This is a genomic window from Geomonas agri (genome assembly GCF_020179605.1).
In the GTDB taxonomy this organism is placed as follows: domain Bacteria; phylum Desulfobacterota; class Desulfuromonadia; order Geobacterales; family Geobacteraceae; genus Geomonas; species Geomonas agri.
Genome location: NZ_JAINZO010000002.1, coordinates 1,718,807 through 1,774,236, shown reverse-complemented (window position 1 = coordinate 1,774,236; position 55,430 = coordinate 1,718,807). Strand labels below are relative to the sequence as shown.

Annotated in this window: 56 protein-coding genes, 1 tRNA gene, 1 pseudogene and 2 riboswitches (2 of these 60 running past the window's edge); of the genes and pseudogenes, 24 read left to right on the top strand and 34 right to left on the bottom strand. The window is 59.1% G+C overall.

From position 1 onward, the window contains the following. From K7R21_RS19170 to K7R21_RS19130, 9 genes are all read right to left on the bottom strand, one after another. A protein-coding gene (locus K7R21_RS19170; protein ID WP_224984881.1) for an energy-coupling factor transporter transmembrane component T family protein crosses the window boundary here: on the bottom strand, window positions 1-707 show its 5' portion. 70 nt of this gene lie to the left of the window's left edge; 707 of the gene's 777 nt are visible here — the first part of the coding sequence; the start codon lies at window positions 705-707; its stop codon lies beyond the left edge, outside the window. Further along, entirely contained in the window at window positions 688-2,079 is a 1,392-nt protein-coding gene (locus tag K7R21_RS19165) for an ABC transporter ATP-binding protein (RefSeq protein ID WP_224984880.1), read from the bottom strand. The genes K7R21_RS19170 and K7R21_RS19165 overlap by 20 nt, the downstream gene beginning before the upstream one ends. A gap of 12 nt (window positions 2,080-2,091) precedes the next feature. Continuing rightward, a complete protein-coding gene (locus tag K7R21_RS19160) occupies window positions 2,092-2,313 on the bottom strand; it encodes a hypothetical protein (RefSeq protein ID WP_224984879.1) in 222 nt (73 codons plus the stop codon). Window position 2,314: 1 nt separating this feature from the next. After that, on the bottom strand, window positions 2,315-3,058 hold the full coding sequence (locus K7R21_RS19155; protein WP_224984878.1) for a hypothetical protein: 744 nt from the start codon (window positions 3,056-3,058) through the stop codon (window positions 2,315-2,317). Window positions 3,059-3,159: 101 nt separating this feature from the next. Continuing rightward, a riboswitch (molybdenum cofactor riboswitch) is annotated at window positions 3,160-3,277 on the bottom strand. Between the two features lie 77 nt (window positions 3,278-3,354). After that, the gene (locus K7R21_RS21015) at window positions 3,355-3,546 is read right to left on the bottom strand and encodes a hypothetical protein (RefSeq protein ID WP_224984877.1); all 192 of its coding nucleotides are present in this window, start codon (window positions 3,544-3,546) and stop codon (window positions 3,355-3,357) included. Window positions 3,547-3,570: 24 nt separating this feature from the next. Then, window positions 3,571-3,888 (bottom strand): DUF1003 domain-containing protein, encoded by a 318-nt coding sequence (locus K7R21_RS21010; RefSeq protein WP_224984876.1) that lies wholly within the window; start codon window positions 3,886-3,888, stop codon window positions 3,571-3,573. A 219-nt stretch (window positions 3,889-4,107) separates the two neighbouring features. Continuing rightward, on the bottom strand, window positions 4,108-4,458 hold the full coding sequence (locus tag K7R21_RS19140) for a PadR family transcriptional regulator (RefSeq protein WP_224984875.1): 351 nt from the start codon (window positions 4,456-4,458) through the stop codon (window positions 4,108-4,110). A 54-nt stretch (window positions 4,459-4,512) separates the two neighbouring features. Further along, entirely contained in the window at window positions 4,513-5,061 is a 549-nt protein-coding gene (locus tag K7R21_RS19135) for a permease (protein WP_224984874.1), read from the bottom strand. Continuing rightward, window positions 5,058-5,531 (bottom strand): permease, encoded by a 474-nt coding sequence (locus tag K7R21_RS19130; protein ID WP_224984873.1) that lies wholly within the window; start codon window positions 5,529-5,531, stop codon window positions 5,058-5,060. Before K7R21_RS19130 ends, K7R21_RS19135 begins: the two co-directional genes overlap by 4 nt. 199 nt (window positions 5,532-5,730) lie before the next feature. Here K7R21_RS19130 and K7R21_RS19125 point away from each other — a divergent pair, with 199 nt between their 5' ends. Next, on the top strand, window positions 5,731-7,356 hold the full coding sequence (locus K7R21_RS19125) for a methyl-accepting chemotaxis protein (RefSeq protein ID WP_224984872.1): 1,626 nt from the start codon (window positions 5,731-5,733) through the stop codon (window positions 7,354-7,356). Between the two features lie 79 nt (window positions 7,357-7,435). On the opposite strand, the gene K7R21_RS19120 is transcribed toward K7R21_RS19125, so the two are convergent. Together K7R21_RS19120 and K7R21_RS19115 are read right to left on the bottom strand one after the other, a co-directional pair. Continuing rightward, window positions 7,436-7,897: a hypothetical protein gene (locus K7R21_RS19120; RefSeq protein ID WP_224984871.1), complete on the bottom strand. Its 462-nt coding sequence runs from the start codon at window positions 7,895-7,897 to the stop codon at window positions 7,436-7,438. A gap of 253 nt (window positions 7,898-8,150) precedes the next feature. Then, window positions 8,151-8,582, bottom strand: a complete 432-nt coding sequence (locus tag K7R21_RS19115) for a GSU0071 family protein (protein ID WP_224984870.1) — start codon at window positions 8,580-8,582, stop codon at window positions 8,151-8,153. Between the two features lie 458 nt (window positions 8,583-9,040). Here K7R21_RS19115 and K7R21_RS19110 point away from each other — a divergent pair, with 458 nt between their 5' ends. After that, window positions 9,041-9,358, top strand: a complete 318-nt coding sequence (locus K7R21_RS19110; RefSeq protein ID WP_224984869.1) for a hypothetical protein — start codon at window positions 9,041-9,043, stop codon at window positions 9,356-9,358. 13 nt (window positions 9,359-9,371) lie between these two features. On the opposite strand, the gene K7R21_RS19105 is transcribed toward K7R21_RS19110, so the two are convergent. After that, complete coding sequence (locus K7R21_RS19105) at window positions 9,372-10,418, bottom strand: acyl-CoA thioesterase (RefSeq protein ID WP_224984868.1); 1,047 nt, start codon at window positions 10,416-10,418, stop codon at window positions 9,372-9,374. A 298-nt stretch (window positions 10,419-10,716) separates the two neighbouring features. On the opposite strand from K7R21_RS19105, the gene K7R21_RS19100 reads away from it, so the two are divergent. Further along, the gene (locus tag K7R21_RS19100) at window positions 10,717-11,673 is read left to right on the top strand and encodes a GGDEF domain-containing protein (protein WP_224984867.1); all 957 of its coding nucleotides are present in this window, start codon (window positions 10,717-10,719) and stop codon (window positions 11,671-11,673) included. 295 nt (window positions 11,674-11,968) lie between these two features. On the opposite strand, the gene K7R21_RS19095 is transcribed toward K7R21_RS19100, so the two are convergent. Further along, window positions 11,969-12,844 carry an OmpA family protein gene (locus tag K7R21_RS19095; protein ID WP_224984866.1) on the bottom strand — a complete coding sequence of 292 codons (876 nt, stop codon included), beginning with the start codon at window positions 12,842-12,844 and terminating at the stop codon, window positions 11,969-11,971. Between the two features lie 167 nt (window positions 12,845-13,011). On the opposite strand from K7R21_RS19095, the gene K7R21_RS19090 reads away from it, so the two are divergent. Then, window positions 13,012-13,197 carry a hypothetical protein gene (locus K7R21_RS19090; RefSeq protein WP_224984865.1) on the top strand — a complete coding sequence of 62 codons (186 nt, stop codon included), beginning with the start codon at window positions 13,012-13,014 and terminating at the stop codon, window positions 13,195-13,197. A 201-nt stretch (window positions 13,198-13,398) separates the two neighbouring features. Here K7R21_RS19090 and K7R21_RS19085 read toward each other — a convergent pair whose 3' ends face one another. Further along, the gene (locus tag K7R21_RS19085; protein ID WP_224984864.1) at window positions 13,399-14,583 is read right to left on the bottom strand and encodes an MFS transporter; all 1,185 of its coding nucleotides are present in this window, start codon (window positions 14,581-14,583) and stop codon (window positions 13,399-13,401) included. Between the two features lie 299 nt (window positions 14,584-14,882). Here K7R21_RS19085 and K7R21_RS19080 point away from each other — a divergent pair, with 299 nt between their 5' ends. After that, on the top strand, window positions 14,883-15,341 hold the full coding sequence (locus tag K7R21_RS19080; protein ID WP_224984863.1) for a hypothetical protein: 459 nt from the start codon (window positions 14,883-14,885) through the stop codon (window positions 15,339-15,341). Between the two features lie 218 nt (window positions 15,342-15,559). On the opposite strand, the gene K7R21_RS19075 is transcribed toward K7R21_RS19080, so the two are convergent. Further along, window positions 15,560-16,189, bottom strand: a complete 630-nt coding sequence (locus K7R21_RS19075) for an acetate uptake transporter (RefSeq protein WP_224984862.1) — start codon at window positions 16,187-16,189, stop codon at window positions 15,560-15,562. Window positions 16,190-16,217: 28 nt separating this feature from the next. Continuing rightward, window positions 16,218-16,817, bottom strand: a complete 600-nt coding sequence (locus K7R21_RS19070) for a hypothetical protein (protein ID WP_224984861.1) — start codon at window positions 16,815-16,817, stop codon at window positions 16,218-16,220. A 331-nt stretch (window positions 16,818-17,148) separates the two neighbouring features. Between K7R21_RS19070 and K7R21_RS19065 the strand changes: the two genes are divergently transcribed. The 6 genes from K7R21_RS19065 (at window position 17,149) to K7R21_RS19040 (ending at window position 22,939) form a co-directional block, all read left to right on the top strand. Beyond that, window positions 17,149-17,787, top strand: coding sequence for a hypothetical protein (locus K7R21_RS19065; RefSeq protein WP_224984860.1), 639 nt, complete (start codon window positions 17,149-17,151; stop codon window positions 17,785-17,787). 111 nt (window positions 17,788-17,898) lie between these two features. Beyond that, window positions 17,899-18,147: a TIGR02594 family protein gene (locus tag K7R21_RS19060; RefSeq protein WP_224984859.1), complete on the top strand. Its 249-nt coding sequence runs from the start codon at window positions 17,899-17,901 to the stop codon at window positions 18,145-18,147. 245 nt (window positions 18,148-18,392) lie between these two features. Beyond that, window positions 18,393-18,917, top strand: coding sequence for a hypothetical protein (locus tag K7R21_RS19055; RefSeq protein ID WP_224984858.1), 525 nt, complete (start codon window positions 18,393-18,395; stop codon window positions 18,915-18,917). A 75-nt stretch (window positions 18,918-18,992) separates the two neighbouring features. Then, window positions 18,993-19,967 carry an HNH endonuclease gene (locus K7R21_RS19050; RefSeq protein WP_224984857.1) on the top strand — a complete coding sequence of 325 codons (975 nt, stop codon included), beginning with the start codon at window positions 18,993-18,995 and terminating at the stop codon, window positions 19,965-19,967. Window positions 19,968-20,081: 114 nt separating this feature from the next. Then, entirely contained in the window at window positions 20,082-21,173 is a 1,092-nt protein-coding gene (locus K7R21_RS19045) for a nuclease-related domain-containing protein (RefSeq protein WP_224984856.1), read from the top strand. Window positions 21,174-21,601: 428 nt separating this feature from the next. Further along, window positions 21,602-22,939 (top strand): HNH endonuclease, encoded by a 1,338-nt coding sequence (locus K7R21_RS19040; RefSeq protein WP_224984855.1) that lies wholly within the window; start codon window positions 21,602-21,604, stop codon window positions 22,937-22,939. A gap of 248 nt (window positions 22,940-23,187) precedes the next feature. Here K7R21_RS19040 and K7R21_RS19035 read toward each other — a convergent pair whose 3' ends face one another. Continuing rightward, window positions 23,188-24,153, bottom strand: a complete 966-nt coding sequence (locus tag K7R21_RS19035; protein WP_224984854.1) for a LysR family transcriptional regulator — start codon at window positions 24,151-24,153, stop codon at window positions 23,188-23,190. Window positions 24,154-24,565: 412 nt separating this feature from the next. On the opposite strand from K7R21_RS19035, the gene K7R21_RS19030 reads away from it, so the two are divergent. The 3 genes and pseudogenes from K7R21_RS19030 to K7R21_RS19020 form a co-directional block, all read left to right on the top strand. Then, a complete protein-coding gene (locus K7R21_RS19030) occupies window positions 24,566-24,910 on the top strand; it encodes a hypothetical protein (protein WP_224984853.1) in 345 nt (114 codons plus the stop codon). Between the two features lie 57 nt (window positions 24,911-24,967). Then, window positions 24,968-28,018 carry an InlB B-repeat-containing protein gene (locus K7R21_RS19025; RefSeq protein WP_224984852.1) on the top strand — a complete coding sequence of 1,017 codons (3,051 nt, stop codon included), beginning with the start codon at window positions 24,968-24,970 and terminating at the stop codon, window positions 28,016-28,018. 343 nt (window positions 28,019-28,361) lie between these two features. Next, window positions 28,362-28,547, top strand: a pseudogene (locus K7R21_RS19020) (GSU3529 family protein); the annotation flags it as partial. A 56-nt stretch (window positions 28,548-28,603) separates the two neighbouring features. Here K7R21_RS19020 and K7R21_RS19015 read toward each other — a convergent pair. After that, window positions 28,604-29,884: an Hsp70 family protein gene (locus K7R21_RS19015; protein ID WP_224984850.1), complete on the bottom strand. Its 1,281-nt coding sequence runs from the start codon at window positions 29,882-29,884 to the stop codon at window positions 28,604-28,606. A gap of 238 nt (window positions 29,885-30,122) precedes the next feature. Then, window positions 30,123-30,200, top strand: a riboswitch (cyclic di-GMP riboswitch). A gap of 63 nt (window positions 30,201-30,263) precedes the next feature. Between K7R21_RS19015 and K7R21_RS19010 the strand changes: the two genes are divergently transcribed. Beyond that, on the top strand, window positions 30,264-30,794 hold the full coding sequence (locus tag K7R21_RS19010; RefSeq protein ID WP_224984849.1) for a tetratricopeptide repeat protein: 531 nt from the start codon (window positions 30,264-30,266) through the stop codon (window positions 30,792-30,794). Further along, the gene (locus K7R21_RS19005) at window positions 30,791-32,596 is read left to right on the top strand and encodes a fibronectin type III domain-containing protein (RefSeq protein ID WP_224984848.1); all 1,806 of its coding nucleotides are present in this window, start codon (window positions 30,791-30,793) and stop codon (window positions 32,594-32,596) included. Before K7R21_RS19010 ends, K7R21_RS19005 begins: the two co-directional genes overlap by 4 nt. Before the next feature lie 142 nt (window positions 32,597-32,738). Here K7R21_RS19005 and K7R21_RS19000 read toward each other — a convergent pair whose 3' ends face one another. Both K7R21_RS19000 and K7R21_RS18995 read right to left on the bottom strand, forming a co-directional pair. After that, complete coding sequence (locus tag K7R21_RS19000) at window positions 32,739-32,993, bottom strand: DUF2442 domain-containing protein (protein WP_224984847.1); 255 nt, start codon at window positions 32,991-32,993, stop codon at window positions 32,739-32,741. Further along, window positions 32,994-33,263 (bottom strand): DUF4160 domain-containing protein, encoded by a 270-nt coding sequence (locus tag K7R21_RS18995; protein WP_224984846.1) that lies wholly within the window; start codon window positions 33,261-33,263, stop codon window positions 32,994-32,996. It abuts the gene before it with no gap. A gap of 133 nt (window positions 33,264-33,396) precedes the next feature. Here K7R21_RS18995 and K7R21_RS20995 point away from each other — a divergent pair, with 133 nt between their 5' ends. Next, complete coding sequence (locus K7R21_RS20995; protein ID WP_404813677.1) at window positions 33,397-34,161, top strand: NlpC/P60 family protein; 765 nt, start codon at window positions 33,397-33,399, stop codon at window positions 34,159-34,161. Window positions 34,162-34,171: 10 nt separating this feature from the next. Continuing rightward, window positions 34,172-34,606, top strand: a complete 435-nt coding sequence (locus tag K7R21_RS18985; protein ID WP_224984844.1) for a hypothetical protein — start codon at window positions 34,172-34,174, stop codon at window positions 34,604-34,606. Window positions 34,607-34,690: 84 nt separating this feature from the next. On the opposite strand, the gene K7R21_RS18980 is transcribed toward K7R21_RS18985, so the two are convergent. The 8 genes from K7R21_RS18980 to miaB all read right to left on the bottom strand — a co-directional run bounded on the left by K7R21_RS18980 (window position 34,691) and on the right by miaB (window position 42,341). Beyond that, a tRNA-Gly gene (locus K7R21_RS18980) sits at window positions 34,691-34,765 on the bottom strand. Between the two features lie 72 nt (window positions 34,766-34,837). After that, window positions 34,838-35,128, bottom strand: a complete 291-nt coding sequence (flgM, locus tag K7R21_RS18975) for a flagellar biosynthesis anti-sigma factor FlgM (protein WP_224984843.1) — start codon at window positions 35,126-35,128, stop codon at window positions 34,838-34,840. A gap of 82 nt (window positions 35,129-35,210) precedes the next feature. After that, window positions 35,211-35,873: an HAD family hydrolase gene (locus K7R21_RS18970; protein ID WP_224984842.1), complete on the bottom strand. Its 663-nt coding sequence runs from the start codon at window positions 35,871-35,873 to the stop codon at window positions 35,211-35,213. 102 nt (window positions 35,874-35,975) lie between these two features. Continuing rightward, window positions 35,976-37,526 (bottom strand): glutamine-hydrolyzing GMP synthase, encoded by a 1,551-nt coding sequence (gene guaA, locus K7R21_RS18965; RefSeq protein ID WP_224984841.1) that lies wholly within the window; start codon window positions 37,524-37,526, stop codon window positions 35,976-35,978. 117 nt (window positions 37,527-37,643) lie between these two features. Next, on the bottom strand, window positions 37,644-39,113 hold the full coding sequence (guaB, locus tag K7R21_RS18960) for an IMP dehydrogenase (protein ID WP_224984840.1): 1,470 nt from the start codon (window positions 39,111-39,113) through the stop codon (window positions 37,644-37,646). A gap of 196 nt (window positions 39,114-39,309) precedes the next feature. Beyond that, window positions 39,310-40,380: a M42 family metallopeptidase gene (locus K7R21_RS18955; protein ID WP_224984839.1), complete on the bottom strand. Its 1,071-nt coding sequence runs from the start codon at window positions 40,378-40,380 to the stop codon at window positions 39,310-39,312. 109 nt (window positions 40,381-40,489) lie between these two features. After that, window positions 40,490-40,993, bottom strand: coding sequence for a bifunctional nuclease domain-containing protein (locus K7R21_RS18950; protein ID WP_224984838.1), 504 nt, complete (start codon window positions 40,991-40,993; stop codon window positions 40,490-40,492). Window positions 40,994-41,015: 22 nt separating this feature from the next. Then, window positions 41,016-42,341, bottom strand: coding sequence for a tRNA (N6-isopentenyl adenosine(37)-C2)-methylthiotransferase MiaB (miaB, locus tag K7R21_RS18945; RefSeq protein WP_224984837.1), 1,326 nt, complete (start codon window positions 42,339-42,341; stop codon window positions 41,016-41,018). A gap of 455 nt (window positions 42,342-42,796) precedes the next feature. Between miaB and K7R21_RS18940 the strand changes: the two genes are divergently transcribed. The 4 genes from K7R21_RS18940 to K7R21_RS18925 all read left to right on the top strand — a co-directional run bounded on the left by K7R21_RS18940 (window position 42,797) and on the right by K7R21_RS18925 (window position 48,499). Then, window positions 42,797-44,833, top strand: coding sequence for a DUF3373 domain-containing protein (locus tag K7R21_RS18940; RefSeq protein WP_224984836.1), 2,037 nt, complete (start codon window positions 42,797-42,799; stop codon window positions 44,831-44,833). Between the two features lie 78 nt (window positions 44,834-44,911). Beyond that, window positions 44,912-45,241 (top strand): hypothetical protein, encoded by a 330-nt coding sequence (locus K7R21_RS18935; protein ID WP_224984835.1) that lies wholly within the window; start codon window positions 44,912-44,914, stop codon window positions 45,239-45,241. 144 nt (window positions 45,242-45,385) lie between these two features. Beyond that, on the top strand, window positions 45,386-46,843 hold the full coding sequence (locus tag K7R21_RS18930) for a tetrathionate reductase family octaheme c-type cytochrome (RefSeq protein WP_224984834.1): 1,458 nt from the start codon (window positions 45,386-45,388) through the stop codon (window positions 46,841-46,843). Between the two features lie 264 nt (window positions 46,844-47,107). After that, complete coding sequence (locus K7R21_RS18925) at window positions 47,108-48,499, top strand: cytochrome C (RefSeq protein WP_224984833.1); 1,392 nt, start codon at window positions 47,108-47,110, stop codon at window positions 48,497-48,499. 180 nt (window positions 48,500-48,679) lie between these two features. Here K7R21_RS18925 and K7R21_RS18920 read toward each other — a convergent pair whose 3' ends face one another. Continuing rightward, window positions 48,680-49,309, bottom strand: a complete 630-nt coding sequence (locus K7R21_RS18920; protein WP_224984832.1) for a class I SAM-dependent DNA methyltransferase — start codon at window positions 49,307-49,309, stop codon at window positions 48,680-48,682. Window positions 49,310-49,639: 330 nt separating this feature from the next. Here K7R21_RS18920 and rpsT point away from each other — a divergent pair, with 330 nt between their 5' ends. Further along, on the top strand, window positions 49,640-49,903 hold the full coding sequence (gene rpsT, locus K7R21_RS18915) for a 30S ribosomal protein S20 (RefSeq protein ID WP_199389438.1): 264 nt from the start codon (window positions 49,640-49,642) through the stop codon (window positions 49,901-49,903). A gap of 115 nt (window positions 49,904-50,018) precedes the next feature. Here rpsT and holA read toward each other — a convergent pair whose 3' ends face one another. The 3 genes from holA to leuS form a co-directional block, all read right to left on the bottom strand. Further along, window positions 50,019-51,008 carry a DNA polymerase III subunit delta gene (holA, locus tag K7R21_RS18910; protein WP_224984831.1) on the bottom strand — a complete coding sequence of 330 codons (990 nt, stop codon included), beginning with the start codon at window positions 51,006-51,008 and terminating at the stop codon, window positions 50,019-50,021. A gap of 81 nt (window positions 51,009-51,089) precedes the next feature. Beyond that, window positions 51,090-51,614, bottom strand: a complete 525-nt coding sequence (gene lptE / locus K7R21_RS18905) for an LPS assembly lipoprotein LptE (protein WP_224984830.1) — start codon at window positions 51,612-51,614, stop codon at window positions 51,090-51,092. 19 nt (window positions 51,615-51,633) lie between these two features. Then, complete coding sequence (gene leuS, locus K7R21_RS18900; RefSeq protein WP_224984829.1) at window positions 51,634-54,108, bottom strand: leucine--tRNA ligase; 2,475 nt, start codon at window positions 54,106-54,108, stop codon at window positions 51,634-51,636. A gap of 77 nt (window positions 54,109-54,185) precedes the next feature. On the opposite strand from leuS, the gene K7R21_RS18895 reads away from it, so the two are divergent. Further along, on the top strand, window positions 54,186-54,350 hold the full coding sequence (locus K7R21_RS18895; protein WP_224984828.1) for a hypothetical protein: 165 nt from the start codon (window positions 54,186-54,188) through the stop codon (window positions 54,348-54,350). Between the two features lie 27 nt (window positions 54,351-54,377). On the opposite strand, the gene K7R21_RS18890 is transcribed toward K7R21_RS18895, so the two are convergent. Next, entirely contained in the window at window positions 54,378-54,755 is a 378-nt protein-coding gene (locus K7R21_RS18890; RefSeq protein ID WP_224984827.1) for a response regulator, read from the bottom strand. A 29-nt stretch (window positions 54,756-54,784) separates the two neighbouring features. Further along, window positions 54,785-55,430, bottom strand: partial view of a GAF domain-containing protein gene (locus tag K7R21_RS18885; protein WP_224984826.1) — the 3' portion only. The gene runs 173 nt beyond the window's last position; the window shows 646 of its 819 coding nt (coding positions 174-819); the start codon falls outside the window, past its right edge — the gene reads right to left on this strand; its stop codon occupies window positions 54,785-54,787.

Below are 55,430 nucleotides of genomic sequence, written 5' to 3'. Positions count from 1 at the left end.
GGGGCAACCCGTGAGACATCGAGGTAGGTCCGCTGCGGGTAGAGGCCGAAGCCGCGCGCCTCTGCGGACCGGGACACCTCGTCCGCCGTTTTCAGCGCACGCACCATGAGCGGCAGCACCAGGCAGTTGAAGAGATCCGGCCAGTTGCGGGGATCGAGCTGCTCACGCGGAGAAAGGCGCGCCCCACGCATGCGCTGCAGCGCCACGATGTCCTCCAACTCGCGAAAGAACACCGGGACGAACCGGACACTCACGAACACCAGGAAGGAAAGCCGGTAAGGGACGATCCGGCGCAGCCCCGCCATCGCCTCAGAGGTCCGCGTGGTACGCAGGAAGACGGCGCCGGGCAGGTAGAAGAGCACGATCTGGGTCGAGATGCGCACCCCCGGCCAGAGCCCTTTGTCCACGCCGTCGATCAGGCAGTAAAGCGGGATGACCAGCGCCGCCTGGTAGGCGAACAGGCGCACGTCGCGCCACAGGTCAGCCAGGGTGAGCCGGGCCGCCAGGTAATAGGCCAGCGCCACCGCGACCAGCACCGAAAGGGTGGCCGGATTGCGTCCGCCTGCCGCCAAGGCACTCAGCACCATGCCCAGGAGGAGCTTCCACCCGGCCCCGAGACGGTGCACCGGAGAATCGTGGGCGGCGAACTGGCAGGCGTACTCGCAGCTTCTCAGCGAGCTGCGCAGCTTAGGGAGTCGTTTCTGCAATCTCCCCTCCCTGCAGGCGCAAGCTGCGGTCGGCCCAGCGCCGGTCCGGCAGCTCGTCGTGCGAGGCGATCAGCACCGTGGTGCCGTAGCGGATCGGCATGCGGGCCAGGATGGCCAAAAGGCTCAGCCGCTGGGGAAAGTCGAGACCGGCAAACGGCTCGTCCAGGAGCAAAAGGGTCGGGCGCGGCGCCACCACCGCCGCCAGCGCCACGCGGTGCTGCTCTCCAAACGAGAGGGTGAGCGGCGCGCGGTCGGCCAGGTGGGCGATGCCGCAGAAGGAAAGCGCCTCGGTGACGATGCGGTCCACTTCTTCCACCGGGTAGGCCAGGCGCTCCAGCGTGAAGGCGACCTCCTCGCGCACCGTCTCGGCGAACAGCTGGCGCGCAGGGTTCTGGAACAGCACCCCCACCTGCCCGCGCAGATCGCCCGGCCCGGGGCTCTCCTTGCCGGCCACCCACACCCTGCCGGCATCCGGATAGATGAGCCAGGCCAGGCAGCGCAGCAGGCTCGACTTGCCGGCCCCGTTGCGGCCGAACAGGTGCACCCGCTCGCCGCGGCTTACCCGCAGCTGCACCTTTTTCAGCACATCCCCCGTTTCCGGGTAGGAAAGGTCCAGCCCCTGCACGTCGAGCACCGGACGGGTGCCGTAGAGCGAGGACGAGTAGGGGAGCAGGAACGCCTTGGGGCGATAGCGCACCGGGTCAGGGGGGACCCGGTCGCTCCCTACCAGACGTCCCCGCTCCAGCTTCAGGTAGCGGTCCACCAGCGCCTCGAAGGGACGCGGATCGTGTTCGGCCATCACGATGGTGTGCCCCCTGCGCTTGAGCTCCGTGAACACCGCCACCAGTTCCTCTTTCCCCTGGACATCGAGCTGCGAGGTCGGCTCATCGAGCAGCAGGAGCCCCGGCCGCATCGAGAGCACCGAAGCCACCGCGAGGCGCTGCTTCTGTCCCGCCGAGAAGCGCTCCACGCTGCGCTGCTCCTCGCCGGTCAGCCCGACCGCCGCGAGCCCTTCGCGCACCCGCAGCGCGATTTCGTCCGCCGGCACGCACCAGTTTTCCGGCCCGAAGGCGACCTCCTCGGCCACCGTGGAACACAGGATCTGCGACTCCGCGGTCTGGAACACGATCCCCGCCGCCGGGGCGCCGTCCGCGGCGTCCGAGGAGGCGACGCGTATGGTGCCCACCCGGGTCCCACCGCGCAGCAGCCCCATGATGCCGAGCAGCAAGGTGCTCTTGCCGCAGCCGGAATCGCCGGTGAGGCAGACAAACTCACCGCGCCGGACCTGTGCGCTCACCCCGGCCAGGCTCGACCCCGCGGCGCCGTGGTAGGTGAAACCGAAATCTTCTATGTCCAGAATGGTGTCGTGCAAAAAGACAATCCCCTAAGCAGCCGCGTTTAGCGGCGGCAGGCGCAGGCAGGTGAAGGAGTCAACGCTCCAGCGCCGGTAGCGGCAGTTGTAGCAGGAGAGCTCCTCCTCGACGACCTGCTCCTCCTCGACGTCCGCCACGAAGCAGGCGCAGCCCCCGGCCACTTGCGCCGCCAGCCCCCAGGCCTCCTTGCCGTGGGCGAACTCCCGGTTCCCTCTCTGATCGCTACGCCACATGCTAGTACGCCTTCAGCTGCTTTCTATGCAGCGTCTGCCAGCGCGCCTGGGAACCCGGCGACTGGGCAGCAGCAACGAGGAGCACCGACTCCCCCTCGATGAGCACCGTTTTCGGCTTTTCTCCCAACGCCACCAGGTCCTCGTCTTTGAGCGCCTCGCCGGTCACGCTCTTTACCACGTCTACCACCGGGTGCTGCAGCAGCTCGTCCACGCGCAGCATGCGGTAGGGCTGGCCGAACTCGAGGAAGCCCTTGAGGCGCCCGTCGTTACCCGACATCCTGAGCCCCGCGCCGGCCAGGGCACCGATCACCCCCTGCCCCGTGCCGCCGTGCTGGGAGAGGTGCACGCCGAGCCGCTTGGCGAGGTCGTAGGCCTCGTCCATGCCGATCACCTCGCGCTTGGCGCGGCGGCCGAAACCGATCAGCTCGTTGCGTGCCGCCATCCTGGCCGGCACCGCCACGCACAACCCCGGATCAGAGCCCGGCGCGCTCTCTTGTTCCAGGAACTCCGAGACGTACTCGATCACCGGTTCCAGCCATCCCTCGCCCACGTCGGCGTAGAAGCACATGGCGCTGTTGTGCGACGTGTAGGGGATGTCCGGGTGCACGTAGAGCTGGTGCCGGGTGATGTAGCTGCAGCTCCCCCATCCCCGCTGCTGCAGTTCGTCCGCGATCAGGGACGCGATCTCCCCGGTCCCCCTGCTCTCCAGGTTGTCGGTATCATCGATTGAAATGGCTATCCGCATCTGTCTTACTCCTAACCCGTTGTATTACAAATTACATAACGCTGGACAAAAAAAAGCCCCGATCCTGGGTGGAAAGGGGCCTTTAACAGTTCGGAGTCTCCGCTCTGCCACAAGGCTCTCCTTTCCAAAAGGGAGGCACCGCCGTTTCCAGCAGCACCCGTTGGCCCGCAGCCGTGAGGAAGTCCTTGTAGGCGGCGTAGCTCGGAGAGGCTCAGATTAATTTGGGCAGAAGCTTTAACACAGGTAAAACGTATACTCCAGAAAAATATGATGTGAAACGGCAAACTTTCCGCAGGTTACTCGTCCTTGTTCTCCTGCTCGACCTGGTCCATGGTGTCCAGCACCTTCTCGGGCTGCACATCCCTGGTCAGTTCCTCGAGCTCCGGATTCTTCGATTCCTCGACGCCGAGCTTCGCTCCGATGGCGGTCAAAAGGGCAATGACCCTGGTCACCTCGTGCTCCGCCAGGAGGTCGATGTGCAGGTTCAACTCGGCGCGCCGGTCGGCGGAGGCCTACATGCGGTTCTGGCTGATGAGAACGAAGGTGGAGAGAAAGATCGCCTCCACGGAGGCGACCATGGCGAGGATCACCAGGGTGGGGTCGAAACGGGGCAGGATGTCGAGCCAGCCGGCGTTGATGAGGATCCACGCGCCGAAGAGGACCAGATGGATATAGACGAAGGGCATGCTGCCGGTGAAGGAGGTGATGGCGTCGGCGAGCCGTTCCTGCGCTCCCTTGCTGCGCTCCTCGGCGTGGCGCCGCTCCAGGAGAGCCGCGATGTTGCGGCTCACTACGGAGGCCATGGTCTGGTCCGGTTCCGGCTGCGGCATCGCTCCCCCCGCGTGCGGGGCCCACCGGGGTGGGCTCGACCCGGAAACAGTACCAGTACCTCGTTGCAAGTCAACGCGCCGCTGGGCCTCGCTCCCACAGCTGCGCGGCATCCATCACATCCCCGACAGCTGCGTCACCACGCAGGGAGCAGGGTGCAACCGTTCCCGGCATAGCGGCTTTGCACGGCCTCGCCCCTGGAGCTGCAGCCAGGCCGTTACCTACTGCCGTGGTTTTTTAATTGCCGCATAGGTATCGAGAAAGTAGCGCAGGGTCGCCATGCGCATCTCGATGTCTTCCCGCCACCCCTCCAGCTTCTCCCACCCCGTTTGCGTCAGCCGGTACACCCTGCGCGCCGGGCCGCTGCCGCTGGTGTCCCAGCTGGAAACCACCTGCGCCTCGTCCTCAAGCTGTTGCAGGGTGCGGTAGACCGCGGCGCTGTCCGGCTTGAAGAGGGGCATGCGCTGGGATAGCGCGTTCAAGATAGCGCCGCCGTGGATGGGCTCCTCGGCCAGGGCGAGCAGGATGAAGGCGGGGAGGTGTCGGTACTGTTGCTTTCGTTTGGGAGGCATCGGGCTTCCTTTCTGGTCTGGGGCTGGCTTCCGCCGAAACGGGGAGCGCCAGGTTCAGGCGTCCACCGCCCCGGGTTGTGCAAGTTCCTGCTCCGTCTGTGCAAGTTCCTGCTCCGGCATCAGCCGCTCCATCAGGTAGCCGCAGGCGAGGATGCAGGGCACGGTGAGCGCGAGACGCAGCAGGGCGAAACGCAGACTGATGAAGCTGCTCTCCATCAGGATCATGGGGATCTTGATGGCGCCCCAGGTCCCCAGGAAGATGACGATATTGGCCAGCCGCGCCCCCTTTTTGCGCAGTGACACCGCCACCGGGAAGGCGGCGTAGAGCGGACCGGCGGCCGCGGTCCCCAGCAGCATGGCGACCCCGGCGCCGACAGCACCCGAATCCGGCCCCAGGTGCGCTTCCACCAGTCGGCGCGGCACCCAGACGTCCAAAAGCCCCATGAGCACCATGACCGGCGGCACGATCGAGAGGACCTCCAGGAGAAAGCCGGTGGAGTTGAGCGCGGCAAGCCGCGCCGTCTCCGGCCGCCACAGGGAGAGGGCCAGGTTCGCGGCGAGCACGATAAAAAGTAGCCGGTAGTCGACGAGCTTCGCCTTCACAGCAGCACCCCCATGGCCAGTCCAATGACGATGGCCACCACGAAGCTCAAGGCCTGCCGCAGCAGCGTGAAACGCTTGCCGAAACACGAGATCTCCATGGGTGCGGTCATCACCCCCACCATGGTCAACGTGGTGACGAAGGTGGCGAGGCTCGCGGGGGCGGCCCCCAGCTTGAACAGGGATCCCACCAGCGCGAAGGCGATGGGCGCAGGCATGGTCACGATGGAACCGATGGCTGCCACCAGGCTGAAGCCCCCGATGCCGCCGTGGCTGAACAGTTTCCTGATCACCTCGGGCGGAACCAGGGCGAGCACCAGGCCGACCAGGGCCACCATCCCCAAGATGCGCGGGGCCAACCCGTGCAGCGACTTGGCGCCGATGCGCAAGGCCCGCCTCGTCTTCTCGGGGTCCAGCCGCCAGGACACGAACACGGCCAGCGCCGTCCCCCCATACAAAACTGCCGACATCATGACTTCCCCCTCCACTGCCAAACCGCGGACACCATACTGTCATAAACAGTATGGTGTTTTGTACTGCAAGTCAATGACAAAAAGAGGGAAGGCTGTAAGCTCCGGGTTTTTCCGCTCAAGATGAAGAAAGATTGTGTCGATATCTCTCATAGAACGACCAGATGTGACTCTGAGCCAATGACCTCAGGAGGAAACGACGATGACCCTTTCGGGAATCAAGCTACGCACCAGACTCGGTATAGCCTTTGCCATGGTGGTGGTCCTCATGACAGTAGTGGGAGGTTACTCGATCAACAGGATGGCGGCCTTCGACAGCAAAGTCCGTACGCTGATCGAGGACAAGTGGCCCAAGACCGTGGCGCTCAACGACCTTAAGTCGCAGGTCAACGTCGTCGCCCGCGGTCTGCGCAACATGGTCATCGTTGCAGACCCGCTGGAGATGCAAAAGGAAGAGAAGCGCATCGGCGAATCGCTCCACGCTGTCGACAAGCGCATCGAGGAACTGAAGAAAACCGTGCAGAGCGACTCCGGCAAAGCAGCGCTGAAGGAGGTGATCGAGACCAAGGCTGCCTACCAGGAGGCCCAGCACCACGTCATCGCCACCATCAAGGAAGGGAACAAGGATACGGCGGGGCAGGAACTGATCGGGCCGATGCGCAAGGCGCAGAGCGCCTTCTTCGCCGCCATCGACAAGATGCTTTCCCACCAGGACAAGGAGATGGTGCGGGTCGGGGAAAAATCAAAGCAGATGATCGACCAGGGGCGCTTGGTGGTGCTTGCCCTTCTGGTCATCGCCGTCATCCTTTCCACGCTCTTGGCCCTGATGATCGTGCACAGCATCACCACCCCGGTGGCGGAACTGATCGCCGCCAACGACCGCCTGGCCGACAACGACCTCACCGTGTCCATCACCCTTACCGGCGAGGACGAACTGGGGCACCTCGCCGACTCGACCCGCAGGGTCGTGGCAAACCTGCGCGACATGCTGGGCAAGGTATCGGCGAGTTCCAGCGACATCGCCTCTGCATCCCACCAACTCAAGGCGACGGCGGAACAGATCGCCACCGGCGCCGAGGAGCTTGCCTCCCAGACCGGTTCGGTGGCGGTCGCCAGCGAGGAGATGGCAGCCACCAGCGGCGACATCGCCCAGAACTGCGTCCGCGCCGCCGAGGCCTCACGCCAGAGCAGCGAATCGGCGGCCCAGGGTGGGCACGTGGTGCAGGAAACCATAGCCGGGATGGCGCGCATCGCCGAGCGGGTCAAGGACAGCGCCGGGACCGTGGAGAGCCTCGGGGCACGTTCGGAGCAGATCGGCGACATCATCGCCACCATCGAGGACATCGCCGACCAGACCAACCTGCTCGCGCTCAACGCCGCCATCGAGGCGGCGCGCGCCGGCGAGCAGGGACGCGGCTTCGCCGTGGTAGCAGACGAGGTGCGTGCCCTGGCGGAACGGACCACCAGGGCCACCAAGGAGATCGGCAACATGATCAAGGCCATCCAGGACGAGACCAAGGCAGCGGTGAGCGCCATGGAAGAGGGGGTGGTTGAGGTGGAAAAGGGGACCATGTCCTCGCAGCAGTCGGGCGAGGCTCTGCAGATGATACTGCAGCAGATCGGCGAGGTATCCATGCAGGTGAACCAGATCGCCACGGCGGCCGAAGAGCAGACCGCGACCACCAGCGAGATCACCATGAACGTGCAGCAGGTCACCGACGTGGTGCAGCACACGGCACGCGGCGCCAACGAGACCGCCGCCGCGGCATCGCAGCTGGCGCATAACGCCCAGACCCTGGAAAGCCTGGTGCAGCAGTTCCGGCTCTAGCCGACGCAGGGCAGACAGAAAACAACAAAGGCCGGGTGAAAACCCGGCCTTTGCTTTGAATTGCTGCGCAGTACATCCGCTACTTGTTGTGTCCCTTGCCGTGCCCCTTCCCTTTCCCCTTGCCCGGCCCGGAGTCCTCGTCGCCACCGCGCCCCATCGGCTGCCCGGTCAGGCGGAGGTCACCCCTTTTGAGGGCGTGAAACTCGGCAGAGCCCGGCTTGATGCCCAGCTCCTTGGCGATGGCGCCCCACCCCTTCTTCTTGTTCGGCTGGTACACCTGGTAAACCTGGTCTACCGGCTTGCCGGAGAACTGCCCCAGTTGGAACAGCATGAAGGCGTCCGCCGGCTCCGGGACCGATTGCAGCACCATCTGGACCTTGGCGGTCGGCACCCCGAACTGGGCGCTGACCTTGGCGGAGAACCCGGTCATGTCGGCGCGGGCCTGGACGTTCAGGCTGGAGAGAAACGAATCCAGACTGGCGAACGCAGTCATGGGCACAACAAGAACAAGAATCAGGCTGAGTAAAATCAGGCGTTTCATGCTTCCTACCTCCATCATTGGAATATTGATGCTTGGGCAGAAAACACTATACCTAAAAACCCCAAAATCAGAAGCAAAAACCATTAGCAGAAGTCCTGAGGACCGCTGGGAAAACCCGGGAAACGAGAAAAAGTCTTGGGGGTCCCCCCCTCAAGCCTTCTGCTTCTCTCACTATTTTCTCAGATGTTCCCCGAGCCTTCGCGCTGAAGCGCTATGGCCCGCAAGCGTGGCCAGTGGTTTTCTGGTTTTGTTTTTACTGCAGCGTCTCCCGCTGCAGGAACTCGGCAAACTCGGTGAAGACGGCCTCGCGTACCGAGTGCTGCTGCCAGTTCCGGACCAGTTGCCGTACGCACTGCAGCACGCCGATCAGCCCCGCCGAGGTCCCCCCCGCGATCAGGGCACTGGTCTCACCGGAGAAGACCATGACCAGGCTGGAGACGAGAAGCACGAGGCTGGTCAGCAACAGCGGCAGCTCGACGTGCTTGAAGGGGGAGCGAAACATGTGGTGCACCGAGGAGTACACCGAAGCGTGCGCCTTGACCAGCTTGAGGTAGCGCTCCAGTTCCGCACCGTTGCAGCGCGACACCGCGCGCAGGTAGAAACGGCGGCAGGCTTCCCTGCTGCTGGTTTTCATCCGGTCGCCGTAGTAGTGTTCCAGTTCGACATCGATCGTGTAAGTATCCATCCCGGCCCTCGCTTCTGCTCAATCTAGGAAAGCAGTGGTAAGTGGTATGTCCGTCAATTAGCATGATACGTACCAATCATGCGGAGACACCACAAATGTGCAGCACTGCTTACGGTGCCCGGCATAGCCCAACACCGCCTTGCTCAAAAATGTCGCAAGATGCGCAACTTTACCACAATTCCGTGTCCCAAATCCTCTTAAGTTTTCCACAGGAACTTTCCCTAATAGGTCGTCACCCGGCTCGAAACACGCCCTTTCATCCCGGCCATTTCGCGAACGCGCAAAGCGGCTCTTGCAAAAGTGCAAAAACCGCGCAGCCTCCCACCCCGCCACGACCCCGGGCCTCAGTTTTAACATTGACAACGACCGGCGCATAGTGCTATTGAAAATAACATTCAATTTTCAAAAAAAATGTGGCACGCCGAACCGGTTGAACCGGTTCACAGTTGGGGGGAGCCATGTGCATAGCAGTCGTGGGCAATGAAAGGACGGTAGGGTGGGACTGGATGGCGGCGGCGGCGCGGGCGGGTTTCGACCTGCGCATGGTGCATCCCGCGCTGGTGACCACCCTGGAAGATATGGACGGCGTGGACGCCCTGGTGATCGGCTGCGAAGGCGTTTCCGGCGAGGTGCAGGATCGGGCCATGCAGATCGCGTCAGCCCGAGGCATCCCCTCGATGTGCGCCAACTGCCCAGCCGCCCCCTTTTGCCACGCAAAACCATTGGCCAAGGTTGCAGGCCATAGCGTTCAGCGCGAAGGCTCGGAGCAAATCTGAAAAAACGTCCCCTTTAGATAAGGTGGATGTGCTCCGACAGCGCCTTGAAGCTCCGCTCCGCCTCCAGGTACCTGGCATCCTCGGCGTAGGTGGTCGGGTACACCGCCGGCACCGGCCGGTGCACCAGCTCCCGGTCCACGTTGACGAAGGTGAAAAGGCACGAGTTGGACAGTGCCTTGCTGGTGCGGTCGCGGCTGATGCGCTCGATGTTGGCCTCGATGCAGACGTAGCTGCCGCAGGTGAACACCACCCGGCTGGTGTAGTGCAATTTGTCACCCATGCGTACCGGGTGAAAGAAGTTGATCCGGTTCACCGCCGACATGACCGACCGGTCCGGCGCCACCAGTTCCGAGCAGATCGAGGATAGCTCGTAGGCCTTGCGCACCAGGTACCCGCCGAAGATCTTCTGCGGCACATTCTCGAACTCCGGGTACATCCTCTCCCAGGAATCCGTCACCAGGCGACCAGCCAGGAGCCCCTGGAAATCAGGCTCGTCCTGGGCCTTGTGCAGCGCGGCCAGCATCCGGTATTCCTCCGGGCTGGGAGGTCCGGACATCAGCGCCTGCTGCTGCCGGTACTCCTCGCGGCGCGCCACCGCCTTTCTCGCCCGTGCCTGCTCCCGCTCCGTCGCGTACTCCAGTGGCGGCAGGGCCACGCTCACCGCCCCCTCACCCATCCCCGACCGCGCCACCATGGTGAAGTAGCAGGAAGCTACGTGGTTCGCCGGCTCCCCCGGCTGCTCCACGCGGATCCCGATTACCATCGACGACCTCCCCACCTGGTTGATGCGCGCCTCGCAGACCATGTCCCGCGTCACGTCCGCCACGTGGCGCACGATGATATTGTCAATGGCGGCCGTCACCACCCTGGCGTCCGGATAGAACCGGTTCACGTAGTTCAGCGCGGTTTCCTCCGCCACCTTGTCCAGGATCTCCAGGAGCAGCCCGAAGCGCAGGTTGCCCAAAAGGTCCTCGTCCATCACCATGAAGCGGCGGCGCAGCGGGAGATCGGTGGACAGGGACAGGGTATGCAGGAACGAGGTTTCCGCCGGGGTCGTCATAATGGAACTCCTGGGCGCTGAGCGTTAACAATCTCCCTTAGTTGTACCACCTTCGACAAAACCTGAAAAGCGCAGCACCGAGGAAAAGAGTGGGCAGACACGGAGAAAGAAGAAAAGATTCCTCCAGCAGGAGTCTTTCCTCTGTATCCTAAGTGGAATTCTGTGCCCTCTGTGTTTATGCTTTACAGTTCCTTTAATCGCATCATGATGCTTTATGTATTTTGTGTTGTACAATCAAGGGGAGCGGGTACCCGCTATTATCAGTAGGTGCCTGTGACAGTAACGCCGGAGGTTCTGCATGTCGGAAAAGGTGCAGATAGTGGATGAGCTTCCTCTAGACAGAGTCCCGTTGTTCCTTGATGTCGCACAGGAGGCACTCCAGGGCATCGTCGACGGCTGCAGTTTCCGGGAAATACCCTCGGGAGAAATCCTGCTGCGGCCGGAGAGCATCAACCTCGAACTTTTCATCCTGCTCTCGGGGCGACTGCTGGTCTACCTGGAGGATCTCGATTCCGACCCGGTGGCAATGTTGGAGCCGGGAGACGTGGCCGGCGAGCTATCGGTGCTGGACGGCAAGCCGACCTCAGCCTACGTGGTCGCGGACGAGCACTGCCGGGTCATGGTGATGCCCCGGGAACTGGTCTGGAGTCTCGCCACCGTGTCCCACGCCGCCGCCTGCAACCTCCTCACCATCCTCTCGGGCAGGGTGCGCAAGGCGGACCGGACCATTACCGAGCAGATGCTGCGGGAGCGCTCCTTCCACTGCTACGGCACCGTCGATGCCCTCACCGGCATGCACAACCGCTACTGGTTGAACGACATGCTGGCGCGGATGGTCACCCGCAGCATACGCAGCGGGGCGCCGCTTGCCGTCATGATGATCGACATCGACAACTTCAAGGAGTTCGACGACAGCTACGGTCACCTGTGTGGCGACCGGGCCATTCACGCCGTGGCCCAGACCATTCTTGACCACCTGAGGCCCACCGTGCTCACCGCCCGCTACGGCGGCGACGAGTTCTTCGTCGCCATCCCCGGGGTCGCAATGGAACGGGCCCTGGAGATAGCCGAGAGGCTGCGCGAAGCCATCGCCGCCACCGAGATCCCGCACTCCCCCGCCCCTCTTGCGCCGGTGACCGTCTCCATCGGCGTCGCCGGTGTCCATCCCGGCCAGGGTGTCGACGACGTGATCGCCGCCGCCGACGCCGCCCTCTACCGCGCCAAGGGTTTCGGCCGCAACAGCGTGTCGCAGTAACCCAGTCACGCAAAGCCGCCAAGACGCAAAGCCTTGAGCAGAACCGGCCACCACGCTGAATCTTGCTTCGCGACACTACTCGCGCCCCAGCGCCCCCCCGTTACCAATCACGTCCCCCTGGACCCCCAGACTACCTGCCCACAAACCGCTGCACGCGAACCAGCGTCTCCCCCTTTGCAAAAGGGGTGACAGGGGGGATTTGAATTGCGCTCTCCCCAAAACAAAAAAGGCCCCGAGTTTTGTCTCAGGGCCTTTTGCCTTTCTTGGCGTCTTTGCGGCTTTGCGTGAGCCGGGGTTATTCCTTCGCCACCAGCACGATCTCGATCCTGCGGTTCTTGGCGCGTCCTTCCTCGGTGTCGTTGGAGGCGACAGGCTTGAACTCGCCGTAGGCGATCGCGCCGAGCAGTGCCGGATCAAGCCCCTGCTGCTGCAGGTAGCGGGTCACGTTGATGGCGCGCGCCGCCGAGAGCTCCCAGTTGGTGGGATAGCGCTTGGCCAGCTGCCCGACGATCTGCACGTTGTCGGTGTGCCCCTCGATCCGGACCGCCTTGTCCTTGACAGTCTTCAGGATGTCCACCACCTTCTGCAGCACCACCAGCCCCTCCGGCTTCACCTCCGCCTTGCCGGAATCGAAAAGCACGGAATCGACCATGTTCACGGTCAGCTTCCCTTTCAGCTCGGAGATGGTGACCTGCCCCTTGGCGATCTCACCCTTCATCTGCTCCAGGAGGTCGCCGTAGGTCTTGCTGGTCTTCTGTACTTCCTCCTTCTGCTTTTGCAGTCTGGCCACCTCCTCCTTGAGCCGCTTGTTCTCCGCCTCGAGGCCCGCCACGTTGGAGCTGAGCTCGCCCACCTTCTGGCTCAACTCGCCGATCTTCTGGTTCTTGGCGTCCGCGGTCGATCTCAAGGTATCCTCCAGCCCCTTCTTGTCGGCCGTGAGGGCGTTTCGTTCGCCGGTCATGGCCGCCAGGTCCGCGGTGAGCTTCTTGATGTCGTTTTTGAGCTGATCGTTCTCGCCCATGAGGATGTTGTACTGTCCCCGCTGCTCCTGGAGGCTCTTCTCCAGGTTCTGGGCCTCGAGCTCCTTCTTCTGGTAGGTACCGCTCGTTACGCACCCTGTCAGGGCGAAGCACACCAGCACCGAGAGACAAAACAACAGATTGCGCTTCATATTTATTCCTCCTCGCATCGGGTTCTCGTTTCATGCAGCCAGTGCACAATTATGGCGCGTAAAGCGGATCTTTCAATAAGAAAGATGCAACGGGCCGTCGCTATGAGTATGGGAGTTGCAGCCTGTGAGTGGTATACTTGTTACCAGAGAGAAAGGAGGTGTCGGCTATGAGAGAGATGAAGACGCCGATGACGCCGAAGATGAAAGTCATGATGGAGCGGGAGCGGAGCGGCAAGAAGACCCTGGTACCGCCCAAGCACGAGATGATGATGCGGCGTGAGCCCAACCACAACGTCCACGTCATCACCCACCATGGCAAGATCCACTCCGGTCGCAAGGGACGCACCATGTGATGGTTTCCCCTCCCGGGCACCCGTCCCGGCATGACTAAGAGGGCAATAAAGCTGGCACCCCGTTCCCGGGTCCAGCTTTTTTCATGTCGGAAAGGCTGCTATTGGGAAGCGTCCTGAAAGAACCTGCCCCCTCCCCACAGAGCGCTGCACGCGCCCCAGCGTCCCCCCCTTTGCGAAAGGGGGGACAGGGGGGATTTGCTTTTAGCTTACCTCCCGCGGCGCATGCCTCAAAAAGAGAAAAGCGAGCAGCGGCAAGGTAGCCAGGAACCCGTAAAACAACAGGTAGAAGCTCTGCCCCACCCCTCCCTGGTCCGCAAGCCTCCCCACCAGCGGCCCCGTGACCACGAACAGGAGCCGGAACGACACCGACTGCAGCGACAGTGTGGCGGCGCGGTTGGCGCTGGCAGATTCCCGCTGGGTATGGGCGAGCATCATGGGCCCACGCAGCCCGCGCATGCAGGTCAGGAGGTAGTAGAACAAAAAGCCCCAGATCCCGCCGGCGAGCCCGAGCCCCAGGTAGCCAACCACCACCAGCAGCAAAAAGAGCAGGACCATGCCCCGGTCCCCCAGGCGTGCATGCATGCGATGACTGGCGAGGGCGCACAGGGCGACGGTGAGGTTGGCGCCGGCCCAGACCGGCCCGAACCACGCCACCGGCACGCCCGCGTGCTGCATGTAGGGCTGGATCAGCCAGACCGGGTAGAACGACGCCACCCCGAGCACCGTATTGAGCAGGATGGTGTAGCGCAGGTGCCGGTTTTCTGCAAAAGCGTAGCGCGCGGTGGCGAGCGCCTCCGCCAGGTGGGAGCGAAGCGGCGCATGGGCCTTGGGGGTCTCCACCAACTGCCTGGTGACCAGGAGGCCGGCACCCCAGACCGCGATCTGGAGGATGAAGGGAAGTCTCGGCTGAAAAGCGTAAATGACGCCGGCCAGGACCGCACCGGTTGCCTCGCCCGCCTGGGCAAAACCGTGCATGCGCCCCTGGTGGCGCGCGTACGATTGCTCCTCCCCCTGTGCCCGCAGGGTCTCGAAGAGAAGTGCACTGTCCGAGCCGCTGATGAAGGAAAGCGACATCCCAAGGGTGATCTCTGCCAGCAGCACCGAAGCGAACGAGTCGGCCCAGATGTAGATGCCCCAGCCGATGATGCCGAGGAGGGATGCGGTGTTGAGGGCGCAGCGATACCCGAGCCGGTCGCTCACGTACCCCGCCGGGTAGTCGAGCGCGAGGGTTGCCACCGAGAAGATGCTCTGTATGAGCAGGATCTGGGTGAGCGACAGCCCGGCGTGGTCCTTCCAGAAGAGCGTGATGATCGCCATGGGGAACAGCATCATCTGCAGGAAGGAGAAGAGGTACAGCTTGCGGATGTTGTCGGAGAGCTTTCCCATGACAGCATCCGTACCCGCTCCGGACGATTTTTGCAACCCCAAAACCTTTTACCTCACGCAAAGCCGCCAAGGCGCAAAGATTATTGGGTGGAGCAACCCAATTGGTTTAGTCTCTCCCGGCGCCTTTGCGTCTTTGCGTGAAAATTAAGGTTCTAAAGCTTCTTGGGGTCTCCGCGCTGCGCGACTTTACCTTAAAGCCTTTGTCTTTGCATTGCCAGATGTCAATTATCAATTGTCAATTGAAGCCCCCGCCTGTAATATAGCCTCGCTCCAGAAAACGCTGGCAAACGAGGAATCCCTTGAAAGAAACGGACCGGGTCGTGACACCTGACGATGACAAGAAGAGAAACTTCGTGCTGGCCCCGCTGACCGGCGTGTATCTCCTCGCCATGCTGGTCACCCTTTCCGACCTGGGGGGAGACTTCCCCTTCATGGGGCGGCTGTACAAGGGGGACCAGGCCGAACACCTGATCTTCACCAACAGCATCGTCTTGCTGTACCTTATCGTCGGGATCCTCAAGCGGCAGTGGCTCACCCTCTGGCTGCTGATCGCCTACAACTTCGTTGCCAGCGCCAGCGGCATGGCCAACCTCGTCATGCTCCCCGTCCAACATGTCCTCACCGCCTCCGGCACCCTCGTCCCCGACTACGGCTACCGCATCAACGCCTTCTGCGTCTTCCTGTTGTTCCTCCTGCTCAACGTATTCCTCTACTTCCACAAAGACCGCTTCGACAACAAATCGATCTACCTCTGGTAGAGGTAGCCCCGTAGCGGCGCCCCAATCTCCCCGCGTCCCCATCTGTATCCTCACACATTCCGAAAAGTGGAACGTGTTGCCCACGAAGCGCTGCCCGTGACCAAGCGTCCCCCCTTTTGCGAAGGGGGGACAGGGGGGACAGGGGGGATTTTGCCTCATAAAAAAAAGGGCCACGGCAATGCCATGGCCCTTTCCCTAATATGTCTTTGCAGTAACTCTTAAGCCTTAACCTTCTCAGCCGCAAGCACCCCTTCAGCAGCCGAGCTTTCTTTCAGCCACGGCTCGCCCACCGGCAGGTTGATGCCGGACTCGGCGTAGACCGCAACGGTCATCAGGTAGAGCGCGGAGAAAGCACAGACCAGCAGGTCGTAAGCGGCGAAGGTGCCGGCGAGCGCGCTGCCGGTGAACTCTTTCACGTCCAGCCCGATGAAGCCCAGCAGCAGGGTGAGGAAGATGAAGGCCAGCGTCGCGTGGTGCTTCATGGAGGCGATGAAGAGGATGAAGGTGAATACGGTCCAGGCCACCAGGTAGAAGCCGAGGTCATTGGCGTTGAATGCGAGCGTCGGGTAGGCTTTCACCAGGTCCGCGTTCTTGCCGAAGATGATCATGAGGCAGAGCGAGATCCAGAAGGCACCGTAGCCAGTGAAGGCGCAGAAGCCGAAGTTGTTACCGGTCTTGAATTCCATCAGGCCGGCGATCATTTGTGCCGTCCCGCCAAAGCAGAGACCGAGCCAGAGCACGGGGGCGATACCGCACCAGCCCAGGTTGTGGCATTGCAGCACGAATGTCGTCATACCGAAGCCAGCAAGACCGACTACCGCAGGATTCCCCAGTTTCACATTACTCATTTTTACCCTCCTGATTTGCGTTGCGATATCACGTCGCTATTGATTCCGTATACGCAATAACCGTACCGCCACCGCGCGACATCGCGCAATCAAAAGAACGTTCGATATTCAAGGAGTTACGAAGCCAGTATCCCGTGCCCGTGTTCGGCGTACTTTTGCAGATTTGCAAAGGAAATCCGGCTCTCCGCGACAGCCGGCGGCTAAAACGACGGTACTCCGACCATTTGCACGACATAGCGCCATTTGGCAGCTTTTTTTGCACAAATGCAAAAATTGTGACAGCGCCGGCCGCCGTCGTTGCCTCCACAAAGCGGGCAAGGATTCCGCTAAGTTCGCTTGTCACGCTAATTTTCTCTGCAGACCGGTTAAAGTTCCACGCGAGGATGCCGAACCGCGCCCCCCCCCCGCAGGCAAGGAAGGAACCACTCCCGTGAGGACCGGCCTCACCAGCACCTCCTTCACCGGCAGCGTCGCCAACGGTGTTACAGTAAGATTCCCTGCGCCGCCAGAAGCGGAACCCGCGAAACGAAAGGCCGGCGTTCCAACGAACGCCGGCCTTCTTTTTGCCCGTCCCGGTTGTATCGCCTCCCGTCCTCCAATGAATCACCCTCGACTTTTTCGTTGCCAAACCCGGCTCCCACAGACTGCATCACCCGAAAATGTGATGTCTTTTCCTCGCTGCAAGACATGTTTTTGGTGCGCACGTCTTTTCCTGTTTAGCATCAAGGTGTTGGGGAATTCAAAAAGAAACATCTCCCTGAGAAAAATAGACTTCTTTTTCCCGTCCGCAGACTTTCTATCGCGACAAGATGACCTCGAGACTCCGCTGTAGCTAATTAAGAACACGGAGGTTTGGAAATAATGCAAATCAGCAAAAGTCACGCTGGCACCAGAAGATTAGCCCGCTACAATTTGCGACATTGGCGGAAGGCGTATGAGCCACGGGAGGTGAAAGGCCAATGACCAAGTTAATTACCACTTTTCCTACGAACGCAAGGAAGCTGCTCGAAAGGGCGCGGAAGGTACAGACGTCGGTGAACAACAGTCCCCACTTCCAGCAGAAGAGCGCAGAGTTCGGTCAGGACATGCAGAGGTTGGCGGAGGGGATCGATCGGCTGCAAAAAGCCGATGATGATGCACAAAGCAGGGACGTACAGAAGATGGCGTACCGTGACAAGGTCAGGGATGAAGTGATGGTGATCCTGAAGAGGATCGTGAAGCACGTGGAATTGGCCGCGAATGATGATGCCGCTGTCTTGCAGGACTCCGGGTTCGAGGTCACCCAGGCGAAATCCGGCAAGGTGCGGTATTCACACCCGCTGCCTGCACCAGCACTGACATTGAAGCATGGGCCGGCAAGTGGCACTTTGGTGGCCAGTGCGAAAGCGGTACCCGGCGCAGCAAGTTACGAGTTCCACATCACCGATGCTGACCCGACCGTGCCAACCAACTACAGTCCCTTTGGGACGTTCGCCCACGGGACGAACGTCAGCATCCCCGGCCGCACGCCCGGCCAGACGTACTCAGTAATAGCCCGTTGCATCGGCAGCTCCGGCCCCGGTGCCTGGTCCGCCCCCTTCAGTATCATCTCGTTGTAAGTAGACCACCCACGGCCCGACCGGCACCCGGTCGGGCTTTCAAGCTTCTACTAGCCAGCGTTCTTGGGGTTGTTCCGGAGGATGAGGAATTAAATCCGGAGGGAGCACATCATGAACAGCGGCAACCAGCAATCTGCATTGCAGCACACCCCATGGATGGGTATCGCCCGAAAAGAGATCGGGCAGAAGGAAGTTGCCGGCCACCGGGACAACCCGAGGATTCTTTCCTACCACGCTACTACTACCCTGAAGGCCACCGACGATGAGACGCCCTGGTGTTCCTCGTTCGTCAACTGGTGCCTCAAGCAAGCAGGCGTGAAAGGTACGGACTCTGCCGCTGCGACAAGCTGGGTCGAGTAAGGGATACCTTCAGGACCTGTACCGGGTGCTATCACCGTTATCTGTAGCAGAAAGGCAACCGACCGAAGTTTTTCAACCTCCGGCGCCCACGCCGGCTTTCTCATTGAAGAGACCGCCACTCACTTCAGGCTTTTGGGCGGCACCCAAGGTAACAGCGTGAAGGAGTCGACCTTTTCCAAAAAGAGTTGGACCTTGCTGGGGCGACGCTTGCCTGGAGTGGTCAACATTAACAACGAGGTTCCAAAATGAAGTTGAGCCCTATTGCAGTGTTGGTCTCGTTGTTCCTATCAGCCACATTCGTTCTCGCGGTAGAAGAGCCGGCCCAATACGAGCAACGTCACGAACTCCACCGTGTCATGTCCCATCCTCCCCATTCACCCTTGCGTTTTACGCTAGCAAATGGAAAGGAACGGCAGTCGCTGGAAGTGAAGTATGTCGATGCCATGACTATTTCTTTTAGGATTGAGAAATCCGGGACATGCAGTCGAAACGAGCGAGGAAAAGCGACAATTGCGGAGAAGTGGTGGTTGGGTGCAGAAACGGATGAAAACGAGGCCGGCGAAGCAGTCAACGTTCAAGAATACGTCTACGAAAAGGACAAGCAGTGCACCATCTATATCCGGATCGATGAGGCAACTTGGAGTCAGGCAACAATACAGGAGGCTGCCGATTGCTGCAGAATCTGTATGACCTCAACAGACACAATGCACCTCAAAGGAATGGTGCCTATCCCTTCTCACACTCTCCCGTCTAGACCTCGCCATCATTAAGCTTGATTCTTCTGATCCTTTAATTTAAATTGCGGCTAACCTGCGTCCAGTAACATTCCGAGGTCGAGCAGAGTGATGCCAGCCGACTACATCAAGCAGTTCACCACCCTCAACCGGGCTCCCGGCCCCGTCTGGAATGAGTCGACCAAGCGCAGAGCGCCCCACAAACCGCTCCTGCTGCTGGCGGTGATGGACCTCATCCAACGTGGCGTCATCACCGCCCCTTTCATCGACGCCTCCGGTGATCTGGTGGAACTTAACGAACTGTTCTGCCTCTACTGGCGCCGCATCATCCCCCTCGGTCAAACCAGCAGCATCGCCTTCCCCTTCTCACGCTTGGACCGTGAGCCCTTCTGGCACCTAATACCCAAGCCGGGAAAGCAACTAACTCCAGCCGTCATCAACAACACCTCGACCGTGACCTATCTGCGCAAGCACATCTTAGGGGCGACACTGGATGATGAACTCTTCCTGCTTATGAAGAGCGAAACCGGCGCGGAAGCCTTGAGAGAGGTACTGTTCCAATCATGCTTTTCTGACATGGCTCAGTTGCTACTGCGCGAGCAGTCGGTCATCAACAGGGAAGCATCCGAGTACAGCCGCATCCTTGAGGAACAGTCGCACCTGCCTCTTGTGAAGGCACTCGTTGAGGCACAAAATTATCGTCCCGCCGCCCGTGCTCAAGCCTTTAGGAGGATGGTAGTCAAGGCCTACGACCACAGGTGCGCCTTGTGTGGTGTACGCATCATCACCCCCGAGCAACACACCGCAGTCGACGCCGCCCACATCGTCCCGTGGAGCAAAACCCAAAACGACGACATCCGTAACGGCATGGCACTTTGCAAGCTCTGCCACTGGGCCTTTGACGAAGGGATGATGAGCGTGTCAAAGGACTACAACGTCCTCACCTCCCGACAGATCATCGCAGATCCCAACGTCCCAGGATTTCTACTCACCCTCAACGGCCGCGCCATCATCCCGCCGCAGGACCATGACCTTTGGCCAGCCCAGGAATATCTGTCGGAGCACAGGAAGGATTGGCGGCTGTAAGTTGGGGTTCCAAACAATGCGCTCGCCATCAGAAGGATTTTTCCTGATTGGACAGTATAGAGACACTATTATCTCATTATTTAACATTATATTAGATGATCAGGAGACACGTTAATGATTATCAAAACATCCGATAATAGGGAAGCCGACATTCAGGAGCTACAACGGCTCCTTACTTGCGAGATTTCGGCTAAACAGCGTTTTTTTATAGAGCGTGAGATCAAGTCGATCGCTTCAGGTCTTCGCGGTGAGGAAAGCTCCACCTATTACATCGATTTCCGTTACCGCGATAACCCGAACTGGGCGATTATTCACGACCTGAGGTTGGAACTCAATGGGTTCGTGGCCCAGATTGACCACCTGCTTATCAACCGATGTCTCGATGTGTATGTCCTGGAGTCAAAGAACTATTACTACGGCATTAAAATCACAACAGAGGGAGAATTCCTCACCTGGAATGGAAGGTCCTTCGTCGGCATCGAATCCCCTATCGAACAGAACAAGCGACACATCAGTCTGCTGGAAAAAGTCGTAGCTCAAAATGGACTTCTACCGACCAGGCTGGGGCTCGCCATGCCTGCTGCGTTTCACAATTACGTGCTCGTTGCACCGACTTCCCGGATTGATCGACCTGCTGCCGCACAGTTCGACTCCAGTCCCGTCATAAAAGCCGATGCACTTGTGGAAGCCATAGGGAAGCGTGTTGACGCAATGGGAGTTATAAATACATTCGCGTCGGCAGCAAAGATAGTCTCTTCGGAGACCCTGCAGTCCTTCGCCTCATCCCTGGCTCATCTCCATCGGCCATCCAAAATGAACTTCGCCAAGAAGTTCGGCGTGTCCGCCCAAAACTTGACATCGGCTGCAAACGAGCAAACCCCCTCGGCCGAAACCGCTGACGGTATAAAGAAAGCATGCTGTGAGACTTGCGGAATCGAAGTCGAAAGCAAAGTCGTATACTTCTGCAGAATGAATAACAAGAAGTTTGGCGGGAAAACCCTTTGTCAGGCCTGTCAGCGAATACCTATTCAAGCAGAGGAACCAGGAATAATCGAATTAGTGGAAGCAGCCGAAACCGATGAGATCAACTCTGCAAGCTGTGATAAATGCGGAACACCAGTGGACAGAAAAGTGGCCTTCTTCTGCCGCGTGAATGGTAAACGCTTTGGTGGGAAAGTTCTCTGCAGGACATGCCAAAGTGCTTAAAAACCTGGCCAGTAGCCAGCCTCAAGCTAGCGTTTCGGTTCACAACAGTCCTTTAACTCATCTGCACGGGCAATGTAAGCATCCGGTCACAGCCTAGATCGGACTTTACTCACTCGTAGCGCCCCGCATCTGTCAGAGTCCTGGCGCTGCCCCCTTTAAAATCCTTTCACTGTAACCACTCAGTCAAAACCCGACCGGCGGTACCCGGTCGGGTTTTGCTCGTCACGGGATCCTCTCATTCGCCAGGCCATAGTTTAAAGCTATAGTTGCCCCATGAATGAGCCAAATGACATTCTACCTCCATACCGCAGCCTGCTACCGGGCTTTGTCAGCTCCACCCAAGAAGAAATTAATTTTTGTTTGATATTTACGAGCCATTAAATTTTACTGGTGAGCCAGAGCTTATTACCAACAACTCTGGAGGCCTCATGAACATCTCTGCCGATCAACTGCAGAAAGCAATGGAGGACTTTGACCAAAACATGAGGAACCATGCAGAGTGGTCTGCGTGGACGGAGAACAGAAGTTATAAGTTTGCGATCATGTACAACGGCCGGATCTACCCAGTTAAACAAATTTTGGCAATGGCGACTGGCCACCCCAAAAATTCTTTCTCAGGGGGAGCAGAGGCGAACACAGTTGTTAAGGCGTGCGGATTGAAAATCATCTCCCTAAGAGCATCCTCCTGGTCCATTAAATCCGACTCCGATGCTATCAAGGGTCTCGATAAATCGGCTTTCACACAAGGGACAGGTATCCCAATCGAAATTCGTCCTTTCTTCCTGGAACATGAACTCCAAGCGGGCGAACGCTATCCAGTGAAGCTAATCTGTAATGGAGGCCGCTTTGACGCTTTCATTGCCATGGAAAATAGCCAAACCGGCAGGACTCGCCTGTTCTGGCATAAAGACTTCATCAATGAACTCGCCGCTCGCTTTCCAGTGCATTATGATTGCATACAAGAAAATGAACTTGTAGATGGACTCCCGACCGCCCAAATGCGACTAACGAGGCTGGAAGGTTTTAATAGCTACATAGTGACATTTCAAGAAGTGGAGCCTACAAATATTGAGTGGTCCGAGGAAGAGTTAGAAGCCGCAGTAAGAGGATATCTGTTGATGCGCGAGCAGGAGGTTGCTGGAAGTACCTATAATAAAGCAGAAATCAACAGAACCCTCCGTGAGGGCAAGCTCTCGAAAAGAAGCAAAGCATCTATCGAATATAGGATGCAAAATATTTCGTCTGTTCTCAGAGATATTGACGAGCCAATTATTTCTGGATATTTGCCTGCCCAAAATGTCGGGGCCAAAACAAAAACGAAGATTCAGTCGATACTGGACCGACTTGAAGGATGTAAGAAAGAAGATTATGAGCTTACGAATGACCAAGAAGTCTTGGATACAAGAGTAAAGCGGCTTCTTAAAAGGAAAATGAACGCAGTACCACCAGGTCAACAGTCGCCAACGCAATCAACAATAACTACTCTTTCTTATTTCCGCGATCCTTCAGTCAAGACGTGGGTTTTGCAAGCATCAAGAGGTCATTGTGAAGCGTGCACCAAACCTGCCCCGTTTGCAAACAAAGATGGGCTACCTTATCTCGAAGTGCATCACGTTATTACTCTTGCTGAAGGTGGCCCCGATACAGTGAACAACGCTGTCGCCCTATGCCCAAATTGTCATCGGAGATGCCACTTGTCGAACGATGGAGAGGCCTACACCGCTCATCTTTATACTTCTGTACAAAGGTTGCAAAAAAACCAATAGAGCACATTCTGGCGCCCGGTGCCACCTCCCGCATAGCGCGGTCGCCTTTCTGGAACCGCCTCGGTGCCAGTTGGCACATCTACAGCATGGTTATGAACTGAAGGAGATCACGGACCACTTAGGAATGCGCTACACGTCCGTCAGCAAGATCATAAGCGGTACCTCGCTGACGGGTGATTTCCCAAGACCTTGCACCATCTCGGGGTGCCAGTACAGGGCATAGATGCAGAAAGTTGCTCGAGGCAAACTTACACAGCGAAGGGAGCCAGGTGCTCATACTCCTGTAGTAGTGGGAGCCAAAGGAGCGGCAATAATGCCGTAACGTTCACCATGTCGACGATGGTGCCAAGCAGTGACCTGATTTTCTCATCGTTGATCTTCTCCTGCTTGATAGCAACCGTCATTTTTCGAAGATGGTTGAATCCCTCTATGCAGTACTCATGCAGGAGCCCCTTTTCCAGATGCGCCTTAACCAGTGCTTTAGAAACAAAGGCGACGCCCTGGCCTGCCAGCACCGATTCGATCATAAACTTCAAATCATCGCAGACAATGACCCCCCTGAAATCATTTAATTGCAGCGAGCATTTCCGCAGGTTTTCCGAAAGCATGTCGCGGCAGCTACACCCTTCGACACGCGTGATGATCCGATTGTCCAGCAGCCAGGATAGAGGGGAGTTATACCGTGCAAGGTCGGGCTTCGCGTTAATGATGAAAATCATCTCGTCATCAGGAAGTTCAAAGGTTTTCAACCCGCGAAAGTCAAGGTTGCCATTATGCTCGATGACCGTGATATCGAATAAGCCCCCTTTCAAACCATCAAGCAACGCTTTCGGATGCTGAACGAGGATTTTGAAATTTGCCCCATCCGAATTGGACAGCAGAAAGGTGTTCATGATTTTCGACATGTGGCTCACAGCAAATGCCACAGTCGAGCCAATTGACAGCTTTAGATCCGCTCCCGGATGGGCAACATCCTGGATCAGATCTTCTTCAAGCTGAACGATCCGCTCTGCTTTTTTCAAAAAGCGCAACCCCATATCTGTCGGGATCAACTCCGCCCCCGAGCGGTCGATCAGGCGGCAACCAAAACTGTCTTCCAGGAACCTGACCCGATGGGAAACCGCCGATTGGGTGACGTTAAGGGAGACTGCTGCTTTCGAAAAGCTCTTCTCCCGTAACACGGCGATGATTGTCCTTAGATACTCGATGTCCATAGTTGCACTCTCTCCTCTCGATTTTCCTAAAATTAATCTGCCATAACGTCTGCAAAAAGAAAAGAAATCTCGAATTCTGCCGCGGTCATGAACAACTTTAATAGGCTGATGAAGGTATTCGATTATGAAAGTGGCGTTTCAGGCGTTTTCGCGCCGAGGGTTCCGCCAATCCGCCGGTCGTCAAAAAAGTAGTGTTAACAGCACTGCCAAGAGCGGGGGGTAAAGGATTTGGCACCCTAAATGAAATATTAGCACCGACTATCGAAATCTGAATGCAAATAATGCTGTCATGAGCAAAATTCATACCGGGGTGTGGTCGCCGAGACCACCGTCGAACACCGTAGGCACGCACCGTTACCAGTGCCCACCGGGCTGCTGGATTGCAGGTAAAACTCAAAAGGAGGAAGCACAGATGAAGACTTCGCAGAAGACGATGCTGACGGCTCTGTCGTTAGGTGCCTTCGCCTTTGTCGCGGCCGCAGGAGCGGACCTGGCAAAAGCGTCGACCTATCACAAGACCGATTCGGCAGGGGCGGTAACCCTGAAGGACCGAACCGGGAACCCGATTCCCGTCGGCAGCACCACGCCGTACAGTCCGGAAAAAACCTGTGGTACCTGTCACGACACCAACCTGATCACGCAAGGGTACCATTTCCAGCAAGGGAAAGGCTTCTCCAACACTGACATCAGGGTCTCGGACAACTACAATGCCGCGAAGCCTTGGCTTCTTTCTGACGGCATGTATGGCAAATGGTGACCGCCGTCTTCGGACTCGAGCCAGTTGGCTCGTAAGAGCAATACCAGCAGCACCCAGATGGACAAGACTTCTTACTTCTTTACCGCCAATTGCGGCGCATGCCACCCCGGCGGAGCGGCCACCCAGTACGACCGCAACGGCAATCTCTACTTCAACAAAAGTACGAACCTCTTCGGATATCTCAGCGGCGTTGCAGCGCTGACCGATCCGGGCGCCAAACTGGACGGCGACTACGGCTTCATCAACCCGACCACCGGCGTGCCTGGAACGGCAAACTGGAGCAAGACCGGCGTCATGGAACCGGACTGCCTGATGTGCCACATGAACAAGTACGACACCACCACCAAGACCGTTTTCGATGCCACCAAAAACTATGTGACCTTTAACAACAACGACATGGGGGCGAGCTGGCACAAACGGGCCGCCACCGCACGAGGCATCTCGGTTGCCGGGGTTGCCAACTTCGAATCGGCAGCGACCCTCGGCGCGGGATGGGGGCAGGTAACCTACGCCACCAACGTGCCTGATGGAACACCACCGATGGCAACGGCCATATCGATAAACTACGTGCTCGGCACCACTGCCGGCACCCTGGTTACCGACAGCGGAAATTACGTGATCCCGACTGGCATCATCGGCGCAGCCGGCAACAACAACTGCCGCGGCTGCCACACCTCGCCGGACGGCAAGAAGTCCGGTCGCACCACGACTGCTACAACCGACGTCCACAATGCGCTGACCTGCACCCGCTGCCATGTCACTCCCAACACCGGGACCACCGACGCGCTGGGCCTTGCGATGGGTAACCCCCACCAGATTGGCAAAGGTAACATCACCATCGGTGCGGTTCGCAACGACTTGGACAAGACCGTCAAGAGCTGCGCAGCCTGCCATATCGAAGGTGGTGACGCTTCAGCCCCGAACCCGGCAGCGGCACACCTCGACAAGGTGCCGGGGTCTCACCTGAACTTCATGGCCTGCCAGGTCTGCCATATCCGCTTCATAAGCGCCGGCAGCACGACGTCCCCCACGATTCCGGAGCAGGTGATCGAGATGACGTCCAACGGAACCCAGAACATATCGAAACTGAACGCCTACCTCGGGACCGACCCTCTTGACCCCACCAAGAACCTGCCGGAGCTCGCCAGCCAGCCCTTCCGCTGGTACCCCGGCCTCAGGTGGTGGGATAACAAGATGACCACCGTGAAGCCGCTCTACACCGCCTGGTTTGGCGAATGGATCAGCGGTGAGGGGAATGCTGCCGTGATCAAGCCGATCGCCCTTCGCCTGGCTCGCAAGGGCATGACGGATCAGTACGCCCAGAACTTCAGCCGCATGGCTTCGCTGCCGCTGACCCCCGGAACCCAGGTTGCCAGCGGTGCACCCATCCTGTACAAGAAAGACGAAATCAAGGCCGCCCTGGTACGCATGAGTACCGTTACCGACTCGGCTAATCCGTCGAATGACAAAATCTCCAACCGACCTGTTCTGGTACGCGCAGACAAGGTGTACTTCTTGAACGCAGCGGGCGAGGTGGAGTATTTCGAAAGCACGGTTGCTGAAAGCCACGACTTTGCGATCAACCACAATGTGGTCGCGAAGCGCGATCAGGCTAACCTGGCAATAAAGCCTGGGCCGTACGGTGCCGGTGGTTGTACGGACTGCCACGGGAATAATTCGGCTTTCTTCCATGGCGTTCAACTTGCCGAACCCGCCCAGTACGATTACCTCGACGAAGCAGGGACCGTTTCCAATCCCAATGCCGGAAAGCCCGACTACAAGCCGCACTACAAAACTCTGGGCTATACCGAGTTCAGGGCGAAACAGCTTACCGCTGACATTGTCCCGACTGTCACACGCGTTCTGGGGCAGGGCAGCGTGGCTGTCAACCAGGGCACCAGCAGCTGCACCACAGAAGGCAGCAACGAATGTGTCATCGGTGCTGTTCCCGCCTCCGAGGTCACCTTTACCGCAACTCCGGCACCTGACCAGAGCTTTGTCAAATGGTCAGGGTGCACACCCTCTGACACCGATCCGCTTTCCTGCGTGGCCAATGTCGGCACCCCGGCATCGGGAGCAGAAAACCCCGGAATCGTGGTCATAGCAACCTTCACTGAGCCCGCAGCTCCCACTCCTCCGCCGGCAGTCGCCACCTACAAGTTGAGCGCTTCGTCAGTTACCGTAGGCGGCACCAATGGCGGCACTCTCGGTGTTACCTCGGTAGATGTTGCATCGGGAAGCGACTATTTCATCAGTGTGCGTCCTGCCGCCGGTTACACGGTGACGGCTGCTACCGTTGACGGCGCGGATGCCTTGAGCGTGGTCCGGGCAAACGGCGGATATCCATTCACCAACATAGGCGCAGCCCACAGCTTTATCGTAACCTTCACTGCAGACCAGGCGTACACCCTTACCGTCGGGGCGACCACGAACGGCACGGTTTCTCCCGGCACGCAGTCAGTAGCAAAAGGCAAAAGCGCCACGTTCTACTTCACCCCGGCAACCGGGTATGCCATTCAGGATGTCAAGGTTGACGGCAGCTCTGTGGGAACTCCGAGCTTCTTCACGTTCGCTGACGTTGCAACCAACCACAGCCTCGATGTTACCTTCGGAAATGCCGTCACTTTGACCACCTCCGTCACCAACGGCAGTCTCAAGGTTAATGCTACGCCGGTATCTGGCACGACAACAATTGCCGCTGGCAGCAAGCCTCAGATCGACGTGGCACCCAACGCCCACTATAAGCTGTATCGCCTGACCGTTGGTGGTGTTAACGTTACGGCCAGCGCAGTTAAGAATGCCGACGGTTCGTATACCTACACACCGGCAACTGCAATAAACGGGAACACCACCGTAAGCGCCAACTGCTCGATGATTTACTGGGCTCTCACGGGAACTGCCAGTGCCAACGGCAAGGTGGGTCTCAGTTCCACTCAAGTAGCCGACGGCGGGAGCTATTTTGTCAACATAACTCCCAACAGCGGTTATATGATTGCGTCGGTGACCGACAACGGTGTCGATGTGACCAGCCAGGTTGCTAATGGCGGCTACAAGGTACTCGACATTACCTCTAACCGTGCAATTGCGGCAACATTTGTAGCAAAATAACAACAAAGGCCTCCGGGGGAATCCTCGGAGGCCTTTGTTCATCCATCTTGCTGCGCCTCGGTGCCAGGTCTTGAAATGCAAGTTTTTACTACTACAACTAGCTTTGCCATGCCTACTGCCTGATGAGCAACCACTACCACCTCACCATTAACACTCCAGATGCAAACATCTCCCGCTGAATACTCCAACTAAACGGCACCTACCACAGCCCTTCAACAAACGACACGGCCGGGGGGCCACATCTTACAGGGACGCCTCAAGGCGTTATAGTCGAAAATGACTCGCACCTCCTGTAACACTCTCGCTACGTAGTGCTGAACCCAGTTCGGGCTGGCAGGATTTCCTCGCAGAGAGCATCCATGCCGTGCTGCGGCAGCCGGATGAGTTCCAAGGGGGGGAAAACGAACTGAAGGACCTGGTCGACAAGGTGACGACGTACGACACTTACGGCCAGACCGGGTACCTGGGCATGGGAGCCAACAACGTTATCCTGCAAAAGGCCCTGGACAGGCTCCTGGGGCAGAGATAAGGCCAAGCGGGAGGGCCTCAGCCGGCATCGGCCAGGCTCTTGTCTTCTGGGGTTTGCTAGTAGCCTTGGAAATAGAGCGGGACACTGGCGCCAAGGCCATGGACAACGCTGGTGAAGGCGTTGCGGTTTTCCAGTTTGTCCGCACCGAAACGCTCTTCGAAGAGGCGCCGGATCATCGGGATGCGGGAGGTACCACCGGTGAGGAAGACGGTGTCTATCTGGTCACTGCGAAGTCCGGACTTGCTGATCACCTCGTCGATGCAGCCGGAGATCCGGCCCAGGTTATCCCGGTTGATGGTTTCGAACTCCTCCCTGGTTATCCCCTCGTCAATTTTCAGCCCTCGCTCCTGGAAAGTAATCTGCGCGGAGTCTTGCTGCGACAGCTCGCATTTCGCCTTCTCGATGCACTGGAACAGGAAGAAGCCGTAGTTGTCACTGATGAGGTGCTCCAGGTTTTCAAGGGCCTGCCTGTCGGTGGCGGCGTTCTTGATGAGGCGGATCTGCTCCCTGGTCTTTCTCGTTCGCAACAGCGGAATCCGGTGCCACTGGCACAGGGTGTAGATGATGCTGTGCGGGATGTCGAACAGCTCGTCCTTCCCCATCCCCTTGTACTTGACGCCGCGGCCGAAATACTTGGCCACCTTCTCCCACATGATCTGCGAGTCGAATTTATCGCCGGCGGTGTAGACGCCTCCGATGGAGAGGACGTCGGCGCGCCGGTCGGCACGGGCGAAGTCTCCCCCTTTTACCCGGATCACCGTGAAGTCGGAGGTCCCGCCGCCGAAGTCGCCGATGAACACCAGCTTTTCAGATCCTGCAGGGAGCGTCTCTTCGTACGCGAGGGCGGCGGCCACGGGCTCGAACTGGAAATGGATGTGACGGAAGCCCGCCTTCCGCGCGGCCTGCTCCAGCCGCTGCTGCGCCAGGGCGTCCTTCTCCGCATCCTCGGAAAACACGACGGGACGGCCGAGGACCACGCTGTCCACCGGAGAGCCGACGTAGGCCTCCCCCTTGGACTTGATCCTCCTCAGGATGATGGCGACCAGGTCGTCGATGCCGTACTTCTTGCCGAACACCTCGGTCCCCTCAAAGCTCCTGTTGGGGAGGAAGGTCTTTATGGACTGCATGAAACGCCCCGCCGCCCCCTCGTTGACGTAGTTATCGATCGCGTCCTGGCCGGTGAAGATTTCGTCATCCTCGTTGAAGTACAGGACCGAGCGCATCAGCGAAGCATTGGCGCTGGACTCGTCGATGTCGATGACGTCGACCCTGCCGTCTCGGCAGATGGAAAGAGCGGAATTGGTGGTACCAAAATCGATGCCGAAAACTACCTTCATGCTGACTCCCGAAAAAACAACAAGGGCGGGATCCGAGGACCCCGCCCTGAGAAATAAACCGGTGAATGTTGTAGCAGAAAGGTGAGGATGGTGGCAAGTTGTAAACGACCTGCTGGCATCAAACTCAGAAACCGGTATTTTCCCGGTGTGCTGATGCGAAATCTCCCACAGTTGAAAGCTTTACGAACTCAGAAACAAGCATATACTTGACGCAAATTCGAGCGCAGAAATAGATATTTTCCTGAAAGGCCGAACCCTTTGCAAGGAGGGGGCGGAAAGCAACGGGTCTTCTTTTGAAGGTAGCCGGGCTGCCATGGATAATCCATTGGCATGCCCGGCTTTTCATTGTCAGAAGGACACACGAAAGGAGGCAGCAACCATGAAACAGTTGATGTCGAGAAACACTTTCCGGATGCTACTGACAGGTGCCGTCACCCTCGCTTCCCTCTCGTTGCCACCTGCCTACGGCCAGGGAATTCCTGATGATGCCGGCTATCACAACCGGCAGGGGATGGAATACTTTAACAAGGGCTTTTACGAGCATACTCCCAGGCACCAGGATACCGAAGCGGCACGGAGTTATGGATTGGCCGTGAAAGAATTCACCGCTGCAATTGAAAAAGACTCTTACTCCGCCGAAGCACACAGGAACCTGGGCCGTGTGTACTATGTGCAGAAAAACTTTGCCGGTGCAGCAGAAGAATACCGGCGGGTTACCGAACTTGCACCGGGCGATCTTGACGCCTACGTGAACGCCTCCCTGGCCTGTATCGAACTGAAGAGGTTTGATGAGGCCATTCATCTCCTTCAAAGCGCAAAAGGCCGAACCTCTGACCCGAAGGCCCTGGAGACACTCGATTCGTACATTGCGAAAACAACTGCCCAGCAGGCGAAGGGGGTGAACAAATGATGCGCCATTTCATCATTTCCATCATTCTCCTGATCGGGTGCGCTTTTCCCGTTTCAGCCGCTGATCCGCATTCGGCATATTACAGTGCCGACACCGACAAGCTAATCTGGTTCATCCATGCTTCCGACACACATATCGGGACGTCAGGGTCCACGGATACAACGAATCTGCAGTGGCTGACAGGTCAGGCAAAGAGTGTCATCAATCCAAGCTTCATCGTGGTTACGGGTGACCTGACCGATTCGACGAACGGAAACATCTTCGGTTATCCCAACGGCCCCTACCAGGCCGAATGGGACCAGTATAAGAGCATCCTGGGTGCAAACGGCGTGGATGCAAGCAGCTACTTTGACATTCCGGGCAACCACGACGCCTACAATGATCAATATTTCAGCTATTACCTGAACAACTCTGTACAAGGGCGGGCGACCGGAAGGACACAGGCATCCTGGACAAGGACCGGGCCGTGGGGGAAATACCATTTTCTGGGCGTCAACACCCCGGACAACACCGGGAAGCCGTTCAGCATAGTCTGGCCGTACGGTGACAATGCCGGGCTGGACACCACCGAGCTCTCTTTCATCAGTTCGGAGATGAATGCCAACTCTGATGCAAAGTTGACCCTGGTCTTCGGGCACCATCCCCTTGTCGCAACAGACAGCAGCAGCGACACCTACCTCTTCTATGGAAAAGATGATTTCGTCAACCTGATGAACGGCTACGGTGCATCGATGTACGGTTACGGGCATACCCATGCCTCGTCCGAAAAGTTCTTTACCCAGAACATGACCGACGGGGTGTTCTACTTCAACGTGTCGTCCATCGGCAAGGACAGCCCCAACCAGTTCACGGTGACAGCGATCGACTGCAACGGCATCTCCTCCGTCACCCAGACCAAAGGTACGTGGCCGGTGGTGCTTATCACCGCACCTGTGGACCGGCGACTGGGAGGCGTGGTCACCCCCTATGCGTACAACGTCACCAATTCAGCAACGAATCCGGTGCGTGCCCTTGTTTTTGATCCGGCAACGGTCACACAGGTCCAGTTCAGGGTGAACGGAGGCTCCTGGCAACCGATGCAGAACGTGTCCGGCAACCCCGCTCTCTGGCAGGGGAACTGGAATGCATCGACCTTGGCCGCAAGCGAGTATGCGTTGGAGGTTCAAGCGACAACAGGTTCGGGAGTGAGGTCTGATGGCATAACCGCGTACGTCGAATCTCCATTGCCGACCGCTCCGTCAGGCCTTACAGCAACGGCGGCCTCCGGCAGCCAGATCAATCTTGCCTGGGCGGACAACTCCACAAATGAGCAGGGCTTCAAAATCGAGCGGTGTGCCGGCGCAGGATGCAGTGATTTCAGCCAAATAACAACTGTCGGCGCCAACGTCACAACCTGGTCCAACACCGGGCTGACTGCCTCCACTAGCTACAGTTACCGCGTACGCGCCTACAACCTGGCAGGCGATTCGGCGTATTCTCCGGCAGCCAGTGTAACGACTTTCGCTGCATCAGCAGTGCCTTCCGCACCGACGGGCCTGGCCGCCACAGCCGTCTCCAAAAGCCAGATCAACCTTGCCTGGACGGACAATGCGAACAACGAAACCCAATTTCTGATCGAGCGCTGCAAAGGATCGACCTGCACCAACTTCGCCCAGGTAGCTGCCGTTGGTGCGAATGTAACCAGCTATTCGAATACCAAGCTCACGGCAAATACCGTTTATCGTTACCGCGTTCGCGCGAGGAACGCTGCCGGCTCGTCGGGGTATTCCAACGTTGCTTCAGCAACGACACCGAAGCGATGACTACCGCGGCCTCGGTATAAGCAGCGGCGAGCTCAAGTCAGGCTTGCAAAGTTGCAAAGTAGGGGATGAGAGGTGGTAACGCAAAGGGCTTAGCCGGCATCGGCTAAGCCCTTCGTTTGCGGTCATGCTAATAGCAAGGTGATCAGTTGGTTTGAGTCGCAGGGGTGATGGGTACGCCTTCCAAGTACAAGGTGTCGGCGCTTAAGTCGGCATCGTTGTCCCACGCTACGAAATAGCCTCCATTACGGGCTGTTTTGAACATGCTGACATCTTCCAGTTCCTTGAACGCTTCACGTTGCAACAAAGGTCTTACGTCATATCTACGAACTTCCCCGTCGGCAAAACTGACATCAAGCGTCCAGTCATCGTTCGTGTGTATCCAGTTAATTATTCTCATTCACTCAAGTCCTTTTATTTTGAACACAGTTTCACCTTCAACAGCTAATTGCCAGTCGGCCAGCAGTTCCTCGTTGTGGATTTCCATCCAAGCTTCCACGAGCTTTCGTTTTGGTGGAGGAAGCCAACCATCAAGGATGCTGCCGTCCTCAATAGCAAAAACAGCGACGTCGCCTTGGAATTCCGCATGCAGGTGGGGAAGGTGGTGCTGCTGGTAGTCCCTGTAGAACATTCTGATGATGATCCCGAAGAACATAGAAATTGTCGGCATTCGCCCAACCTCCTGGCCCCAAGGATACATGCTGCCTGATTAACAGACAGCACAAAGCTAACCCATCTTCCTGAACTTTGCAAGGTACCCGCAATATTGCCTTCAAGGTAGGGCAAGGAGGCCATAGTTGCTAATGTTCCCGTCGCATGGCAACCTTCCCTTCGCCCCGAGAGGGATCAACATGGTACAGCGGGGCAGCGACACCACCGGCAAAAAAGGGGGCGAGATGATAGACCTCAGGCTAGGAAGCTCGGGGGCAGAGGTTATGCGGTTGCAGAGTCTTCTTAACAGGCACCGGCCCCACCTCCAGACACTCGAGGCAGACGGTATATTAGGCCCCAGAACAGAAGCTGCTGTCCGAGAATTCCAATCATCGGCTGGAATATCAATAGACGGGGTGGTTGGCGCGAAAACATGGGCGGCTCTGGAACGTGGAGTGACCACTGCATCTGAAGTCAGCCCCGTACCTTTTCATGATGCCCTTTGGCTCAAAATAGCTGCTGGTGAAGTTGGGCAAAGAGAGTTCCCACGCTCACCAGCTAACCCTAGAATCATAATATATCATGGTTCGACATCGCTCCGAGCGACGAGTGATGAGGTGGCTTGGTGTTCCGCGTTTGTCAACTGGTGCCTCAGACAGGCCGGCATAACGGGGACCAATTCAGCCGCAGCAACAAGCTGGCTGCATTGGGGACAGATGACATGCCCAAAGCCTGGCGCAATTACAGTTGTCCGAAAAAATACGGGACAGAACCACGTTTCCTTCTATATCGACGAGACAAGAGACTATTACAAGTTGCTGGGTGGAAACCAGGGAGACCAAGTTAGGATCTCCAATTACTACAAGTCACACTGGGTTGCGCAGGGGCACCGTTGGCCGAAGCCTAGTCAGTCTTAGGAGGTATACGATGCTTAGATGTGTAGTGACCATGGCCTTTTTTGTTACGCTTACCGTTGTGACAAGCGTAGAGGCGAAGAGCGATGCTCAAGATTTCTGGAGCAGATTCAGGCAGGCAGTATTGAGCGGAGACAGTGACCGTGTGGCAGCGATGACAAAGTTGCCGCTGTGGGTGCGCGGCCCCGATGACAGTGACCCTGTAATGTACTATGGCAGGCAGGACTTTGCGAGAGTACTTAAACGTCTGCTCAATCAAGAAGTCTCGTTCTTGAAGGACGGCAAAGTCATTTCGAGAACGATGCTTGAAGTGATAAAGGAAAAGAGGAATTTAAGCTCTAAAGACCTGCAGGTGCCAGATAGCCTGTCAGTTGAGCTTTTCTATTTCCAGAAAGTAGTTGGAATATGGGTTTTTACCCGGGGCTACCTAGAAGATGGCTCCGATTGAGGAGTGATCACCAGATAAACGAGTGGCATCCGTAAGGACAAGAAAAAAGGCGCAGCCTGGTGGCTACGCCTTTTTGGTTTCTTTTGGAGCGGGAAACGGGATTCGAACCCGCGACCTTCAGCTTGGGAAGCTGACACTCTACCACTGAGTTATTCCCGCTTGGTGGAAGAAAACTTTTACCGCATTTGGCGGGAGCTGTCAATGGTTTTGTTGGTTTAGAGGGTGTCTTGTCTACTTCACCACGAGCTTGGACAGCATCTTCTCGGCCAGATCTTTGCTGGACACCTCATAGTTGCCACTCTTGATCTGCGTACGTAACTCCTCGACCCGATCCACCCGAATATCATCCCGCCTCTGCTTGGAGGTGGGGACCACGGGCATGTAGCTGGACAGCTCGACTTTGTCGGCGGCCGCCTGCTGCTTGGCTGCTTCCACTTGCACTTCGCCGGTATCGGGTTTGTCGTTACGTACGACGGCAAGATGGGAAACGGCCGGGTTGGAATTGAGGTCTTCTACTTTCATCTGATTTCGCCCCCAGTAGGTTAGGTAGGATTAGGTTTAGTACCGTTTCGACACCCTCGGCAATAACTTTAGCTTTTTTTCATCACTCGTCGATTTTTCTTACAAAGGGTAGCTGCAGCAGCCCCGGAAACTCGCTGACCCGGTAGGTTGCAGCATCCAACTCGCTCTGGTCGCCGTAACCGTAGCTGCAACCGACGGTCCACACCCCGGCACCGCCCCCGGCGGCGATGTCGTTGACGCTGTCACCGACCATGACGCACTGCCTCGCAGCGATGCCGAATTCGTTCAGCACGGCGAGCACGGGCTCCGGGGAGGGTTTCCGATACGGGAAGGAGTCGGCACCGAAGATGTCGGTGAAATGCCGCTCCAGCCCGAGCTTCGCCAGCACTTCCCGGCACAGGGCAACGTTCTTGTTGGACAAGACCACCATCGGGATGCCCAGCCCGCCCAGTTCGCCCAGGGTCTCGGCCACGCCGGGATAGGGACGGGTCTTGTCGGCTATGTGCGCCAGGTTGTAGGCGAGAAAGTCTTCCAGCGCCCGCTCTACCTCGGGCTCGGCCACGCCGGGAAGCGCCCGCTCCACCAGATTGCGCGCCCCCTGCCCCACCAATTTGCGCACGTCCGGAATACCGATTTGCGGCAGCCCGAACTTGCCCCGGATCAGGTTGGTGGCATCGGTCAGGTCGGGCAGCGAATCGATCAGCGTGCCGTCCAGGTCGAAGATGAGCAGCCGGATGCAATCCATTGTCACTCTCCAGATACGAAAGAACCGCGGCAACCGGCTGCTGGGCCGGTCACCGCGGTGTGTTGGTGCAATAAACGAACCTCTACAGATGAGGCGCGGGGATTATTCCCACTCGATGGTTGCGGGAGGCTTCTGGCTGATGTCGTACACCACGCGGTTGACACCCTTGACTTCGTTGATAATCCGCGAGGATATGCTCCCCAAAAGCTCGTAGGGGAGCTTGACCCAGTCGGCGGTCATGCCGTCCAGGGAGTTCACCGCGCGCAGGGCGACGGTCCACTCGTAGGTGCGGGCATCCCCCATGACGCCGACGGTTTTCACCGGCAGCAGCACGGCAAAGGACTGCCAGATGTCGCGATATAACCCAGCCTTGCGGATTTCCTCGATGACGATGGCGTCGGCCTCGCGCAGGATGTCGAGTTTCTCCACGGAGAGTTCGCCGATGCAGCGGATGGCGAGACCCGGGCCCGGGAAGGGCTGGCGGTAGACCACCTCGTCGGGCATGCCCAGTTCCTTGCCCAGAAGTCGTACCTCGTCCTTGAAGAGCTCGCGCACCGGCTCGAGGAGCTTCAGGTTCATCTTCTCGGGGAGGCCGCCCACGTTGTGGTGGCTCTTGATGACCGCGGAGGGGCCCTTGGTAGAAACGGACTCGATCACGTCGGGGTAGAGGGTCCCCTGCGCCAGGTAGTCGACCTGGCCCAGCTTCTTGGCCTCTTCCTCGAAGAGGTAGATGAACTCGTTGCCGATGATCTTGCGCTTCTGCTCGGGGTCGGAGACGCCGTCGAGCATGTTGAGGAAGCGGTCGGTGGCGTCGACGTAGTCGAGGTTGATCTTGAAGTGCTTGGTGAAGAGGTTCACCACCTTCTCGGCCTCGCCCTTACGAAGCAGGCCGTTGTTCACGAAGACGCACTGGAGCTGGTCGCCGATCGCCTTGTGGATCAGGACGGCGACGACGGAGGAGTCGACCCCGCCGGAGAGGGCGCACAGGACCTTGCCGGTGCCGACCTTTTTGCGGATGTCTTCGATCTCGGTCTCGATGAAGTTGGCCATGGTCCAGGTCGGCTTGGAGCCGCAGACGTTGAACAGGAAGTTGCCCAGCATCTCGTCGCCGCGCGGGGTGTGCACCACTTCGGGGTGAAACTGTACGCCGTAGAAGTTCTTCTTCTCGTCCTTCATGGCGGCCACCGGGCATCCGGTGGTGTGGGCCATCAGCTTGAAGCCGGCCGGCATCTGCTCGATGCGGTCGCCGTGGGACATCCAGACTTCGGCGCCCCCCTCGAAGCCCGCGAAAATCTCGCTCGCGCCGTCCAGCACCAGGGTGGCGCGGCCGAACTCGCGCTTGTCGCAGCGCTCGACGCGCCCGCCCAGCTGCTGGGTCATGAGCTGCATGCCGTAGCAGATGCCCAGGACCGGGATGCCGAGGTCGTAGATGCCGAGGTCGGAGTGCGGGGCGTCCTTGTCGTAGACGCTGGAGGGGCCGCCGGAGAGGATGATCCCCTTCGGTGCGAAGGCCTTGATCTTCTCGAGCGCCATGTTGTAGGGGTGGATTTCGCAGTAGACGCTCTGCTCCCTCACCCGGCGCGCGATGAGCTGGGTCACCTGGGAGCCGAAGTCGAGGATCAGCACCTTTTCTGAGTGGATATCTACGGTCATTGGGTTCGATTCCTTATTTTAGAAAATCAGAAGGCTGTCACGCCAAGACGCGAAGGCGCAAAGAATGCAAAACCAGGTCTTGCTTTCTTTGCGTCTTTGCGGCTCTGCGTGAGCGATTTATTTTTCCACCCGGTAGTTCGGGGCTTCCTTGGTGATCATGACGTCGTGGACGTGGGATTCTTTCAGGCCCGCGCCGGTGATCCTGACGAAGCGGCCGTTTTGCTGCAGGTCGACGATGGTGCGGCTGCCGGTGTAGCCCATGCCGGCCCGGAGGCCTCCCATCAGCTGGTGCACGTTGGCGGAGAGCGGTCCCCTGAGCGGCACCATGCCCTCGATCCCTTCCGGGACCAGTTTCACGTCGGCGTCGACGTCGCTCTGGAAGTAGCGGTCCTTGCTCCCCTCTTTCATGGCGCCGATGGAGCCCATGCCGCGGTAGCTCTTGTAGGCACGCCCCTGGTACAGGATGGTGTCGCCCGGGGATTCCTCGGTACCGGCGAAGAGGGAGCCGATCATGATCACGTCGGCGCCGGCCGCGACGGCCTTGGTCAGGTCGCCGGAGTACTTGATGCCGCCGTCGGCGATGAGCGGGATGTTGTGCTTCTTGGCGACCTTGGAGCACTCGGCGATGGCGGTGATCTGCGGCACGCCGATGCCGGCGACCACGCGGGTGGTGCAGATGGAGCCCGGTCCGATGCCTACCTTGATGGCGTCGACGCCGGCCTTGATGAGCGCCTCGGCGGCAGCGGCGGTGGCAATGTTGCCGGCCACGAGCTCGAGGGTCGGGTAGGTTCTCTTGATGCGGGCGATGGCGTCGATGACGCCCTGGGAGTGACCGTGGGCGGTGTCGATGACCACCACGTCCACGCCGGCCTTCATGAGCGCCTCGATGCGGGCGTCAACGTCCGGGGTGGGGCCGACGGCGGCGCCGACCCTCAGGCGCCCGAGGGAGTCCTTGCACGCGTTGGGGTACTTCTTGATCTTCTCGATGTCCTTGATGGTGATGAGGCCCTTGAGGTTCTTCTCCTCGTCGACCACCAGGAGCTTCTCGACTCTCGTGTGCTTCAGGTGTTCCTTGGCCTGCTCCAAGGTGGTACCCACCGGCACGGTGACCAGGTTCCTTTTGGTCATGCGGTCGGCGATGGGGAGATCGAGGTCGGTCTCGAAACGGAGGTCCCTGTTGGTCAGAATGCCGACCAGCTTCCCGTTGGCCTTGGTGATCGGCACCCCGGAGATGCGGTACTTGGCCATCATCTCGAGCGCTTCCCTGATGCGCTGGTTGGGACGCATGGTGATCGGGTCGACGATCATCCCGGACTCGCTCTTCTTCACCTTGTCCACTTCCATGGCCTGCTCGGCGATGGTGAGGTTCTTGTGGATGAAGCCGATGCCCCCTTCACGCGCCATGCAGATAGCGGCCCTCGACTCGGTGACCGTGTCCATGGCAGCACTCACCAGCGGGATGTTCAGCTGTATGTTGTTGGTCAGTCGGGTGCTCAGATCGGTATCGCGGGGGAGGATGAGTGAGTGGGCAGGGAGAAGCAGGACGTCGTCAAACGTGAGACCTTCGGGAAGGCTGCTTTCTAACATTAGGGAAACTCCTTTTGTTGTTTCGAGGCAGGTTTTAACCGGAAAACTTATTACAAGGGGAAAGGCAAGTCAACTAAAATTAGGCTAATGACAGAGAAAAAACCTATACGATTTCCCATCCTTAGCGTCTACACAACTTCGGCTAATGGGATAAGGAAAACGCCCCCTCCGGACCGGGCGGGAGGGGGCGTTTCGGTTACATCGGGATGAAGGCGTCCTTGCTCCCCATGCGGCCCAGAGAGGCGACGATCAGTTCCACCGCGTGGTCCAGGTCGGACAGCGACATGGTCTCCACCGGGGTGTGCATGTAGCGCAGCGGCAGCTTGACCAAGGCCGTGGCGACGCCGCCGCGGGAGATCTGCATGACGTTGGCGTCGGTGCCGGTGGCGCGCGCGATACCGGTGTACTGCACGGCGATGTTGTTTTGCGTTGCGGTGTCGGAGAGGAGATCGAAGAGCACCGGGTTGATGTTGGGGCCGCGCGGCAGGATCGGGCCTTTGCCCAGCCCCACTTCGCCGTTGTGTTTCTTATCCACATCGGGCTGGTCGGTGGCGAAGTCGACCTCGACGCAGATGCCGACGTCGGGGTTCACCGAGTAGGAACTGGTGGAGCCTCCCCTGAGCCCGACCTCCTCCTGCACCGAGGAGACGCCGTAGAGGTCGACCGGGAGTTTCGACGGCAGTTCGGAGACGCGGCGCAGCACCTCGGCCACCACGAAGCTCCCCGCCTTGTCGTCCAGGCCGCGCGAGCTGACCCGGTCGCCGAAGAGGCTCTCAAGGCTGCTGGCGAAGGTGATGGGATCGCCCACGCGCACCCACTCCTGCGCCTCTTTCTTGCTGGCGGCGCCGATGTCGATGTACTGGGCGTCGAGCTTGATCACCGTGTCGCGCTCCTTGGGCTCGATCAGGTGAATGGGGCGCTTGCCGATGACGCCGTTTAACCTGCCGCGGGAGGTGTGCACGTGCACCCGCATGCCCGGAGTGATGTGCGGATCGACGCCGCCGATGGCGGAGAAGTAGATGAAGCCGTTGTCGTCCAGGTAACGCACCTGCAGGCCGATCTCGTCGGAGTGGCCGACCACCATGACGCGGGGCCGGTTGCTCCCTTCGCCCTGGATCATCCCGAAGACGTTGCCCATGACGTCGGTGGCCACCTGGCAGAAGGGTTCTATATAGGAGCGGAATACCCGCTGGGCCGGCTGCTCGTAGCCCGAGGGGCTGGGCGCGGCCAGAAGCTGCTGCAGAAATGCAAAGGATGCGTCGCGCATGTCGGAACCTCCGGAAGATTATGCTTGAAGATTAAAAAAGGGCAGAGCCCATTCTCACCCTACCCTTTATGATTTCTTTTTTCAATATGCCGTAGCGTGGCGAGGCCGCTCACATCGGGTACTTGCCCATGGCAGCGGGGTCCATGTGGTCGAGGAAGTCGACGAAGCGGCGGGCGTTGTTCTCCTGGGCGAAGCCTTCCTCGTTCATGTCGAGACTGGAGGCGCGGGTCAGGACATCGTTGTTCACCTGCACCGGGAGGTGGTACTTGAGGGACATGAGCATGGCCTCGGCGACGTGGACCTCGAGCCGCAACTCTTCCCCTGCCCCAGGCTTCAGGCGTACCGAGGCGGTGAAGACGCCATCGTTGAGGCTCTCGACATAGATCCCGACGACGGTCATGTCCAGCCGCTCGATGAGGGTGGTGAACACGTCCTTGCGACTGTTGCGCGCGCTCATCTCGCGCCCGACGAACTGGGCAGCGAAGGAGACCGATTCGGATGCATTGATCCATACCGGGACGGCGTGCTTCTCCTCGGCGTCTTTCAGTATGATGACCGGCATCTGGGCGATGGCGTCCAGGGCGAAGCCGAATACCTTCATTTCAACGTACATGGGTGCCTCGTCCCTCCCGCTGTCAGACATCGAGGATCTCTCCCTTGAGGAGAGTCTGCAATCCTTGCGTGATGCGCACGTTGACCAGGCGCCCGGCCAGGACGGGATCGCCGTCCATGACGGTGGCGCGGTTGCCGCCGGTCCTGCCAAAGAGCGCATCCCCGGTGCTGCTGGGCCCTTCCACCAGCACCCGCTGCACCCGTCCCACGAAACTCTCGTTGCGCGCCAGCGTGATCCTTTTCTGCGCCGCCTGCAGGCGCTCCAGGCGGGCCTGCTTCTCGGCCCTCTTTACCTCGTCCGGGAACTCGGCCGCCCTGGTGCCGGGGCGGGCCGAGTAGATGAAGGAGAAGAGGTCGGCGTACTGAACCTCCTCGATCAGCTCCATGGTCTGCTCGAAGGCGGCCTCGTCCTCGCCCGGGAAGCCGACGATCATGTCACCGGTGAACTGGATCTCCGGGCAGGCGTCCCTGAGCGCGCGCACCTTGTCCAGGTACTGGGCCCGGGTGTAACCACGGTTCATCTTTTTCAGCACGGCGTCGCTTCCGGACTGGGCAGGGAGGTGGATGTGCGGCGCGAGCTTTTCGATCTCCGCGAAGCAGGCGATCAGCCTCGGGGAGATGTCCTTGGGATGCGAGGTCGTGAAGCGGAGCCTCTCGACCCCCTCCACCTGCGCCACCAGGCGCAACAGGTCGGCGAAATCGGGTGCGCCCGGCTCCTTGAAGCCGTAGGAGTTGACGTTCTGCCCCAAGAGGGTCACCTCGGTGACGCCGGCGGCGGCCAGGGCGGCGACCTCCTCGATTACCTTGTCAGCGCTCCTGCTGATCTCGCGGCCGCGCACGTGCGGCACGATGCAGTAGGCGCAGAAGTTGTCGCACCCCTGCATAACCGTGACGAAGCGGGAGACGCCCCCCTCGCTCTCGGCGTGCGGGAAGAGGTCAAAGCGCTTCTCGTCATCGAGAAAATCGGTGGCGACGCTCTGCTTGCCCTGCTCGGCCCCGGTGACCATCTTCTGCAACAGGTGCAGGTTATGGGTGCCGAAGACCAGGTTCACGAAGGGTGCCTTCTTTAAGAGCCGCTCCCCTTCCTGCTGCGCGACGCAGCCCCCTACGCCGATGATCAGCCCCGGCTTTTGCTTCTTCATCGACTTGAACTTGCCCAGGTGTCCATAGACGCGCTGCTCGGCGGTCGCCCGGATGCTGCAGGTGTTCAAAAGGACCAGGTCCGCGTCCACCGGGTCGGCGGTCTGCTGGTACCCAATTCCCTTCATCAAGGTCACTATCTTCTCGGAATCGCTCACGTTCATCTGGCAGCCGAACGTTTCCAGGTAAAGCTTTTTTGCCTTATTCACGTCTATATCCTGATGGTTTAAATGCATGAATAGTACGAAAATTGGCCGCACGCAGTCAACACCTATTAAGCCGACCGCGCCGCTTCTTTCCCCTAACCCGAAGATCGCACATTAGCCGACACAAATCATTAACCTAGCGCTATATGCAATAAAAAATATATTGACATATGACGTCTCGAAGATCTATAAGATCTCGTTAGCGTGGCGGCCCCGAAGCGGCCGTGCGTTTCTGCCACGACACATCCTCTCCAAACTAAACATTACTAATGATTAGGGCTCCTCATTTAGATTATAAAATTCCAAACATACAGATTTCCTCTAAATCTACCGGTAAATAATCCGATTACAGCAGTAACGCCCAGATTTAATGAGTTAGGGCCGGACCAGACGAGCCCAATGAAATACCTTCGACCAAAGGTTGGTGTAAAAACCAACGAAACAGAAAGGAGAAGTGAATGAGAAAACTGGAGAAACTGTTGATCGGGGCCGCGGTATGTGCCCTGGCTACCCCTGTCGTGGCGCAGGCAGAAGACCAGGACATGCAGAAGAAGATCGATGAACTGACCAAGAAGGTGCAGAAGCTCGAGGAGCAGCAGAAGGGCTCGGACCAGAAGAAGGTCGAGGACCTGACCCGCAAGGTCGACAGGATCGAAGAGAAGTCGCTGGGCAAGTGGCTTACCATCGGCGGCGACTACCGCTTCCGCGTCGACTCCCTCAGGGGCGACGTCGCGGCCCACTCCGACGCCATCGGCACCATGAACAACCTGGTCGGCGGATTTTTAGGCCCAAACGGAGTGGCAGGTACCCCGATCGGTTCGGCAGACGGGACCAATAGCCCCACCGCTCTCCAGTTCATCATGATGGGGAAATCCGGCTCGCTGTTCACACCTTCCCAGTTCAACACCATCCTCAACAGCTACATGCCGCAGGCCATGGCTGCAGCCCTCCCCGGCATCTTCACCGCCATGGGCTCCGGCAATTTCACCGTACAGAACACCGCCCTCACCCCGCAGCAGCAGGGTATCCTGAACACCCTTGGGGCCAAGGTAATGCCGACGGTGATGAACATGCAGATCGGCAGCATCCCCAACATGCTCGGTCTGGTCCAGGCAATGAACCCTGCGGCAACGGCAACGACCAAGGTAGGCGACGTCTTCAGCGGCCTTCCCGCTGCCCAGCAACAACTCGCCCAGCAGATGCTGATGCAGGCCTTCCTTGGCCAGGCCGGTGCCCTGAACAACAACGTCTCCAACCTGGCCACCACTCAGGCCTACAAGGCTAAGAACGACCTCCTGTACACTAACCGTCTCGGCATCGACATGCACGCCAAGGCCACCAAGGACGTGACCGTGAATGTGCGCCTGGTCGCCTACAAGACCTTCGGCTCGCAGGATGACTCGGCCGTCACCAACAACGGCAACACCCCGTTCTTCGCCGACCGCGTCGGCGCCTTCGATGGCACCTTGGGGCACGTCCCCACGTCGAGCCTCCTCGACGTCGACCGCGCCTACGCCACCTGGAGCAACATCGCCGAGCAGCCGATCTGGTTCTCCGTCGGCCGCAGGCCCTCCACCAACGGCGCACCGAGCAACCTGCGCCTGAACAACGAACGCCCGGGCAACGGCGGCACCCCTGCCCTGCTGGTCGACTACGCCTTCGACGGCATGACCCTCGGCTGGGCGCCGGACATCGATGCCCTCCCCGGCGCCTACGCCAAGGTCTGCTACGGCCGCGGCTTTGAGTCCGGCTTCGAGACCCCGAGCAACAGCCTGAGAGACACCGACATGCTGGGTGTGGCCCTCATCCCGGTCGACACCGACCCGCTGCGCGTCTGGCTGCAGTGGAACCGCGGCTTCAACATCTTCGACTTCCCGGTCATGTCCAACACCGCCTTCGGCAACACCGGTCCGGCCACCTCGCTGGGCGACATCGACTGGTACGGCGCAGGCTTCATGAGCACCATGAAAAACATCGGCCCGGGCAAACTCAACTTCTTCGCCGATGCGGGCTTGAGCGTCACCCACCCCAACAACAACGTCTCCAACAACGCGGGCTTCCAGGGTCTCATGACCGGTTCCTTCTTCAACCAGGAGGCACCCACCGACAAGACCGGCTGGGCCGCCTACGCCGGCGCGCGCTACGACTACGAGCCGACCAAGACCAAGTTCGGCGTCGAGTACAACCACGGTTCCAAGAACTGGATCACCTTCGCCCCTGCGGCCGACGACATGTGGACCTCCAAGCTGGGGACCCGCGGCGACGTCTACGAGGCGTACCTGATCCAGGAACTCAACCTGAAACCGATCTCCTCGCACCTGTCCAAGGCCTTCTTCAAGATCGGTTACCAGTACTACGACTTCGCGTACACCGGGAGCAACAACTGGGTAGGCGCACCGCAGAAGATCTCGGACATCAAGTCCACCGACCTGATGCTGCTCCAGCCGCTTAAGAGCGCGCAGGACGTCTACGCGACCTTCGAAGTTAAGTTCTAACCCCGTACGCCCCCCGCGGAACCGCGAACCCGGGGGGGGCGCCACCGCCCCCACCCCACCCCCAAAAGGAGAACGAAGATGAAAAAAGCAGTTTCGGTAATGGTCCTGGTAGCAGTCGCAGCGCTCACCATCTTCTGCTTCGGCAGCGTCGCCAGCGCAGGTGACGAGATCAAAATGGTGGGTGTCATCACCAAGATCGACATCGCCGGCAAGGATGCCAAAACCGCCACCGCCACCTTGAAGGACAACAAGACCGAGCAGCTCGTGGTGATCACCGTGGAAGACGACCTGACCCTGGACAAGTTCAAGGACCACAGGATCGTGGAAGGCGACGAGATCCGCTGTAAGTACGAGGTTATCGACGGCAAGAACGTCTCCAAACTGTTCAGGAAGACCGCCGGCTGTTAAGCCGGGAAGGTTCCTCGTAGGTGGCGCTGTAGTTATCACGATTGCAGCGCTTCTTTTTGCCCAAAAACATGCTGTTTTCGGTATATATTAAGGACTTTATATAGCTGTGACGGCGCAAGCTGATTTACTACGGGAGGTTGTTGAATGAGAGGTATGCTGGGATTTTTGGCGGGAGTGGCGCTTTTGGTGTTCGCCGCGCAGGGGATGGCGGCGGTGGACCACGCCGAGTTCGTCAAGGGGCCGTTCAAGAGCGGCATCGAGGTGACCAAGGTCTGTCTCGAGTGTCACGAGCAGCAGGCGGCTGATTTCATGAAGACCACGCACTGGACCTGGGCGGGCACGCCCAACATGGTCAAGGGGATGGAGAAGAGCACCAAGAAATACGGCAAGTCCAACATGATCAACTCGTTCTGCACCTCGATCCAGGGGGGCAAGGACGGGGTGGTGCACGAATCCTGCGGCAAATGCCACGCCGGCTATGGCTGGACCCGTACCGACTTCGACTTCACCGACAAGGGCAAGGTCGACTGCCTCATCTGCCATGCCCAGAAAGGAAACTACACCAGGGCCACGGTGGGCTGCGATATCGACAAGAAGAGCATCGACAAGAAGGCCATGGACCTGAACGTCGCCGCCCAGAGCGTGGGCCTTCCCACCCGTAAGAACTGCGGCGCCTGCCACTTCTTCGGCGGCGGCGGTGATGCCGTCAAGAACGCGGGCCTCGATTCCACCCTGGAGAAGACCAAGAAGTCCCAGGACGTGCACATGGGGAGCAAGGAGAGCGGCGGACAGGACATGAGCTGCCAGAGCTGCCACGTGACCAAGAACCACAAGATCGGCGGCGCGTCGAGCATGATGGCCCACTACGACACCCGCGTTAACTGCGAGCAGTGCCACTCCGGCGCCAAGGCTCCGCACCAGAAGGCCAAAAACGGCGCACTCATCAACCGGCACCTCGCCACCGTCGCCTGCCAGACCTGCCACATCCCCTTCTTCGCCAAGGGCCAGGCCACCAAGATGGCGTGGAAGTGGTCCGATGTGGGCAAGAACATCACCGCCGAGGAGCAGTTCGACAAGGAGACCTACGCCAAGCACAAGGGGACCTTCGTCTGGGGCATGAACGTGAAGCCGGTCTACGCCTGGAACAACGGCATGGTCGAGCGCTATATGGTGGGCGACAAGGTGAAGGATCCCACCAAGCCGGTGGTGATGATGCGCCCGGTCGGCGCCATCAAGGACCAGAAATCCAAGATTTACCCCTACAAGCTTTACAAGGGCGACCAGCCCATGGACGCCAAGTTCAAGAACCTGATCATCTTCCAGCAGTACAAATCTCTGTGGGTTGACTACGACTGGGATAAGGCGTGCCGCCTGGGCGCCGAAGGAACCGGCCTCCCCTACAGCGGCAAGTACCAGTTCGTGAATACCGTGGCCTACATTGCCGCCCAGCACGAAGTGGCTCCCAAGGAAGAGGCGCTGCAGTGCGGCGAGTGCCACATGGGCGGCAACCGTCTGGACTGGAAAGCGCTCGGCTACAAGGGCGACCCCATGCAGAAGGGCGGCAGGTTTGCCAAGAAAGCGCAGAAGGTGGCCAAGAAGTAGCATGATGTGACCAAGAAAGGGGCGGAGCATATTCCGCCCCTTTTTCCGTTGCCAGTGCAAGCGGGAGTGATGCTGCACTATCAGCCGCAGCATTTCCGTGCAGGCACCGTCATCGGCAGCACACCGATTGACACAGCTTCGACCGTAAAATTCATTCAGCACCACCCTCGACATACATCGGCATTCCACTAAACTATTCTCTCTGGTTGCCGATAACGATCAATGAGCAAGAGAACAGCTAACAAAGACAACAGGAGGGGTTCGATGAGCAAGAAAACCATGACAGCGGCAGTGCTCGGTCTCGCCTTGGCAGCTACCACGGCCTGGGCGGCAGGCGTACATCCCGGCAAGGAGTCGATCGAGAAAAGCGGCTATAAGGGGCCGGAAACCTGCGAGGAGTGCCACCCTGGCAGCGCCAAGGGCTTCCTGGACACCGTGCACTGGAAGCACGCCTCCAAGGTAACCAACGTGGAGGGGCTCAATCCCAAGGAAGAGTACGGGATGAAGAACCGCATCTACGTCATGTGCAACGGCAACGATATCGTCAACAACCTTAAGGAGATCCCCAAGAGCCCGGTGACCGGGAAGAGCAAGTTCTCCGGTTGCAACACCTGCCACCCTGGCAACCACCTCTCCGACGTCGGCAGCACCGGCGCCGCGGCCGAGGCGGCTGTCGACTGCCTGGTCTGCCACTCCACCGACTACGACTTCCGCCAGAGAAAACCGTTCAAGAACGAGAAGGGTGAGGTCGTGATGGGGCAGGACCGCAGCGTGAAGGCCGCGCTCGCCATCGGCAAGCCGACGGTCAAGAACTGCATGGTCTGTCACGAAGCGGCCGGCGGCGGCGTGATCGTCAAACGCGGCTTCACCTTCACCAAAGACACCGATGCCCACGCCGCCAAGGGCATGGTCTGCGTCGACTGTCACAAGGCAAAGAACCACAAGATGCCGAGCGGGCATGATCCCAACAACTGGGCCAACGACGGCGTCTTCGTCTCCTGTGCCGACACCTCCTGCCACGGTGTGAAGCCGCACAAGGATGCCGACCTGAACCGTCACTGCGCCAAGATCGCCTGCCAGACCTGCCACATCACCCGCACCGGCGGCGCATTCGCCAAGGACTTCACCGTCTGGGAGCAGACGCCGGACAAGTTCTACGAGCCGACCACGCTGAAGAAGGAAGCGAACGAGACCACGCCGGTGTACGCCTGGTACAACGGCACCGTGAAGAACACGCCGCACTTCATCGGGCCCAAGGGGAGCAAGAAGGACGGCAAGAGCAAGATCACGCCGTTTAAGATCTTCCAGGGCAAGGCCTACTACAATAAGCAGACCGGCGAGCTCCTCTCCATGGATTTCGCCCAGCCGATGTCCGATGGCGACACCCGCGCCGGCGTTCTCTCGGCAGCCAAGACACTGGGCCTGAAGAACCCCGAGAAGATCGCGAAGGAAGCGGTACCGGGGTGGCAGACCATCTATTTCGGCAGCAACCACCTGGTCACCAAGACCAAGGCGCTCTACTGCGCCAACTGCCACGCACCTAACGGCGTGCTCAACTTCAAGGACCTGGGGTACACCGACAAGGAGATCCTGAAGCTGACCTCGCCGGAGCTTTTCATGGAGAAGCTGGCACAGAAGCAAAAGGAAGACTGGTAGTAGCCACAGCTGCTGCTGTAGCATGCTGATACAGAAAAGCCCCCCTCTTTTGAGGGGGGCTTTTTTTATGGGTATTACCGTAACACGGCCTTTCTCTACAGAACCAAATCCCCCTTGTTCCCCCTTTTGCAAAGGGGGAACAAGGGTTGGAGGGACGTGCTGCGTGGGGAATATTTCGGATTACTTGCGGCCGACGCAGAGGAGGACGGGATAGCGGCGGGGATTGCCGTCAGGGCCCTTTTTTTCGATGGAGGCAGCTGTCACGACGGCGACATCGGTAAGGCCGTTTCTGGCAAACTCCCCGGTGAGGAATTCGCGAGAGAACCCGTGGTGCAGAACGCCGGTGGGGTCATCGTGGAAACGGCCGTCTTCGGTTTCGAGGTCGGCCAGTGCGAGCCAGCCGCCGGGCTTCAGGGCATTGGACAGGGTGGCGACGAGGGCTGTGACGTCCTGGACATGGTGCAGGGTCATGCTGCTCACAATGAGGTCGAAGCTCCCCTCCAGCTGCTGGTGCTCGAGGTCGAGCGGCAGCGTGGTGACGTTGTGGACGGCTTGAGCCTGGATCTTCTTGTTGAGAACCTCCAGCATCCCCTTTGAGCTGTCGGCACCGGTGATGTGGCCGACGAAGGGATGCAGGCCGAGGGTAACCAGGCCGCTGCCGCAACCGTAGTCAAGAGCATCCATACCGGGGTTCAAGGGGAGGGAATCGCGCATGGCGGCTACGACATCCTGCGCCAGCTTCAAACGGCGCGGTTCCTGGTCCCATTGGTCGGCTACGGCGTCGAAATCACGTTTGTTCTCTGAGTGCATGGTTTGCCTCCGGATCTGCAGGGCGACGCCCTGATGGTAAGGCAGCATAATATTCAAATACTAGAATGTCAAGATGGCGGTGCGGTGCAAGCGGGAATGGGAGGAATGGGGCTAGGGCAGTGGGGTTGGTGGACTGCAGGGACAGGTGCTTGAACGGATGATTTTTCCCTGGCTTTACCTGCCAAACAATGGTAAGGTCGCCTGTTCGCGTGGCGGGAAGTATTTTCGGCTACGGGCGGATTTGTGCTTGACTCTGCGCCGCCCGGGTGTTATATAATTCCTCTTTCCAAAAACCTAAAGCTACATTTTTCAAATACCCGGAGGTGCAGTTTGGCAAATCATAAATCGGCAATGAAGAGGATCAAGCAGACCGCAAAGAGGACTGAGCGCAACAAGCACGAGCGTTCTACCCTGCGCACTTTCATCAAGCGCGTTCGCGAAGCGGTTGCCACCAAGGATCAGGATGCTGCAAAGGCTGCTCTGGCTGCTGCTATCCCGGTCATCGATGGTGCTGCAACCAAGGGGATCATCCACTCCTCCAACGCTTCCAGGAACGTTTCCCGCCTCACCAAACTGGTCAACACCCTGGCCTAGTCCGGCAGCGGATTACATGAAAGCAAAAAGGGAATTCCCACCTGGGGATTCCCTTTTCTAGTTTGTACTTTCCCCTCCCTAACCCTCACCCTCCGGGGGAGGGAACCGGATCGGCCTAGCGCCGGCACGCCTCCATCACGAAACGCTCGAAGAGCGGCTCTTCTAATCCGCCTGACTTGAAGGCGAGATCCAGCTCCAACATCCGCTCGAAAATCCGCTGCAGCTCCACTGCCGTGTAGTTGCGCGCCTGCGCCGTCACCTTGCCCAGGAAGTACGGGTTGATGCCGGACGCCTTGGCGAGCTCGGACTGAGGCACCTTCCTGTCCAAGAGGTCGCGCACCTGCCAAAGCTGGCGAAAGTGCCGTGCCACGGCCCCCAGCATGCGCAGCGGAACCTCGCCGTCCTGCAAGAGCGCGGTCAGCATCTTCAGGGCGCGGGGGAGATCCTTGCTGCCCAGGGCATCGGTGAACTCGAACACGCTTTCCACCTTGGTATCGGAAACAATGGCCTTCACGTCGGCAACCGCCACAGTCTCCTTCTTGCCACAGTAGATGCACAGCTTCTCGATCTGCGAAACAAGCTCCTGCAGGTTGTTGCCCACCAGGTAGGCGAGCAAGTCTGCCGCGGCAGGCTCGATCTTCTTGCCGGCGGCACGCACCTCGTCGCGCACGTAGGGGCCGAGCTGGTTCTCGTAGGGACGCTTGAACTCGACGGCTTCGCCACGCTTCTTGAAATCGGCGTAGAACTTCTTGCGGCCGTCGACCTTCTCGGCCTGCAGGATGAGACAGGTGCCGGGCGAAGGATCCTGCAGGTAGGGAAGGAGCACCTCCATGGCATGGGCGGAAAGGTCCCCTCCCTTCTTCACCAGCACGACGCGGCGGTCGGCGAACATGGGGAGCGTCTGGGCCGCGCTGAAGACCTCTTCACCCTTGCACTCGTTGCCGTAGAAGATGTCCAGGTTGAAGTCGCGAAAGCCGGGATCGACTGCCCTATCCATCAACTTCTTGACGGCCCGCTCCACGAGGTACGGTTCCTCACCGTACAGAAGGTACAGCGACGCCAGCTCTCCCTTTTCCACCGCCTTGTTGAACTCTTCCGGTTTCATCTCTAACCTCACCTCAAAAAAACCGCCCACCCAGCCTGATGCTGAATGGGCGGCGTCGATCTTCGCAGTTGTCGTCGGTCCCTAGAAGCGCTCGCCGAGCTTTTGCCAGATCCGTTCGGAGATGCGCCGGCTGATCTTCTCGATGGCGGCGTCCTCAGCGTCCTGCTGCAGGGCGATGTTGGCGTTGACCGGGTAGACCTGCTGCTCGGTGATATCCCCCTTCCAGAATACCTTGTGCGCTTTCTGATCACGCAAAGTGGCCTGAACGGTAAGGATAGCGTTGTACTCCCTGATGACGTCGGTCGCAGTATAGGAGACCGGCACATTGTTGTACGAGAGAACCACTCCGGATAGCTCATAGTCGGCCCGGTCCGCGGGGAGGACCTTGCCGCCGGTCCGGAAGTTGAACTCGTCGATCATCTCCCGGGCCAGGACCGCCTCGACGCCGGCACGGTAGCTCTTGTTGGCGAAGAGCACCACGTTGACGCCGTTGGCGCCGGCCAGTGGACCATGCTGGATCACCGGGCTGTAACTGCAACCGCTGCCGAAAAGGACCGCGAGCAGGGCCAGCATGCCGAGCATTGTGAAGAGCCTGGTGGCTGTCATGGGAAGCTTCCTCACTGGCCTAGGCGACGACGATGCTGACCAGCTTGCCCGGAACGTAGACCACCTTCTTGACGGTCTTGCCTTCCAGGTAGGGGAGGATCTTGTCGTCTGCCAGTGCGGCGGCGCGGACATCGTCCTCCTTGGCGTCAGGGGCAACGGTCAGTTTGCTTCTGAGCTTGCCGTTCACCTGGATGACGACGGTGACTTCCTCGTCAACCACGGCGTCGGCGTCGTAGCCAGGCCAGCCCGCCTGCTCCAGGGCCACCTCGTGGCCGAGTTCGGCCCACAGTTCCTCGGCAAAGTGCGGGACGAAGGGAGCCAGCAGGCGCACCACCGACTCCACCGCCTCGCGCACCACGGCCACGTTTTCCGGCGCGTCCTTGGCGGTGAAACCCTGGATGGCGTTGACCAGTTCCATCACCGCGGCGATGGCAGTGTTGAAGTGGAAGCGCTCCTCGATGTCCTCGGAGACCTTCTTGATGGTCTTGTGCACCGCGCGGCGCAGTTTCTTGCCTTCCGCGGAGAGCTGGTCCGGCTGCACGGCGCCGGCTTCCTTAACTGCGGGAAGCACGTCGTACACCAGGCGCCAGACGCGGTTCAGGAAGCGGTAGCTGCCGTCCACGCCCTGGTCGCTCCAGTCGAGGTCCTTCTCCGGCGGTGCGGCAAACAGGGAGAAGAGACGGGCGGTATCGGCGCCGTAGCGCTCGATGAGGGCGTTGGGGTCGACCACGTTCCCCTTGGATTTGGACATCTTGGCGCCGTCCTTGATGACCATCCCCTGGGTAAGGAGGTTGGAGAAGGGCTCGTCGACGTTGCAGTAGCCGAGGTCCCTGAGCACCTTGGTGAAGAAGCGGGCGTAGAGCAGGTGCAGTACGGCGTGCTCGATGCCGCCGATGTACTGGTCCACCGGCATCCAGTGCTCGACCTGTTCGCGGTCCAGCGGGCCGGAGGTGAACTTGGGCGAGCAGTAACGCAGGAAGTACCAGGAGGACTGCACGAAGGTGTCCATGGTGTCGGTCTCGCGGCGCGCGGCCTCGCCGCACTGCGGGCAGGTGCAGGTGGTGAAGCTTTCCACGCGCGCCAGCGGGTTGCCACCCTCGCCGGTGAACTCGGCATCCATCGGGAGCACGACCGGCAGGTCCGCTTCGGGAACGGGCACGACGCCACACAGGTCGCAGTTGATCACCGGGATAGGGTTACCCCAGTAACGCTGACGGGAGATGCCCCAGTCGCGCAGGCGGAAGTTGACGGTCTTCTTGCCGATCCCTTCCTTCTCGAGGAAGTCCGCGATGGCTTCCTTGGCGTCGGAGTTGCCCATGCCGTCGAAGCGGCCGGAGTTGACCATGGTCCCTTCGGCGGTGTAGGCCTCGGTCATGGTGGCGGGGTCGAGGGTCTCCCCTTCGGGCTGGATCACCACCTTGAGCGGCAGGTCGTACTTCTGGGCGAACTCGAAGTCGCGCTGGTCGTGGGTCGGAACCGCCATGACGGCGCCGGTGCCGTAGTCCATGAGGACGAAGTTGGCCAGGAAGATCGGCATCTTCACGTTGGTGACCGGGTTGATGCAGTAGGAACCGGTGAAGACCCCTTCTTTCTCCTGGTCCTCGGAGGAGCGCTTGATGCGGTCGGTTTTCTTCACCTTGTCGATGAAGGCCTCGACCGCGGCGCGCTGCCCGGCGGTGGCCAGGTCAAGGGCCATCGGGTGCTCGGCGGCCAGGGACATGAAGGTGGCGCCGAAGACGGTGTCCTGACGGGTGGTGAAGACCCTGATCTTGCCCAGGCCGTTCTCGAGCGGGAAGTCGATCTCGCAGCCGACCGAACGGCCGATCCAGTTGCGCTGCATGGTCAGCACGCGCTCGGGCCAGCCAGTCAACTTGTAGGTGTCGTCCAGGAGCTCCTGGGCGTAGTTGGTGATGCGGAAGGACCACTGCTCGAGCTCTTTCTGCTGGACCATGGAATCGCAGCGCCAGCAGCAGCCATCCTCGACCTGCTCGTTGGCGAGAACGGTCTCGCACTTGGGGCACCAGTTCACGGCGGAGGACTTCTTGTAAGCGAGCCCCTTCTTGTACATCTCCAGGAAGATCTTCTGCTCCCACTTGTAGTAGTCGAGGTCGCAGGTGGCGAGTTCGCGCTCCCAGTCGTAGGAAAGGCCCAGGCGCTTCAGCTGGCCGCGCATGTAAGCAATGTTCTCGTAGGTCCACTTGGCGGGGTGGCTCTTGTTCTGGATGGCGGCGTTCTCAGCCGGCATGCCGAAGGCATCCCAACCCATCGGGTGCAGCACGTTGTAGCCCTGCATCCTTTTGAAGCGGGCGATGACGTCACCGATGGAGTAGTTCCTGACGTGCCCCATGTGGATCTTGCCGGAGGGATAGGGGAACATCTCCAGGAGGTAGTACTTCTTCCTGCTGGCGTCTTCGGTTGCCTTGAAGCTGTTGTGGGTAGCCCAGAACTGCTGCCATTTGCCCTCGACTGCCGAGGGAACGTATTTCTCTTCCATTAAACCCCGCCTTCCAGCGCCCCTGACGGGACGCGCAATATAGTAATGTCGGCAACCGGTGGTTGCGGATAGTGAGTGTGACAAAGCCACTGGTGGACCTGGTGGACCTGGTGAGCCAGTGGGTGCCGGGAGTTAGTGCCCGGGAAGCCCGGGGTGCGGTGACACGTGGGCCATGGCCGGCGACGGTGGACGAAGCCGGTGGGCTCCCCCTCCCGACCTCCCCTCTCCAGGGGGAGGAGTGACGCGAGTTGTGGAACCGGTGGAGCCGGTTAGGCGATCCGGAGCAGGTTCTTGGCTACATCCAGGATCTTGGTCGGCTGGATCGGCTTGGTGATGTAGTCGTTGGCTCCCAGCGCGAGGGCACGCTCGCGGTCTTCCTGGGCACCTTCGGTGGTGATGACCACGATGGGTATGGTCTTGTAGTTGGCATCGTTACGCACCAGGCTCACTAACTTCAACCCGTCCATGATGGGCATGTTGATGTCGGTCAGGATCAGGTCGAAACGCTCAGAAGAAAGCTTCTTCAACCCGTCAACACCATCGTTGGCCTCGACTATACGCACCCCCCGGATCCGCTTCAGCGCAAAGGCGATGAGCTGCCTCATGGTGGGTGAATCTTCAACTATCAATACGTTGTAATCTGACATCTGAACTGTATCCCCCATTGCACAGCTGGCTATTTCGTCAGCAGATCGATAAACCCTTGGATGGTCGACAGCTTACGTTCGGAATCGCTGTAAAGCCGCGAGCTGAAGATGGCGGTGGCGGCATGACCGGCCAGCAGGGTAAAGAGCTCGTAGTCGACGGCGGCAAATTCCTTCTTCTGCATCAGCAGCTTGTAGATGGCCAGCACACCGATGACGTGCTCTTTGATCTTGAGCGGGATGCAGACCATCGGCGCGCTGAAATCGCGCTCATAGCTGTCGAAGTCGCTGGCGAAGTGGTTTTCGCCGGACTGCGCCACCGTCCCGATGATCCCCTTGCCGAGCCGGAAAGACGGGATCTCGCTGCGCTCGATCCCTTCCGTGGCGACCGCCTGCAGCTCGTCGCTCTTCTCGTCGAGCAGCATGATGGCGAACTCCTCGGCACCGATCAGGTTGATGATGATCTCGGTGATGATCTGGAGCACTTCCTTGAAATCGAGCGTGGAGTGGAGCTGGTAGCTCGCGATGTAGAGATTGGCGAGGTTGTTGTTCTCATCCTCGATCTCCAGGTAGCGTGCTGCGAAATCCTGGTTTTCTTCCTCGACGTGCTTGATGCGGTCCAGGATCTCCTGCTTCTCCTGCTCCAGATCGGCGATCCGCTCGTTGAGCTTTTTCAGC

What these genes read in the sequence shown, in the direction of transcription:
- K7R21_RS19160 (WP_224984879.1), bottom strand. Translation starts at nt 2,313, where the DNA reads ATGTGGCGTAGCGATCAGAGAGGGAACCGGGAGTTCGCCCACGGCAAG.
- K7R21_RS19155 (WP_224984878.1), bottom strand. Translation starts at nt 3,058, where the DNA reads ATGCGGATAGCCATTTCAATCGATGATACCGACAACCTGGAGAGCAGG.
- K7R21_RS21010 (WP_224984876.1), bottom strand. Translation starts at nt 3,888, where the DNA reads ATGCCGCAGCCGGAACCGGACCAGACCATGGCCTCCGTAGTGAGCCGC.
- K7R21_RS19140 (WP_224984875.1), bottom strand. Translation starts at nt 4,458, where the DNA reads ATGCCTCCCAAACGAAAGCAACAGTACCGACACCTCCCCGCCTTCATC.
- K7R21_RS19130 (WP_224984873.1), bottom strand. Translation starts at nt 5,531, where the DNA reads ATGATGTCGGCAGTTTTGTATGGGGGGACGGCGCTGGCCGTGTTCGTG.
- K7R21_RS19125 (WP_224984872.1), top strand. Translation starts at nt 5,731, where the DNA reads ATGACCCTTTCGGGAATCAAGCTACGCACCAGACTCGGTATAGCCTTT.
- K7R21_RS19120 (WP_224984871.1), bottom strand. Translation starts at nt 7,897, where the DNA reads ATGAAACGCCTGATTTTACTCAGCCTGATTCTTGTTCTTGTTGTGCCC.
- K7R21_RS19115 (WP_224984870.1), bottom strand. Translation starts at nt 8,582, where the DNA reads ATGGATACTTACACGATCGATGTCGAACTGGAACACTACTACGGCGAC.
- K7R21_RS19110 (WP_224984869.1), top strand. Translation starts at nt 9,041, where the DNA reads ATGTGCATAGCAGTCGTGGGCAATGAAAGGACGGTAGGGTGGGACTGG.
- K7R21_RS19105 (WP_224984868.1), bottom strand. Translation starts at nt 10,418, where the DNA reads ATGACGACCCCGGCGGAAACCTCGTTCCTGCATACCCTGTCCCTGTCC.
- K7R21_RS19100 (WP_224984867.1), top strand. Translation starts at nt 10,717, where the DNA reads ATGTCGGAAAAGGTGCAGATAGTGGATGAGCTTCCTCTAGACAGAGTC.
- K7R21_RS19095 (WP_224984866.1), bottom strand. Translation starts at nt 12,844, where the DNA reads ATGAAGCGCAATCTGTTGTTTTGTCTCTCGGTGCTGGTGTGCTTCGCC.
- K7R21_RS19090 (WP_224984865.1), top strand. Translation starts at nt 13,012, where the DNA reads ATGAGAGAGATGAAGACGCCGATGACGCCGAAGATGAAAGTCATGATG.
- K7R21_RS19085 (WP_224984864.1), bottom strand. Translation starts at nt 14,583, where the DNA reads ATGGGAAAGCTCTCCGACAACATCCGCAAGCTGTACCTCTTCTCCTTC.
- K7R21_RS19075 (WP_224984862.1), bottom strand. Translation starts at nt 16,189, where the DNA reads ATGAGTAATGTGAAACTGGGGAATCCTGCGGTAGTCGGTCTTGCTGGC.
- K7R21_RS19065 (WP_224984860.1), top strand. Translation starts at nt 17,149, where the DNA reads ATGACCAAGTTAATTACCACTTTTCCTACGAACGCAAGGAAGCTGCTC.
- K7R21_RS19060 (WP_224984859.1), top strand. Translation starts at nt 17,899, where the DNA reads ATGAACAGCGGCAACCAGCAATCTGCATTGCAGCACACCCCATGGATG.
- K7R21_RS19055 (WP_224984858.1), top strand. Translation starts at nt 18,393, where the DNA reads ATGAAGTTGAGCCCTATTGCAGTGTTGGTCTCGTTGTTCCTATCAGCC.
- K7R21_RS19050 (WP_224984857.1), top strand. Translation starts at nt 18,993, where the DNA reads ATGCCAGCCGACTACATCAAGCAGTTCACCACCCTCAACCGGGCTCCC.
- K7R21_RS19045 (WP_224984856.1), top strand. Translation starts at nt 20,082, where the DNA reads ATGATTATCAAAACATCCGATAATAGGGAAGCCGACATTCAGGAGCTA.
- K7R21_RS19040 (WP_224984855.1), top strand. Translation starts at nt 21,602, where the DNA reads ATGAACATCTCTGCCGATCAACTGCAGAAAGCAATGGAGGACTTTGAC.
- K7R21_RS19035 (WP_224984854.1), bottom strand. Translation starts at nt 24,153, where the DNA reads ATGGACATCGAGTATCTAAGGACAATCATCGCCGTGTTACGGGAGAAG.
- K7R21_RS19030 (WP_224984853.1), top strand. Translation starts at nt 24,566, where the DNA reads ATGAAGACTTCGCAGAAGACGATGCTGACGGCTCTGTCGTTAGGTGCC.
- K7R21_RS19025 (WP_224984852.1), top strand. Translation starts at nt 24,968, where the DNA reads ATGGACAAGACTTCTTACTTCTTTACCGCCAATTGCGGCGCATGCCAC.
- K7R21_RS19015 (WP_224984850.1), bottom strand. Translation starts at nt 29,884, where the DNA reads ATGAAGGTAGTTTTCGGCATCGATTTTGGTACCACCAATTCCGCTCTT.
- K7R21_RS19010 (WP_224984849.1), top strand. Translation starts at nt 30,264, where the DNA reads ATGAAACAGTTGATGTCGAGAAACACTTTCCGGATGCTACTGACAGGT.
- K7R21_RS19005 (WP_224984848.1), top strand. Translation starts at nt 30,791, where the DNA reads ATGATGCGCCATTTCATCATTTCCATCATTCTCCTGATCGGGTGCGCT.
- K7R21_RS19000 (WP_224984847.1), bottom strand. Translation starts at nt 32,993, where the DNA reads ATGAGAATAATTAACTGGATACACACGAACGATGACTGGACGCTTGAT.
- K7R21_RS18995 (WP_224984846.1), bottom strand. Translation starts at nt 33,263, where the DNA reads ATGCCGACAATTTCTATGTTCTTCGGGATCATCATCAGAATGTTCTAC.
- K7R21_RS20995 (WP_404813677.1), top strand. Translation starts at nt 33,397, where the DNA reads ATGTTCCCGTCGCATGGCAACCTTCCCTTCGCCCCGAGAGGGATCAAC.
- K7R21_RS18985 (WP_224984844.1), top strand. Translation starts at nt 34,172, where the DNA reads ATGCTTAGATGTGTAGTGACCATGGCCTTTTTTGTTACGCTTACCGTT.
- flgM (WP_224984843.1), bottom strand. Translation starts at nt 35,128, where the DNA reads ATGAAAGTAGAAGACCTCAATTCCAACCCGGCCGTTTCCCATCTTGCC.
- K7R21_RS18970 (WP_224984842.1), bottom strand. Translation starts at nt 35,873, where the DNA reads ATGGATTGCATCCGGCTGCTCATCTTCGACCTGGACGGCACGCTGATC.
- guaA (WP_224984841.1), bottom strand. Translation starts at nt 37,526, where the DNA reads ATGACCGTAGATATCCACTCAGAAAAGGTGCTGATCCTCGACTTCGGC.
- guaB (WP_224984840.1), bottom strand. Translation starts at nt 39,113, where the DNA reads ATGTTAGAAAGCAGCCTTCCCGAAGGTCTCACGTTTGACGACGTCCTG.
- K7R21_RS18955 (WP_224984839.1), bottom strand. Translation starts at nt 40,380, where the DNA reads ATGCGCGACGCATCCTTTGCATTTCTGCAGCAGCTTCTGGCCGCGCCC.
- K7R21_RS18950 (WP_224984838.1), bottom strand. Translation starts at nt 40,993, where the DNA reads ATGTACGTTGAAATGAAGGTATTCGGCTTCGCCCTGGACGCCATCGCC.
- K7R21_RS18940 (WP_224984836.1), top strand. Translation starts at nt 42,797, where the DNA reads ATGAGAAAACTGGAGAAACTGTTGATCGGGGCCGCGGTATGTGCCCTG.
- K7R21_RS18935 (WP_224984835.1), top strand. Translation starts at nt 44,912, where the DNA reads ATGAAAAAAGCAGTTTCGGTAATGGTCCTGGTAGCAGTCGCAGCGCTC.
- K7R21_RS18930 (WP_224984834.1), top strand. Translation starts at nt 45,386, where the DNA reads ATGAGAGGTATGCTGGGATTTTTGGCGGGAGTGGCGCTTTTGGTGTTC.
- K7R21_RS18925 (WP_224984833.1), top strand. Translation starts at nt 47,108, where the DNA reads ATGAGCAAGAAAACCATGACAGCGGCAGTGCTCGGTCTCGCCTTGGCA.
- K7R21_RS18920 (WP_224984832.1), bottom strand. Translation starts at nt 49,309, where the DNA reads ATGCACTCAGAGAACAAACGTGATTTCGACGCCGTAGCCGACCAATGG.
- holA (WP_224984831.1), bottom strand. Translation starts at nt 51,008, where the DNA reads ATGAAACCGGAAGAGTTCAACAAGGCGGTGGAAAAGGGAGAGCTGGCG.
- lptE (WP_224984830.1), bottom strand. Translation starts at nt 51,614, where the DNA reads ATGACAGCCACCAGGCTCTTCACAATGCTCGGCATGCTGGCCCTGCTC.
- leuS (WP_224984829.1), bottom strand. Translation starts at nt 54,108, where the DNA reads ATGGAAGAGAAATACGTTCCCTCGGCAGTCGAGGGCAAATGGCAGCAG.
- K7R21_RS18890 (WP_224984827.1), bottom strand. Translation starts at nt 54,755, where the DNA reads ATGTCAGATTACAACGTATTGATAGTTGAAGATTCACCCACCATGAGG.